The following is a 43,077-nucleotide window of genomic DNA, read 5'->3' on the forward strand; positions in this document are numbered from 1 at the left end:
CGACTTCGACGCCTACGACGACCTCTCCGAGTACGAGCACGTCACGGTCCGGGAGTTCGTCGAGGAACACACGACGAAGAGCGTCTACGAGAACTTCGTCGATCCGCTCCTCGACGGCAAGTACGGGGACAGAAAGGACGACATCTCGGCGGCCTGGTTCCTCGGCCGCGTTCGGTTCCGCGGGGAGCGGGACCTCCTCCGCGGGGAGATCCTCGGCTACTTCGACGGCGGGTTCGGCGTCCTGCTCGACGCCCTCGTCGACGCCGTCGGGCGGGAGAACATCGCGACCGACGCGCCCGTGACGGACCTCACCGTGGCGGACGGGCGGGTGCAGTCGCTGACAGTCGGACGCGACGGCAAACAAGAGTCACACGACGTCGACGCCGCCGTCGTCGCGACGATGCCGAACGTCCTGGAGTCGCTGACGGGCTTCCCCTGCGAGATCGACTTCCAGGGGGCGATCTGCGGGCTCCTCACGATGGAGGAGTCGCTGCTCGACACCTACTGGCTGAACGTCGCGCACGACGCCCCTTTCGGCGCGCTCGTCGAACACACGAACTTCGTCGAGCGGGAGCGCTACGGCGGCGATCACCTCCTCTACGTCGCCGCGTACGTCCAGGATAGCGAGGAAGACCTGTGGCGGATGGACGACGACGAGGTGAGAGAGACGTGGCTCGACGAGATCGAATCGATGTTCCCCGACTTCGATCGGTCCGCGGTCACCGAGTGTCGGGTCGCGCGCAACCCCCGGGCCGCGCCGATCTACGAGCGCGGCTACCTCGATCTCGTGGTTCCGTACCACCTCGACGAGGCGGTCGGCGAGGGCGTCTACTACGCCGGGATGGCCTCGGAGGCACAGTACCCCGAGCGATCGCTCAACGGGGGAATCGTCGCCGGTTACGAGGTGGCCGACCGGATCGAGGCGTCGGGGGAAGCCGACGACGAAACTGAGCCCGAATCGGCGACCGGATTCGAGTTCGAGGACTGAAGGAAGTCCGACGATGTTCCGAGAGCGCGTTCGAACTCAGGCCTCGGTCTCGTCGGCGTCGCTCTCGGCGTCGACGTCCTGGAGGCCGGGCGCGATCTCGACGTCGACGTCCTCGGGTTCCTCGCGGCCGCCGACGCGGACCTCGCCGTCGTCGCCCTCGACGTAGACGTCGTCGGCGAAGCCGCCCTCGGCGTGGGGGTGCTCCGGATCGTCGAGGCGCTCCGGCGTCGCCGGCGCGTCCGGGATCTCCTTCGTCCGGAAGTTCCCCAGCGGGTTCGCGATGTCGATGTCGTAGCGCTCGAAGAATTCTTCGTAGCGCTCGTAGTGCGTCTCCAGTTCCTCGACCGGGAACTCCATCATCTCCGTCCAGCCGTGGTTGTAGAAGTCGAAATTCGCCTGTACGTGCGTGATCTCTCTGGCCTCCGCCTCGGTGAACCCCTCTTCGAGCGCGCGGACGTACGTGTCGAACGTCAACTCGAAGAACGTCGCCATATGCGGCTCGCGCTCCTCGCGGTGGTCTGGATCGGCCTTTTCGCCGAACACGCGGACGTGGAGGTCGACGAGTTTGTCCGTCGCGATGTCGCCGACGACCGGCATCGTCAGCGCCTTCTTCGCCGCGAAGTGGCGGATGTTCTGGCGGAGTTTCATCGAGTCGGCGTTGGGACCGGGCGAACTTGAATGACACGCGTTCACTACCGATGCTGAGCGGCGAAGTCCGCCACGGCTGGGAACACTTCGGAAGCCCCCGCGGTCTCGACTCGGTGCGCTCGCTGTGCTCCTCGTCGTTCGCTCCGCTCACTCCTGCGGTGCTTGCGTCGCGCGCCTTCGCCGTCACTTCGCTCCGCTCGTGACGAGCCATCCACTCGCTTCGCTCGTGGAGACGCCGAGACCGCGGCCCGTTCCATTCCCGCCCGGCAGTTCTCCGGGGCCATCGCCTTCCGAAGGCGTTCTGCATCGTAAAGCCGACGCTGTCTCGTGGGCGAACAGTCGGCACACCGCCCGCGACGACGTCCTCGCAGCGCCGTCGTCCGTGTCCCGCGTCGACGTGCCGAGCAACCGCGACCCGACGCGGGCCGTCGTCAGATCACGGGGGCTCTGGCCGCGGGTTCGTATATAAACCTACGTCCGGTCGAGAAACGTCGAGAGATCGAAAAAACAGTCAGTCAGCCGTCGTCCCTATCGTCTCAGTCGTCCGAGCGCGCGCCCCACTGCTCGACGCGGCGCGGGCGGTCGGAGACGGCCTCGACGTCGATGGGATCGTCCTTGGTGTCGAGCGCTTCGAGTGCGGCGAACGCGGAGGCGGTCGTCGAGAAGTACGTGATCTCCTCCTCGACGCACACCTCCAGCGCGTCGCGGTCGCGGGAGACGACCAGATCGACCTCACCGGCGCGGATCGCCGTGACGAGTGCGTCCTCGTCGTCGAACGTCGCGAGATCGAAGTGCGTGTCGTAGCCGGCGCGGAGCGCCTTCCCGTCCTCGCTCTCGGGTTCGGGGAACTCGTCGGCCGAGAGGTCGACCCACGCGGTACCGGACTCGGGGATCGGCTTGCCCGTCGCGTCCTGGGCCTTGTCGTAGGCCTTTCCGAAGGTGGAAGCCGTGCCCATCACTTCGCCGGTGGACTTCATCTCCGGGCCGAGACGCGGGTCCGAACCGGGCAGGCGGTCGAACGGCAGAACGACCTCCTTGACGCTGACGTCGCCGGGGATCTTCTCGTCGACGTCGAGGTCGTCGAGCGTCTCGCCGGCCATCACTTTCGCCGCGAGCTTCGCGATCGGGACGTCCGTCGCCTTCGAGACGAACGGGACCGTCCGCGAGGAGCGCGGGTTGGCTTCCAGCACGTACACCTCTCCGTCCTTCACGGCCAACTGGACGTTCAAGAGGCCGACCGTGTCGAGCGCGGTCGCGATGTCTTCTGTGACCTCGCGGACGCGGGCCAGCGTTTCGTTGTCCAGCGAACGCGGCGGGATCATACACGCGGAGTCGCCGGAGTGGACGCCCGCGCTCTCGACGTGTTCCATCACGCCGCCGATGATCGCGCGCTCGCCGTCGGAGACGGCGTCGACGTCGAGTTCGATCGCGTCGGCGAGGAACTGGTCGATGAGGATCGGTTTGTCGGGAGAGACGCGGACGGCCTCCTCGATGTACTCCTTCAGCTCCTCGTCGGAGTGGACGACCTGCATCGCGCGGCCACCCAGCACGTAGGAGGGGCGAACGAGCACGGGGTAGCCGATCTCGTTGGCCAGGTCCAGCGCCTCTCGTTCGCTCGTCGCGGAGCCGCCCTCCGGCTGGAGGATGCCGAGGTCGTCCATCAGGCGGTTGAAGCGGTCGCGGTCCTCCGCGAGGTCCATCGCGTCGACGCTCGTGCCGAGGATCTCGCAGTCGAGGCCGCGGCGGTCGATCTCGGACTTCAGCGGGTGGCCGATGTTGACCGAGGTCTGTCCGCCGAACTGCACCATCACGCCGTCGGCGTCGGCGGCCTCGACGACGTCTGCGACCTCTTCTGCGGTGATGGGCTCGAAGAAGAGCCCGTCGGAGGTGTCGTAGTCGGTGGAGACAGTCTCGGGGTTGTTGTTCACGACGTGGGCGTCGATGCCCATCTCACGCAGCGCCTGGACGGCGTGAACCGAGCAGTAGTCGAACTCGACGCCCTGCCCGATGCGGATCGGGCCGCCGCCGACGACGACGACGCTCTCGACGTCGCGGTCGACGCGGAGCTCGCCCGCGGCGGCGTCGCCCTCGTAGGGACCCGAGTAGAACTCGGGCTTGCGCGAGGAGTAGTAATAGGGCGTCTGGGCGGCGAACTCGCCGGCGCAGGTGTCGACCTGCTTGTACGTGCGGCCGGGGACGTCAGTCTCGATCTCGCTGACCGTGGCACCCGTCGAAGCTGCGATCTCGGCGTTCGTGACGCCGGCGGTCGCGGCGGTCGTGAAGTCGCCCTCCTGAGCGGCGTCCATCGCCTCTGAGACGCGCTGGTAGCGTTCGAGGTACCACTCCTTGATGCCGGTCAGTTCCTGGACGTCCTCGACGGAGTAGCCGCGGTCGAACGCCTCGAAGATGGCGTACGTTCTATCGGGCGTCGGCCGTTCGAGCAGCTCCGTTTCGAGGACCTCGTCGGAGACCGCCTCGACGTCGGTCGCGGGCTCGTACTCCGTCGAGCGGATCGCCTTCAGCATCGACTCCTCGAACGTCCGCCCGATGGCCATCGCCTCGCCGGTCGACTTCATCGCCGTCGAGAGCGTGAAGTCGACGTCGTCGAACTTGTCCTTGGGCCACCGCGGGATCTTCGTGACCACGTAGTCGATCGCGGGCTCGAACGCCGCGGTCGTCTCGCCGGTGATCTCGTTCTCGATCTCGTGGAGGCGCTTGCCGAGTGCGACCTTCGCGGTCACGCGGGCGATCGGGTAACCGGTCGCCTTCGAGGCCAGCGCAGAGGAACGGGAGACGCGGGGGTTCACTTCGACCACGCGGTACTCGCCGCCGGGCGTGCCGTCGTCGTGCCAGGCGAATTGGATGTTACAGCCGCCCTGGATCCCGAGTTCGCGGATCACTTCGAGCGCGGCGTCGCGCATCTCCTGGTGGCCCTCGTCGGGGATGACCTGCGAGGGCGTGACCACGATGGACTCGCCGGTGTGGATGCCCATCGGGTCGATGTTCTCCATGTTGCAGATGATGATGCAGGAGTCGTCGGCGTCGCGCATCACCTCGTACTCGAGTTCGACCCAGCCCGAGATGGACTCGGTGATGAGCACCTCGCTGTTGCGCGAGAGGCGGAGGCCCTTGCGCACGCGCTCGTACAGTTCCTCCTTCTCGTGGACGACGCCCGACCCCGACCCGCCGAGGGTGTAGGTCGTCCGCGCGATCACCGGGAGGCCGCCGACCGCCTCGACGGCGTCGTCGACGCGGTCGCGGAGGTCGTCTTCGGTCAGACTCTGGACCTCCTCGTCGTCGTCGAGCACGATGGTCGTCGATTCGGGGACGGGCTGGCCGATGTTCTCCATCCGCTGGCGGAAGAGGTCGCGGTCCTCCGTGGCGTAGATGGTGTCCAGCGGCGTGCCCATAATCTCGACGTCGTGCTCCTCGAGGATGCCCTGCTCTGCGAGTTCGGCCGTGACGTTCAGGCCGGTCTGTCCGCCCAGTCCGGCGATCACGCCGTCCGGCTGTTCCTCGCGGATGATCTCGGCGATCGCTTCCGGGGTGATCGGCTCGATGTAGACCCGGTCTGCCATCTCCGGGTCGGTCATGATCGTCGCCGGGTTCGAGTTGACGAGGACGACTCGCGCCCCCTCCTCCTGGAGCGCTCGGCAGGCCTGCGCGCCGGAGTAGTCGAACTCGGCCGCCTGTCCGATCTGAATGGGTCCGCTGCCGATGAGCAGTATCGTCCGGTCTTCGGACGCTGCCGCACCGTCTGTCGAGGTGTCCTCGTCAGTCATCACGCTGTTGAAGTCCGTACATCGTAATAAGCCCGGCGAAATACTACGAGATGCGAAAAGCCATTTCGAAATTCGTAACGTCTCGCCACGGAGCCTCACTCGACGAACCGGTACCGGTAGGGGCTTCCCTCGACGACGTCGATCGGACCGCCTCGTTCTTCGATCTGTCCGAGAACGGTCGCGACCCTGTAGGTCGTCTCGAAAGCGTCGACGTCGCGTTCGCGGAGTCGATCCAGAATTTCGCGGGCGGTTATGGGCTCCTCCGCGTCCTCGAGGACGTCGAGAAGCTGCTCGAACCCGGGTGGCCGGGTCGCGATCATACTCGCGGTGACGCGCCGGCGACGCTTAGGTTTCAGTGCGACAGGCGTCGGACGGGCGGGAGCGGCGGGCGGAAAACCGGTCGATGCGGAGAGAACGAGCGTGACGCCGTCCCGCTCAAGCGTACACGTCGTCTTCGGACAGATCCCGCTCCGCGCGGTATTCGGCGACGAACTCGCTCACGTCGAAATCGAGCATCTGCCGTTCGAACTCCGAGACGGCATCGTCGTCGTCGGCGTGACTGACGGCGTGTTCCATCAGTTCGACGACGAGTTCGACGACGATCTCGTGTAGCCGTCGCGAATCGAAGTCGGTCACCCAGAGGATCCCCGCGCCGACGTCGCCGTCGTCGCTCACGTCGGCGGAGACCACCCGCTGGGGAAACTCTTCGAGGACGATGCCCATCAGATGCGCCGTCCCGAACTCCGGCATCTCCTCGCTGGTCGTCGAGACGGCGTCGCGAAGCACCGAGACGAGGAATTCGGGAACGAACCGCTCCGGAGGATGGACGTCCATCACGACCGCGTGTGCGTCTCCGCAGGAACACTCGAACTCCCGCATTCCCAGATCGAGCGAGCGGACGGATCTGGTCTCGCCACACGGCAGATCGAGCGTCTCACCGCCGTCGCCCGGAACCTGCGGTTGTGCCATAGATTCAGTTGTCGGCGGCAGTGGTTAAACGTCGCGCTCTCGGGTCAGCGTCGCGTTCCCGCCGCGTCACTCGCTCGCGGTCGCGTACAGCAGGGGGCCGACGACGAGGAGCGCCAGACCGAGAAAGAGGTAGTGAACCGGCACGAGCGACTGCGGCGTCAACGCGAAGATCAGCCCGAACGCCATCGTGTTGAGCGCGAGGAGCTTCTGCGATTTCAGGGGGAGCACGCCCACTGTCGCGAACACGAAGACGAGCAGGAGCGCCTGCCCGACGTTGTAGTTGAGCAGGAAACTGTCGACGAGCTGTAGGGGGAGCATCCTTGTCCGGAGTTTCGGCGCGAATCGAGTATTAAAGTTCCGTTCTTCGTGGGTGATCCCACCCCTGTCCGAGGGGGTGGCAGTCAGTTCGGCCCGGTGATGTCCATCGGGCGGATCCAACCGTACCAGATCGCGAAGATCATCCCACCGTATCCGAGCATGAATACGAGCGCGCCGAGGTCGTTGTAGCCGAGCTCGCCGAGCAGTCGGCGCACGATACCCGAGCCCGCGATACCGACCACGAGGATCGCTGCCAGCAGGAGTTTGTCACGGCTCAACTCGAAGAGGCGCTCCTCCCCGTCGTGTTCGCTCCGCGTGTCGTCGCTCATTGCTCGAGTCTTTGACCTGCAGCATCCTCACCCTGTCGGAACGCGGTTATCGCGCGGCGGCGGCGGTGAGATAACGCACCCACGACTGGGTACGTCGGATAGAGCAGCTGCTCTCAGTATATGAGTCGTCGAAGGTTAGGTGGCTGGGGAGTTGTGGGGCCCCAACCACGGACGGCCAGAGACCGTCCGTGTGGAAGGTGGGCCAACACGGTTTTGGCCGTTTCACCAACTCGTGCCGCCATATTTGAACCGTTTCGGGACATCAGATATCGTCCGGAATGTGTTTCTGGCGGCGGCGCGCGCGCTCCCGATTCCCCGCCTTGTCGTAGTGCTGTTCCAGCACGTCCTCGGACGCGTCCCCGCGATCACTGATCACGGGGCGCGGCGTCCCAGCAGTCCGGTGCGCTGTCACGCTCCCGGTCCGAATCTGGTGCGGCGAACGGGACGACGGGCACTTACTCGCCTCACCCCCACCACTCGCCTCGCACTCGTCGATGTCGCGATCGTGCGGACACCCGTCGTTGATCTCGCACGGGCGCGTGACATCGTACATCCAGGATTGGATCGTCGAGACGACCGGACGGCCGTGGGTCGTCGTGATTAACGGTGATCGACCTTCGTCGTCGACGATCCCGATGCGCGGGCCGTCGATGTAGTCTTGGACCACCTCGGCGACCCAGTCCTTCAGAATCACGTCACGTTCACCGCTAACCCCGTTTTTCAGCGGCGTCTCCGGCGGTCGGTGTCTAAACGATAACGCTCCGTCTTCCGGATCCCAATCCTCCAGATCGAGCGCTCGGATTCCCCCGCGCCGCGCTGGAACGCGCCACGCTAACAGAAGCGAGACGTGCTTCCGACTGGCGTACTCGTACCGACGGAGGTAATCAAGAATCGCTTTCATCCGTTCGGAGGAGATCTTCGTGTCGTCGCTCTGCTCGTCCTTCGACGGCGACGGGACACGGATCCGATCCGGAAGCGTCTCCGGAACGCCTCGAAGGTCGGCGACGCGGAGCAGGAACTGTTTCAGCGTCGAGACCTGCCCCTGCATCGTCATAATGTTACACGGATCACGATCGCCGTTGTCCTCGCGCTTCCAGACGCGCCACTGGTGGACTGTCCGAACGTCGACATCGTTCATATTCGAGATTCCCTGCTCTTCGAGCCAGTCGGTGAACGTCCGGAGGCGGTACTCGTGATCGCGAAGCGTCGCCGCGGCCAGCTCGCCGCGACGCTCGTCCAGGTAGATGTCGAGAGCGGCCTCCGGCGTGATCGGCTCCAGGTCCTCAACACTCACGCGGATCACCTCCGATCTCCGCGTACTCGACAGCGTGACCCGTGCGCTTCCGGTGGAGAACCTCGTTCACGGCCGCGAGCACGCGATCGTCCTCGACGACGTCCTCGTGGTCGCACCCGTGACAGACGACGTGATAGACGACGTCTCCGGGACTATCTTGTCCGCCGTCAGTCACCAGCCGTTGCTGTTCAGACTCTCCTCCACCTGAAGTTGGACCCGACCAGTGATTCACTTGATTTATCACAGTCCGTTTCTGGGTGAATGCGGGTATTGATGAGCTGTCAGCGCGACTATTCAGTCGGGAGTGTGCCTCTGGCAAAACGACTGCGGCGGGATATGCCTCCCACACATTCCTTTGATAAAACGAACACTCCGTGTTACCTACACACTGAGCGGTAGCTCCTCCAGGTCTCGAACTTTCGTCTTCTGATACGTTCGATCCGCCGTCGGTGACGAGCCGACTCTGTTCCGCGCTCTCGGTCTTAACGCGCTCGGAGAGCCATCCCATCTGCTCGCCGATTCCACCGAGATCGTTCGTCTGAAGCGGGAACGTGACGGTCGGATCGATACCCGAAGAGAACGACTCTCGCTCTCGAAGCGGGTCGAGGTAGCTCCGCCCCGCGAGGACGATGATCTCCTCGATCTCGACGCCCTTCCCGACCTCGTTCGCGATCCAGTCGATCAGCGACATCCCGACCGTATGCGCGAGCGCGTCAAGGCGGTCCTCGTCGAGGTCGTCGATGCTCGTCTCGTAGGGATCGAGTTCCCGATCGGGAGTGACGAGCGCGTGCTCCGCCGAGAGGATCAACCACTCGTCGCCGATCGTCTCGGCGTACTCGCGCTTCTTCGCGAAGTACGTCGACGTGTACAGGTCCGCGGCTCGCGTCGGTTCGTCGCGCTTGGCTGCACCGCACCCGACGATCACGAGCGTCTTCGAGTGGGTCACTGCGACCCCTCCGAGACACGATCGACCGCGTCGAGGTCGACCCGTTCGTCCAGATCCAGCGCCGCGTCTTCGACCCACCCGGCGAGACTCCGCCCGGATCGAGGCGGCGTCGGTTCCGCCGGCGGGTGATCGTGCAGCTCCGGGAGTCGATGGTCGAACGTCCGGATCAACTCCAGCAGCGCCGCGTTCTGGATCCGCTGCTGCTCTGCGATCTCCTCGAGGGCGTCGGCCTGGCGCTCCAGGGCGTTCAGTTCCTCGAAGGAGCCGCCGTCGGTAATGAGCCGTTTCTCTTGACCTGTGGCTTCTTGTGGACCGGGGTCGGTGTTTGATCCGATGTCTACTGAAGAAGACGCAGAACTACACAGTACTCGGAAAGTACGAGAGGACGGCTCTTCAGTGGTGGTCACGGTTCCGCCCGAAGCTGTCGAGAGATCCGGTATCGAGGTCGGTGAGCAGGTGATGATCGGAAGCGTCGAGGACGGACCCGTGACGCTGGTTCCTTGGAGCGAGGACGACATTCGCTCGATAGTCGGCTCCGAGTAGTCACGCGTCATCCACAGGCACCTCCGACACGAACTGTTCGCGGAGCGCCTCGCTCGTCGCTTCGACCGCCGACTCAACCCGCTCGCGCAGATCGTTTTGGACCTCATCCGGTAACTCGCTCGGATCGGTACCACCGTCGGTCTCGACACCGTCGCCGCGGTCGGCATCGTCGTTCCCTCCGTATACCACTTCAGCGTCTTCCGTATGCATCTCGAAGTTTTTCTTGATGGTCTCCGGGCCGTCCGATTCTTTGACGAATCGATGTGGCTCTCCAGTGATCTCTTCGGCGACACTCACGAGTTTTCGCATCGCGTCTTCGACGATCTCGACTTGGTGGGAGTCGGGACCGTGCCCCAGCATCGAAGCCTGATAGAGATGGGGCTCGTCGACGACATCCTCCTCGACGAGCAGGAGAGTGTGTTCTTCGCCGTTCTCTTCCCATTCACTCATCGCTGATCACCTCGACGTCGAGGAGTTCTCCGAGACGGGGCTGTCGATTCGTCGACCGTCCGCCGGTCGTCTTGATGACGATTCCCTCGTGGTGCTTCGCTTCGATATTCCAGACCTGAACGAAGACGTCGCCTTTCAGATCGCTCGTGAAACCGTACAGGGCGACGGCGTCGTGGTCGACGACGCGCGCCTCGATGCTCTGGTCGTTCGAGCTTCGCGTCGAATCGTAGGATAACCGAACCTGCGCGCCGGATTCGACCGCTTCGAGCCGCCCGAGGAGATCACGACGCTCCTCGACGTCGAGCCGCGTGAACGTCTCGGAACTACTCATCGCGCATCACCGTCCTCGATGGGCGCGAAGTTCTGCTGGGTCATCCCCGGCACCGGCAGATGGCCGTTCCGCTCGTAGCCGGCCTCCGTCAGCGCCTCGTCGATCTCCTCGACGTCCTGGTCGTCGGGTTCGCTCTCGATCACGAAGTGACCCGCGCGGTCGTCGTACTGCGCGATGCTCTCGACGTCGGCGTCGGGGATCGACGCGACGGCCTCGAACAGATCCTCGTCGACGTGCTCGGGAACGCCGCCGTCGCTGACGAGCTGCCCGTGGCCGCAGTTCGGACAGTAGACGCCCGTTCCCGGATCGATCTCCTCCGGAAGCTCCGACCCGCACTCGGCGCAGGTGGGTCGTCCGCCGTCTGTTTCGATGCGACCGCAGAGATGCGAGAAACACGTATCGCAGACGTTTCCACGGCGGCGCTCATCGCGGATTCGAGACGAACGGACCGGAAGCCCCGATCCTGGAAGCAGCGCGCCACAGAGCACGCTGCTCCGTTCTCCGGAGTCCGTGAACGCGGCCGTCGAAGCGTCAGTCTCGAAGTGGAGAACGCCGTTCGAGTCGTATCGGAGCCGCTCGATCTCGTTGGTATCGATTCGACACCGAGTTTCGGTACGCTCCGGCGCGCCGCCGTCGGTCAGTATTCGCCCACTTTCGTCCATTCGTTCACGGGCGCGGAATTCGCCCGCGGGCAGGAAGCCCGTCTCGTGGCCGCAGGGTTCCAGCGTACGCCGGCCGGGAGCGCGCGCCGAGATACCCGTGACGACCGCACCGCAGATCGGACACCGCGGACCGGTGACGGTCCACAGCTCCGGAGAACGCGCCGCCATCAGGCCTCACCTCTCGGAACGTACCGCGCGTCGATCTCCCCGAGTGGAGTCAGTCCGAAGTCCTCGGGCAGGTGCGAGGCGATGTGCGTGCTCGTGCGGACGCGGAGCGTGGAGAGCTTTCGCCCGCAGGCGGGACACCGGACCAGCCGGACGCGATTGCTCCGGCCGGCGGGATGCGCGATCGCCATCACGCGCCCTCCTCGTCGTCGCCGGCGAGCCACGCGCGGCGGGCCTCCAGGACGGCCTCGCCGTGCTCGGTCAGCGCGTACTCGTTCGTGCGCTTGTCGCGTGCTTCCTTCTCGACCAGCCCGTCGTCGACGAGGCGGTTGAGGTTCGGGTAGACGCGCCCGTGGTTCTGCGGTTCGCGGTAGTACGCCTCGATCTCGTTCTTCAACGCGACGCCCTTGCTGGGTCCGCGGCGGGCGATCGCCCAAAGCATATCGCGGGCGAACGCGGGGAGATCGGCGAAGATGTCGCCGTGGTTGTGGTATCGATTCGACTGGGTCTGTGGGCAATCGTTTTGGCCCTGGTTCGCTGATTCGCTCATGGGTCGATTGAAAATCCCTTGGACGGGATTCGACCCAACCCCGGCGTGCTCCAACACGTCGGGCCTTCTGGCCCGGAAGGGCTGGGTCACTTCGTCGTTTAAATCCAGCTGACTTATACTTTACTGAGCATTGCTCAGTGAACTATGAGCTAACCCCTGCAATTATAGAGCTAACACCGGTAAATACACGTGATCGGTGGTAATATGACGGTTCTCGATAAGGCAATGGATGTAATGCGAAAGTCTGCGGATTGGATGGTCCCTTCGGATGACCGGATTCTCGAACTCCTCAGGGAGCACGGCAATCTGACACCGCAGGCTGTCGACGATCTCGGTGGACCATCGGCCGGACACGCTCAAGATCGACTCCCAACGCTCACGAAGTTCGGACTGACAGAGCGGATTTCGCGTGGTCTCTATCGAATCTCCGAGAAGGGAATCGCCTACCTCGACGAGGACCTTGATGCTTCCGAGCTTGAGCCCGTCGACGACTGATCCGTTGCTTTCGGGCTGAATTGCGCTTGTTTCTGTGTTGACCACAGACGGTCAGATGCGTGTGTGGGTAATAGGCGGCGTGGGGCCGTGATCGAATAATTGGAAACAGTGAAAATTCGCCTTTTATTCATCCGACATAAACTGTGGGATTACAATGGATTGCTGCCAATGATTTACGTAGATGGATTTTTGTATTGTATCACAACATAATAGGGTGTGACTAGAATAGACCACTCTCCTCTCTTACCGATAAGTTTTGTATTTGCTACATTGATTCTTTTCGTTGCCTATAATAAATTGTCTGAAGGCCCAACTCCATTAAAAGAACAAGCATTAAATATATTAGTTAAATCAGGTCGAATTCCGAAACTTTATTCAACGGTCAGTGTAGGGGTTTTTTCCTTATTGGCAGTACTAATAGTGGGCCAGATCCTGCAATCGACAGCCATAGTATTAGTCACGCTATTTTATGCAAGTGTACTATTCTTCGATAATATATTCGATAAAAACACACCAATGCCAAGGATTGAAAAACCCGATAGATACTACGATAGCGAACATACTAACGAAAAAGATACACAGGGTTTCAAATTTGAGTTCCAAGTGCGGAATATTGGAGGAAGAAAATTACAAAATCCGACAGTTCAGTATAAATTGTATGACATATATGATGACTCAAATACACCTTGGAAAAACCTATCAACGGATAATTCTACAATTGAACCCGGTATGACTAACTCATATAGCATTGATGGCTGGCCAGTCACAGAAGGATCTTCTGTGGATTATGTTGTAGTTATTCGAGTGAAGCCTTATCTCGGGTTCTCTCTTTCACGGGATAGGAAATCGTTCACTATACCTTAAGCTCGTGAATCCGGAGGCCAGCTTTTATTTAATATCGCCGAGAGTTCTTAATCAATGAAGCAGCGTCAGGCAACTCCAACTAAGAACTGGAAGGATATCACTGATGACCACAAAAAAACACGAGAAGTAGTAGAACAGAAGATATCAACTGTGGCTGAGGGGGGCGAAGCAGATCCCCTCGCTGTGGTCGGTCCTTATCGGTGTGGGAAGACACAGTTGTTATACCACTCATTTGACTTTTGTTGGGAAAATGGACTTCCAGCGTTGTATACAGACGCAAAATCAATTTTTAAAGAGTTCGAAAAATCTGAATCAGAAGATATCGCTAAATGGCTGTCTCAACGTACCACGACTCAAGTTCAGGCACTTATTGAGGGGAAAGACGCGGATTGGTTGCCAAACTGGGAGCGAGAAGAAGATCGACTTGCTTGGTTGAAGGATGTAGTAAATGAGGGTTCGTTTGATGAGAATTATGCAGTGTTACTGGTTGATGAGGTTGAGCAAGCATATACAGACTTACGATCGAAAGACCTGGTTGATGATGAAAACCCATTACGCATAATTTTGGACGACACGGAGGGGGTCTATCAGCTATGGGCCTTCGGGTTGGTATCAGCCTATGAGTTTTTGGGCGAAGCAGATTATGCGCGGTTTAGGGAAGTTCGTATCCCTCTTCTAGATGTTGAAGATGTTCAAAGAAACCTTCTGAACAATGGTAAAAACGCTGACCTTGCCAATGGAATTTGGTGGCTTGCTAGGGGAAGAGTTGGTTGGAGTAATAAGCTGATAGAAGAGGCCCCATCCACTGACGAAGATATCTCAGCGTGGGTCCAGTGGGTTAGTAGCTTGGATTTTGAAGGCACGAGTCCTTTGAATAAAGACGTTTGGACGAATAGTGATGTTGATCGTGGTCAGTGGGATAATGCTCGGAAAGCAATTCTATTCCTAAAAAATGAATACCCTGATTGGGAAATACAGTCTCCTTCAGGAGACTCGATTTCGGTTGATAATATGAAGGGCCTCAGTCTGGATATTATTCTAAATATTTCTTCCGTCGATGCTCCTCCCGCTAGTAAAGAGATGGTAGAGCGAAATTTGAATCGGCTATGTGACAGTCTTTCGACTAAGTCTAGTTGGAAAGAGAGTACACATTACTTGCCTGCAAATATGTTAACAGAAAATAAATCTGTTGGAGGGTTTCTAAAGCTTCTACAAGATCTCATTACCTCTTTTGAACCACGTGGTTCGATAAGGGCAAAAGCTAACGAGATAGTCGAAGAAGTGTCTACAAACGAATTCCGGGTTTCTTGGTCGGATCGGTTCTACAATAACATAGACAGTGAACACGGGGCTTGGTCTATTCGACCTTCTATTGTTTCCGAAGCATACCCATCAGTAGCTGTAAATCCGAACCAGCTCACAAAAACGGCTACCAACGAACTAAGGGATAATATTCACACAGGGATCGAGATCGACCCAAATATTGACTCGGGCCATATTGGATATGAAGTGTATTTTTGTCCAAACATCGATAGTGTGAATAGCGTAATTGAAAAGGCTGCCAAACCACGAGATATTCAAAAAACATATTGTATTATAATCCCAGATCTTGATTTGGCGGATGTTGATAATTCTGAGAAGTTAACGCAACTTATTGAGGTTCAAAGAATTCAAGTCATTACCGAAACTGCATCACGGCTATGGGACTTTTTAATTCAATTGCGGGTTTACTTGGAAGATAACTTTGGAATCGAACAGCCAGTAACCCAAAATAAGATCAATAATGCGTTAGATTCTGAGCCGGATCGAGAGAACAGAAATACGATTCAAACTCTCTTTGATCAAGTGTATAATATTTCTGAATCCGCCGTAAATGACTGCTTAGATGATTTCAGGCAACACTACTCCCGACGTGATACGAACACCCCAGTATGGGCGGAGTCTCATTTAGACGAGGAAGCTCCACCCGGAATGTACGGAGGAGGTAGTCTGCCACGGAGAGGACTTTCTTTCGCATTAGTATGTTCCGTTGCGGACATTGACACAAATCACAGCTACATCGATTTGCGTAAGGAACTTTTGAACGGAATAGATGAAGGTTATATCGAAGCCTCAGGTCAAGAATTTGGCTTTCAACAGTTTCTCACTTACGTCTTCTCAGAAACGGGTTACTCAGACCCTGTTAGATCGACAAGAAAATTATATGTCTCATCTCAGGAAGGGAGAGATCCGAGTATAGATCATCTACAGGAGTATTTACTTAGTCTAAGCGAAATGAGTGAAGAATTAGACATACTCACAGATATGGGTGCGGAAAGTGATGCGATAGATATCATAAACGGCACCAGATTACGAGCACATCTAGGTCCTGAGTTCCTTTGGGGGACATATCTAGATGGTTCATCTACGCAAAATTCAGAAAAAGTTATTGAGAAATTAGAAACCCAAATCTCTCAATTGGAAGATCTAGCATCTCGATTAGAGAATGTATCTAAAAAGATACAAACAAAAAATGAAATTCTCACACCACCTTCCGGTTATGGGAGCCCGGTAGAAATAAAATATGACAAAATAAAGAACAAGACAGAACACATTCGAACAGTCGGAAGAGATGTTAGAGACTTAAGAACAAGGTGTGAGTCTAACTCGCAGTTGGCAACCATTGGAATTGTCTTTAACACGATCCTGAATGCGTATATCAATCAGATTGAATCATCTGTTAATACCGTTGAAGGGGCTATCTTAGGTACTGAATTGTATTCAGTCGAAAATCTTAAAGGCAAATTTTCCCAGTTGGAATCCCGGGTCAACGGATCAGATATTGTAAATACTCATTTCAATTGCTCTAGGAATGAAATAGAAGAGGAAATTGGAGATCTGGGAGATGAAGTATTTAATTTTCAAGGACAGGTTGGTGCAGACACTATCCAGCCTTCAGACACCGAAACACTCTCGCGTATCTCCAAAAAAGCTGAAAAAGATATTGACAAGGTCAGCGAACTATTAGACCTCTTTTCTACAGTAGATGAACTAGAGACCAAACAAGAAGAAGCTCAAAGTGAACTGCGCGAATCATTTATTGAATTCATTTCCACTATTCGGGGGGGAGCCTAAATGGTCCTAAAAGAAGAGTTAGAAACAACGATCAACAGACTCGAAGAGAACATACGCCAATATAACCAGTTTGTTGAATGGCTTGATAAAGCAGGCAAAGATTGGTCTAATCGAACGGAGGCAGAACAAACTTCCTTCTTAGAAAGAATCGAAGACTATGAACAGTACCAAGAGAACGAGATTCCCCCCGACCAGATCAAAGAAATAAGACAGGAACTGGAGGAAGCATATAAGGAACCACTCATTGAGGCTCTGAGAACACGCATCGACAAATTTCTTTCAATTATCGATTTAGAATTATCTGAGGTTCAGTTAGATAGAATAGTCTCAAGGATTGTCGATAATAATAAAAGCACTCTAGATAGTGCTCGTGGACAATTTGATGATCATCTTATTTCGGTGGATGCCTTAGACGAGATCCCTCGAAAATATGTGAGAAGTGAGATACAGAGGGACCCCTCTTTACTATCCTCCCCAGGAGATGAATTGAATGACATATTAAACGAAACGACGGAGTCTTACGAGCAGTTGAAGAGTCTTTCTGGGCTTCTGTCAGAATACACGTGGATACCAGAGGACGAATTACCACTTCAACATTCCGTCGATAACTATCCATATCTGTCCGACAATACCGATGTCATCAGAAAACAGTTAGATAAACTGGATGAAGTAGCAGCAGAATTTTCATCGTATGATATCAATCTTGAAGAAGTCTACCGTGAGCAGATAGGAGAAATTCTAACACAAGACGTCTCAAATATTTCCACTCGTCTTAGCACTGTTGCTGAGGACACCGACGAATTATTACAGAGACAACCACTGCTTGAGTCAATTGAACAGATCTCCAAGACAGACAATCTGGATGACAGTACAACGAATAATTTGATAGAGACCTATTCTCGCACTAAAGGGAAAGAATATAACGAAGTCCAAGATCTCAAATTAGAATTGTCTGAATTATCATCGACATACGAAAGATGGCAAAAACACATAATAGAAGAATGGGAAACAACCGCTTCAATCGTCAAGACATATTGTAACCAGTTTGAATTCGATCCTCCTGCCGAGTTTAATCAAATAGATGAATTTAGTACCGCTCTCAGTAAAAACCCGAAGGAGGCGGTGAATATCCTAATCAGAACTAGAGAGTGGATTTCAGGGCGCAATTCAGAACTTGAAACGGAGCTTGAAACTGCTACAATTGAATTATTAAGAGAACTTATTGAGCAGGGAGAAGTCTGGTTAGGCGACTATGATATTGAGGCTGTAGAAGGTGTCCAGAACTCTATTCCTATCAAGTTGACTATCTATGACAAATGAGAAAGTAATTGCGGATATAGATCGCAGATCTCCGAGATTCCACTTCGACAGCAAAAACTTCACAGAGAGAACAATCTCACCCGACGCAATTGTCTGGATTGGTGTCGATGGCGGTGGTGATCTGAATACACTTCTTCCGGTTCTTTTTAACCGTAGCGAAAATGGAATTCAACGCTTCGAATCCTTCTCTGATGACACGACGGAGTCAACTGGAGTTGAAGCACCGTCTTATAACGATAGTCCAAAAAGTAGAGATGTAATTGCTGATCTAACGTATCAAATTCAAGAAATCCCTCAAAATTATGTTAATTCAGAAAGTCCCACTCAGAGTGATGTTAGAGCGTTAGCACAACAGTGGAAAAACAAAAATGCAGAGAATTCAATTGAGGTTAACAAAAACGTGCATTCAGAAACAGTCCGTCGTTTAGATATTAGCTTAACAGTATATTCGAAGGAATTTAGAACATATATCCCCTTTTTTACGTCATTCCCTGAAGCGGACACCTTGAGGGACGTAGCGAGTGGAATTAGAATACCTTGTGTTTCAGTCCCATCCGAAGGCGACAGTCGCTCTCCAGCACCCAAAATGTTTCCAACTTTCGTAAAGACATCAGTAATCCAGATTTAGCCGTGAAAGCTCTCTAATGAGATTTGCAGTTCATCGTTCATTCCCCACTTCCAAGCCTATTTACCCCAACACGGCTACAGACGCAGTAATGACCGATACCGTGGACCTCCGCGAGTACGTCCCCGATAGCTGTCGGGACCTGCTCGATATGGAGGCCAACGAACTTCGCTCAGAAGTTCCGGCGCTCGCTCGCGACAAGCAGCGGATGGGAGAGGTCGATCAGGCGGTCAAGTCCCTACCCTCGCATCACGATCTCTACCTCGGCGACGCCCGCGATCTCTCGATGGTCGACGACGAAAGCGTCGAACTCGTCGTGACCTCGCCGCCGTACTTCAACCTCAAGGACTACGAGAACGGCACCGGCGGCGAGGACCAACTCGGCGACATCGACGACTACACGCACTTCAACGAGCAGGTCGACCAGGTCTGGAAGAACTGCTTCGACAAGCTCGTCCCCGGCGGCCGGATGTGCGTCGTCGTCGGAGACGTCCTCCGATCCCGCAGCGAGCACGGGCGGCATCGCGTGATCCCGCTGCACGCGACGATCCAGGAGCACGCGGTCGACATCGGCTTCGACAACCTCGCGCCGATCATCTGGTACAAGATCGGGAACGCGAGCCTCGAAGCGGGCGGGAACGCGCGCTTCCTCGGGAAGCCCTACGAGCCCGGCGCGGTCATCAAGAACGACATCGAATACATCCTGCTGTTCAGAAAGCCCGGCGGCTACCGCTCGCCCTCGATCGAGAAGCGGATTCTCAGCACGATCGAGGCCGATCAACACCAGAAGTGCTTCCGACAGCTCTGGGACGACATCCAGGGCGCGCCGCAGACCGATCACCCCGCACCCTACCCCGCCGATCTCGCCGAGCGACTGATCCGGATGTTCTCCTTCGCGGGCGATACCGTGCTCGATCCCTTCGCCGGCACCGGCTCGACCGCGGTCGGGGCTTCACGACTCGGCCGGAACTCGATCAACGTGGAGCTCGAAGAGGAGTACCTCGAGCTGGCCGAGGAACGGATCAAGAGCGAGCGCGGCACGCTGACGAACTACCAGAATCTGACGGTCGAAGTCACGCGGTAGCAAACTGATTTAGAAAGCGGCCCGTGAATATCTGTATTCGCGTGCAAAAAGCGTCCTAACAACATCTATTAAAATCTAGCTGTCACTTACTCATAACGATGCTGCGAGACCGATGGAAAGAGATGGATGTATCTTTATCAAAAGTTGCTTGGAGATCTACAGAAGGTCTCTTAGTGGGAATACTAGCATCTCTGATTGTAAGTGCGGTTCTGCTTGGGGCTCCTTCTAGCCCATTTACTTCGTCAAACATTCAGGTAACTGATCACCAAACTATTGATGAACAGTACCAAACAGTTCTAATAAATACTGGAAATCAACCCGCTAAGGGTGTCACAATCACTATTCAAGCTATGAATATAGACTATCAAGAACATCAACGGATTGACTATATTGCATCAGGGCAATCATATACAATTCCATTTCAACCACAGCCGATTCTTCAAAATACCACCAGTAACCAAACAGAGATTTCAGCCGTAGATCGCCAAAATGCCATCCAACTATGCAAGTCCCTAGATAAAACGTCTCAACTTAGGCTTTATCGGGCATCCATTCCAGCAGCGAACCCATTTCAACAAGCTACACGAGATAATCTAGAATATAAGGAAGGGAAGATATTCTTCAATAACACTTCAGCGGTTGAAATACAGGAAACAGAGTACGTGCAAAAAAAGGCTAGTCCAACGGATTACCGGGTTACTGTGAGGAACAAGCAAAATAATCTGACCTACGATATCGATTCGTTCACTTATCCTGAGTCGACTAGGAATGCGACAAACAAATCGAAAGAGGATACGAATCATCCAGAGGAAGTACTCATAACAAGGAATCAGTTCGGTGAATGTTCAATTAATGGGAAATCATTACGTAGTGCACTTCAGCGTAATGAGGGTGGAGTGGAGTCATAGACCGCATTAAATTCGTTTTCTCTATCTATTCCAGAAGAACAGTCCACAGCTAACTCATCGGTGGCTTTTAGAGACCTATAGATAATCCTGACTGTGTGTCTCACCAATATGGTGATGAGCGGATCGTCGAGTGGCTGAACGACAATCAGTACCACCCGCGATCCCCCGCCCACGGAAGCGCCTCGTGCCTCTATCTTCTCGACGACCTCCTCGAAGAGAGCGATAAGTTCAGAGAAGCCGCCGAGTCCGGCGAAATCGTCTACCAGGAAGATTTCACCGTCGGCGAGGGCCCGTCGAAGTGGAACACCGATCTCGTCGTGGGGCCGCCCACAGACGACGTCCAGGTCACGATCGGCGACGACCGGACGATCGCCGAGGGAACGCCCGAGGAGATCTGGCTCGCGATCGACGCGAAGTCCGTGATGACCGAGCACGGGAAGGCCCGGAGGAACCGCCAGCGGGACATCAACAGCTTCGCCGACATTATGCATCGCCACTACCCAGGCGCGGTGACCGGCGGACTGCTGTTGATCAACACGGCGGAGCGATTCAAATCCCCCCTGCGTGACGAGGGCGACATCACCGAACACGACCGCATCGAGAGCCTCGTCGAGGAGACCGTTGAGATGTTCCGCGACATCGACCGCGCCGAGGGCGATGTGAGTCCGAACGTCGACGGCGTCGGCTGCGTCGTCGTCGACCACACGAACCTCGACGACGGCGAGGAGACGACGCTCGTCACTGATCCGCCCGCACCCCAGGAGGACGACATCGTCCACTACCACCGGTTCCTCGAGATCCTCATCGACACGCTGGAGAGCCGGTGGCTGACGGGAGCCCCGCCGGATCTCTCGGAGCTCCGGGAGCTCGAGGACCTCCACACGACGCTGGACCGGCAGGTCGTCGAACTGGCCCACGCGGCGCACATCCTCGGCGACGAGATCGAAGACGGCGATGTCAACGAGGAGACGATCGAACGCCTAGAGTCGGAAGTCGCCGAGATCGAGGTCGTCGTCGAAAGCATCGAGAGTGAGTACGAAGATGACTGATTTCGCACTAGCACGACCCCTCGAGATCGGAGAGTCGCTCACCCAATCCGGGGTAGAGGACGTATTCGAGACGAACTTCGGATATCAGTTCAAGGGAATCACCCTCCGGTCCCCGGACGCTGGTCGGTATCTCATCCTCCTCGCGAACGAGGGCGAGATTTACGACGACGAATTCGGCCAGGGCGACGAGTTCACGTATCTCGGAGAGGGGGTTCGCGAGAAAGGCGATCAGAAGGAGACCGCCGCAAACAAGGCCCTCATCGACGCGATCGAGGATCCGCTCCCGATCTACCTCTTTACGAGCACGGAAGGCATCGACGACTACGAGTATCGAGGACTCGTCGAAGTCCAGGACTACGAGTACGTGAGCGACGGAGCGCGGATGGTCTACCGATTCCAAATCAAGCGACTCGGAATCAGCAGCTGGGAAGGCTACCAGCGAACTGCGAGCGAGGTCGAAGAGACCACACGGGAGCCGCCGTCGCTCACTGAAAACTCGACGGAGTACACGACGGCGGAGTCGAAGGTGCGGTCGTCAGTCTTCGCGCGGAAGGTGAAGCAGCGATACGACTACCGATGTGCAGCGTGCGGAGCGCGGCGTTTCTCTCCTGAAGGAAACCCGGAAGTCGAGGCGGCGCACATCTACCCGAAATCTGAGGACGGTCCGGACGACCTACGAAACGGAATCGCGTTGTGTAAGCTCCACCACTGGGCGTTCGACCGCGGATGGTTCAGCGTCGACGACGATCTCGGCATCATCGTGAGAGAAGACGCGGAACAGGTAGTCCCGGAAGAAATTGCAATTCTTTCAGAAGAGACGTTACTGACTCCGTCTACAGATGACCTAGAACCTCACTCCATCTATCTTCAGGCTCACAGGCGACTTCACGGATTTGAGTAAACGAGAACTAAGTCTCCGCGCCGAATAACGACAGCCTATGAACACCTACGTCGGCGTCGACGGCTGTCCGGATGGTTGGATCGCCGTTGTGTACTCGGATGCAGATTTCGTAGGAGCATCGTTCTACGAGAACATCTCGGACCTTTGGGACGATCACTCCGACGCCGAACGAATCCTCGTCGACATCCCGATCGGGCTTCGCTAGAACTCCAGTGACCCACGGGAGTGCGATGCAGCCGCACGTGAGGTGCTCAAACCCGATCGATACAGGAGCGTCTTTCCGACCCCGGTGCGGAAGGCAGCCCGCCAGGAATCCTACGAGGAGGCCAAGGAGAAGCAAGAGGAGCTAACGGAGGGGAGTCTGAACCGACAGACGTGGGGGATCACCCCGAAGATCCGCAAAGTCGATCAGTTCCTTCTGGATACTAAAGCTGCCCGCGACACGATACGAGAAGCACATCCCGAGGTCTGCTTCTGGGCGTTCGCCGGTGAAGAGATGGAATACTCGAAGACTAACGATCGGGCGCAAGCGTTCTGGGAGCGAGTCGCCGTTCTCCGGAAAGTCGAGAGATACGTGTACGATCACCTCTGGGAAGTCGGCACCGGAGACCTCGGTGGCTCGCCATCGAACGACGATATCGTCGACGCGTTCGCAGTTGCACTGACCGCCCGCGGCGACGAGGAGGGTCTCGAAACGCTCCCGGGAGAGCCCGAAGAGGATGAGGAAGGTCTACCGATGGAGATGGTCTACCGGCCAGCAACGGCTGATTAATAGGCTTATCCTGACACCACTGTCCGAACGTCCACACCCTCCGTGGCGTGCTCGATCACGAACCGAAGCCACTCGTCCAACTGATCGATCCCGGGTAGTGCCTCCGCCTCGCTGCTCGCGATCAGTACGGTTCCCCGATAGATGCGCGTCGGTTCCAGTCGCCCGCTTTCCGAATCGAGACGCAGCGCGACGCGGAAGCCGTCGGCTTCGGTCCCGACGTCCAGAGCGAAGCCGCGACTGTCCCGGACGAGATCGACAGCGACCCGTCGGGGCGTCGCCTCGCCGGGATCGAAGCCGTACGCCGTGAGGTCGAGGACGAATTGCGCTCTCGGTTCGAACGAGCGGAGGTGGTTGCTACGAGACATAGATCCGACTACAGGGGATGTCGATAAACTGCTGTGGGGGCCGTGAACGAAAGTGGAGCGGCGTTCGCCGTTGGCTCGTATGGCGCAAAATTGCTTTGTTCGAGGAAAACATTTTGTCCCTGGGACGACTCTCGGTTTATATGACCGACACCGGAGCCCCCGAAGATCGGTGGCAGGGAGACGTCAACGAGGCCGCCGCCGAGGACTGGAAGGCCGACACGACGACGTTCGAGCGCGTGCGCCAGATAATCGACGTCACCACGGAGCCCCAGACCGCGAGCCAGATCGCCGAGCGGGCCCGGGTGAGCGAACCGACCGCGCGCAAACACCTCTCCGCCCTCGCCGAGACTGGCCGGGTGAAGACGTTCACCTCGGATGCCGGAACGAGGTATATGCGGGCCCCGCAGATGCTGGCGATGCGCCGGATCTCCGACATCCACCGGGAACACACGAAGGCCGAGATCCGGGACGCGATTCGGGACCTCAAAGCGGAACTGCAGGAGTTCCGCGAGCGCTACGACGTCGTCGACGTCGACGAGCTCACGCTCGATCTCGAACCGGGCGACGACGGCTGGGAGGACGTCGCCCGCTGGCAACAGGTCGAGCAGAGCCTCGATATCGCGCAGGCGGCGCTGTCCCTCTACGACTTCGACCCGGACGACAGCCGCTCGGCGGCCGCCCGGACGTCCGATACGGGCTCGATCGTCGAAGAGCGGGGCGCGCTGGGCGGCGATTCGACCCAGTCGACCGCGTAGATGGCTCCCGGAACCGACATCGAGGGAAACGTCGGACCGTTAGACGACGTCGCACTGGAACAGATCCGGGAGGTGTTCCGCAGCGTCGACGGCCTCGTCGAGGAGGCCGGCTTCGACAGCCGATTGGATCCCACGACTCTGGAGATACACTTCGTCGACGGGATCGGAGAGGCCGATTGGTGTCGCCTCGACGTCCGGTGGTTCCAGCGGGGCTACTACAGCTTCCACTACACGGACGAACAGGGAGTGAACTTCCGGTTCGACTACCACCCGAAGCCGAACGCGCCGGACAAGCACTTCCACGCACCGCCGGAGGCTCGTTCGAGCGATCCCGAGCCGTCCTGCATCGTCGCCACCGAACCGACAGTCGTCGCACGAGCGGTGCATAGCCTCTGGCGTCGAGCCTACGAGACGGATTCGGTAGAGCACCTGAACGAAGCTGAAAACCCTCCATAGCGGAGAAGTGACCCCTCCGGTTTAGGCCGACTCGTGCTGGAAGTTCGTCACCAGGTGTTCCCGAGTCTGCGTCGTGGATCCGGATTTTCCGTTGTTGATGAGGAATTGCTCGTCGCGACCGGAGACGTAGAACTCGTTCATCCCGTCGGGGAGTTCCGCATACGAACAGAGCCAGCATCCCTCGACGTCGCTCGTCGACGGATCCTTGTTCACGAGCACGCCCGCGGCTCCGCCGAAGACTTCGACGAAACACGTGTGCTCGGGAACGTGGTCGAGAATCCACGAGGAAAGCCGACTCTTTCCCCCGGGAAACGGAAACACGGCGTCAGGCATCAGCGCCTCCCTCCGGGGAGATCGAGCGTTAGAAACACGTCGTCTACGTATTCGGGATCATCAGGCTCCTCGATCGCCGTCCCGTCGTCGAAGGCATCCAGGAGTCGAACTGATCCGTCGGCCGTTACTCCGTACGTCCAGCGCCGGTCTTCGTCGACGATGTCGACTCGCCCTGCGTAGTCCCGATCGGGACTCAACTCGAGGAGAACATCTCGCTCGCCGAGTCGAATTCGGTGCGACACGTTCTCTGATGGTGTTCGTATTTTCCCTTGCACCATACCTGGAGAAACACCGCGTCAAAAAATAGGCGCAGTGGGGCCGTGAACGAATACTGCGAATTCGTAGAGAGGAGTCATAGAAGGAGTCCTACACTCGACTCAAGAATCGGTCAGTACAGAGTATGACTTTACCACGATGACTCTTCTTGTGCCCCTAAAACAAATGGCCCAACGGTATAGGACATATCAGATTGAGTATACCTAAATTAGTGAACCTTCAACTTCGCCTCCAGTCCTCCGGTAGTCGTCGCCAGAGCGGCAAAAATACACCATAGAACGACCCTATAATGAAAGCAATTGAAAATACAGTCACTTCTACTTCTGATATTTGTAGAACCTCGTATGTACCCAAGATAACGACGATGACTCCAAGGGCCCAGATGGCTAAAGGTACTCGCGCCTTTAGTGACAACCCCCGATGTCTAGACATACTTTCGGACATCTACTGCGAACGTAAATATTGGTAGGATAGCAGGAGATTCAGCGCCCCTCTTTCAGTTCAGTCCGTATCTGAAGAATCGGATTTCAACAGAAGCTCACAAATATTCTGGTCGAGACGCACGTCTACTGCGAAGGTGATTCACTTTTCGGGAGAGCGAAAATAAGGTGAACCGAATCGCTCAACACAGGTGATTCACGTATCAAATCGGTACGTAGCATCGTCACTCGGTCTTTGGTATCTTCTGAGAATGCTCAGTCCTGCAAAAAACGGAAACCGCTGATCAGCGACGGGTTTGGAGCAGGAAGGCTCCCCCGACGAGTGCAGTCACGGCAACAACAACGCCGAATCCGGGGGTCGATGCGCTGGAATTAGTCGGTGTCGCCTGATCGTTCCGGACCGGGGTCTCGAACGCAGCTGACTGGTCCTCACTAGCGACTACGCTGACCTTCACTGTGTCGTGCGTCTCAATCGCGGTGAAGTCGAATGTGGCGTTCCATTCGCCGTTGGGACCGACTGTGGCCGAGTCGCTCTGTAGGAACTCCGGTGCCGTCTCACCAGACGACTGAACACGGATTTGGAGCTCCGTACCCGCGTCTAGAGTCGATGTCCCGCGGATAGTCTGGCTCTCTGTCGATGTGACGCTCTCTGTTGTCAGTCCGAATGCATCGTCACCGGACTGGGCGGCTGCGGGAATCCCCACTGCGGATAGCAGGAGGAGGGCCGCTAGGCCGAGTGTGACGAACGAGCGAAGCGATAACACCTGCGAACCGATGCGGGAATCCGTGCCGTCAGAGCGTGCTGACGGTGGAGAGGGACCAATTGTCATCCCACTTCGGGATCTCGTCTTCACCAAAAAGAACCTTCAGAAGGCTAAAAGAGCTGCTTAATTCCAATCTAATGAACTGATCGGTCTGAAACAGCAATTCTACGGTTTATTCAGTAACGGTTAGTCGAAATCAACCAAATCGAGTCGCTCAGTATAGGTGACTTAGCTACCGGAGTCACGAACAATGGCGATACTTGCCGAAATGAACTATGCGCCCACCGACCAAATCCACAGTGAGAGCGGTCGAGAGTCTGTATTGCTGGAAGAAACGGGACGCACGAGCGTCACCGAGACCGGCGAATTCGTCCACTAACGGTCGCTTGATAGTACAGTGGTCCGTCGAAAGAATTGATTAACGTGGCAGACCAGATTGAACGATTCGCGGTTTCAGCTGAAAGTGAGAGCGAGACAAAGACAGCAGTCCAGGCACGGGACTTCGAGTTCATCGTTGATGAGCCCGCGGCACTGGGTGGGTCGAACGATGGCCCGAATCCCGTTGAATACCTCATCGGCGCGTGGGCTGGCTGTCTGAACGTCGTGGTACACACTGTCGCTGAAGAGCGTGGGATCGATGTTGATAGCGTCGAGATCGAGATCCAAGGTGACCTCGACCCGCGCAAATTCCTTGGCGCCGCCGAAGACATCCGAGCGGGTTATCAAGAGTTAGAGGCGAAAATCGAAGTCGAGTCCGATGCCGACGAGGAAGCCCTCGATGCGTTGGGCGTAGCGGTTGAGGAGCGCTGTCCGGTCGGCGACAATATCGGAAACCCGACGCCGACAAACGTGGCTATCGAACCGATTAATTGATCGGTGGGCACGCAGGTTCTCACGGCTGATTCGGCTGTGAGATCATAAGCGATGAGTTACGGTTTCGTCACCTCGTACCTGGAATCCCGCGTCGAACCACGCTGCTCGATCAACCCGTAGCGCTCCAGCGAGTCCAAATACCGTCGTCGTGTCGAACGCGATTTCGGCGACGACGACTGTTCCTCGTACTCGCGATGCAGTTCACTCGACCCGATCTCGCCGGCCTCGGAGATGATCTCGTAGAGGAGTCGCTGGTGCGTCGAAAGCAACTCCACGTTCCGGTCGTGGACCTCCGTCGTCGCCGAGTCGCTGACCGCCTCGATAAGTCCCGGGCTCAGGTGATCGAGTCCCTCTTCCTCCGCTCGCTCTGCGGCGCGGCGGAGCAGCGCGATCCCCATTCGGGCGTCGCCGGCGGCGAGATCGGCGATCGTTCCGCAGGTCCCCTCGTCGAGGACGCCCGCGGCGAGGCCGGCCTCCGCTCGTCCCGTGACGATGTCGACGACCTCCTCGTCGTGGTACTTCTCTAGGCGGACCGACGTCGCCGCGCGAACGCGCGATTGAACGCGCATATCAACGTCCGAGAGGAATGCGTCCTCGTCGATACAGACCATCACGAGCGTCACGTTCGGCTGATCGTACAGCGACAGCAGCGACCCGTAGTCGTCGAGGACGTCGACCTCGTCGAGAATGAACACGAGCTGGTACTCGGAGTCGCGAATCCGGTCGAAATACCGGCTTCGCGGCGTCGATTCGCGGCTGAAATCCCGGCCGATCCGAGCGTCGCGCAGCAGCGTATGCAAGACGCCCGTGGAGGTGTTCGCCGAGAGGCAGTTTACGTAGCCGATCCGGACGTCGAGGGTCTGACGTTCCAGTTGCTGACAGACGTACTTTGCGAGCGTCGTCTTCCCGGCCCCCGATGGCCCAGTGATCAGCGTGTGTTCGCCGTTCAGATCCTCCTCAATCGGCCGAAGACAAGAAGAGATGAGATCGATCTCGTTGTTTCGATGCTGAAGCTCTTGAGGCACGAACTCGTCGCGGAGGGCACGGGCATCACGGATCATCACCTCCTGCTACTGGATTGACCGACTTGTAGGCGAGCCGTCCGGAGTGAAAGTAGACTAATCGGGGAAATCGCTAATTCAATCTATTTCCAACGGCATCAGATTCAAGCCGCACACGGTTGTTCCTACACGTATGGGAACGAGATCGGTACGCCTCGACGAAGACACCTACGCCTACATCGAGGCGAACAAGCGCGAGGACGAAACGTTCTCGGAGGCGGTCGACCGCCTCACGCAGCGGCCGTCGATCACCGACCTCGCCGGGCTCCTCGACTCTGAAGACGTTGATACGATGCGAGACGCGGTCGACGAAGCGGACGAGCGGGACGCTGAGGAAGTTCGGGAACTGAAGGAGCGGTTCCGTGATTCTTGATACGGCGTTCGTTCTCGATCTCCTTGCCGGCGACGAAGGTGCGACACTGAAAGCCGAAGAACTGGAGGACAACGGCGTCGCGATGAAACTCCCCGCGATGACGGTGACAGAGCTCTACATCGGGATCGGAACGGGAGTCGCTGACGAAGAGGAGGAGCGTCAAATCCGGAGGATTATCGAAGGACTGCCGTTCATTCCGATGGATGTCGATCTCTCGCGACGTGCTGGACGTTTACTCGGGGAGTCCGGGAACACGGTAGGGAAAGGAGACGCATCGATCGCGGCTGCGGCCGAGCGTGAGGGAGAGCCTGTATTAACGCGAAACGTCGAGGATTTCGAGACGTTAGGCATCGACGTCGAGACCTACTGAGGTTCAGTCCTCGCCGAGGTCGATCGCTGTGTTATACTGCACTCGAAGTTCCCGGGCGTCGAGGATCTCCGCGATCTCCGAGGCCGTGAGCGACCCACGGTCGTCGGCGGCGCGGAGCAACTCCTCGATCTTCCCGTTTCCGTAGCCGGCGACGTCGCCGCGCATTCGACAGTAGTACCGGGCGGCGTCGTCGAGCGCCTTCGACTTCGCGTTCTCGTCGGTCTCTTCGAGGAGGTTCTCCCAGAGGCGCTGTCGTTCGTCAGTGCTCTCGATCCGCATTTCTTGCACAACCCCCTCGAATCAGTGTCGATCTCGACTGACCGAACCCCGATCTCGATAGACCTTTTTGGCTCTGTTGAAAATCCTCAACTGCTGATAGGTTGGAGAGGATATGCTGAATACAGAGCGCATATCTGCGTGAGTATAAACGGATTATAGGATTAAGCCACACATCCATGCAGTTACCCGCCCTTCATTGATGTATATGGCACAGAGAAACCACGCGGGCGATCAAGCAAGAGGCACTGAATCAAAATTCTACCTTCCCGGTATGCCCCGTCTTCAGGCGGTACCTGGCCGGGTTGAGCGGTACGTCCAGCGTCTGCTCCGCCAGCGAGGCACGTACCGGGTCCGCATCAGCCGCAAAGATCAGTAGCCGTTCTCGCTATGGTGCTGACTACCGCTCTGTATTCAGCAACCGATACCTATCAGTCTCCAAGGATTTCAACAGAGCAACCTTTTTATAAACCTACGTGACAATTGGCTGACGCCGCGTGTCAGAGGCACACACTTCCCGCTGACTTTCGCACAAGCGGAGTCGATCCGCTTGTGCAATTCGCCGGATCGGTTCTCGTCGACGTGTGACCGGCAACTGAAACACAAAGCGAAAGAAGGCTTATGTCGGTTCCTCGGTAGTAAGCCGATATTCGATGATAGAATATATCTTGGAAGCCCTGTTCTTACTCGGCTCGTGGTTAATAGAAAATACGGCCCCGACTTTCGTCGGAATCATTGTTTCTGGTCTCGGTGCATTTTCTGCATATGTTCTGTGGAGTTGGCTCCATTCACCTCATCTCACTATAGAAAAAGTATCCCAAACGCCACTCATTGACCCAGAAAATGGGAATGAGCAGCGTTCAACACGGGTTTCAGTTAATAATATAGGAACGAAAGCGGCAGAAAACTGCCAAGGGACAATTACTCTCCGCGTTTCTGACGAGGATGGCGTAATTCGAAGCATCACAAGAGCCCCTTGGATACCAACGAGATCGGAGCTTACGGTCAATGATAACGATCAGTATTATAATGCGACTCTTCCAGCTAACAGGTCTAAAAAATTCGAGTTAGTTCGACAGTATCGTAATGGCAATGTGAAACTAGATGCCCGTTCATCGGGACGCCGATTCGTTCGTACAACTGTTGAGAGCAATTGGCATTCGGGGATCAATGAGCGGTTAAATACCGCGTTTATCGAGTCAGCAAAATCAAGCCCCAACGATATTGCCGACACATCTGCTACGCTTGACTGGTCCGAAGTCAGGACAGCAAATTGGGAAAATTGTATCCTGACTCTAGAGGTTGAAACAGAATCAGCTAGGCCGCTCACGGCTCACTTTGACGTTTCGTTGGGTCAGAAGGAATGGCTGGTAATTGAGCCTAAAGAGCAGAAGACAAGGCGGAAAATCGGGACAAAGTTCTATAAGAAACTGAATTGGTTCCTCTTGTAGATTTATTCTGAGGCAGCTCAAGATATATCCAGCTTCTGAAACAATTCGCGAAATATGTCTGGGTTACCTCTGGTTTCGGTATGATGACTCTACGAGGTGGAAGATACGCCTCCGGGGAACTCTGAAACGGGGGGTAATTTCAATACGTCTCGAAAAAGTTGATATATTGAATGCCAGTCTCAGACTCGCCGTGGCGGGATCGTGAGACACTATATAAACTATACATCGAAAAAGAACTTTCAGCGGCTGCTATTGGCGAGAAACTAGGCTGTACCAATGTGACTATCTTGGATTGGCTGGACTGCCACGACATTGAGAAGCGAGATCCGGACCCGCCGACCAAGACTGGCGAAGACCACCCCCGGTCAATCACAAGGAAGGAATTGCTTGAGGACTACCAGCGCGTCGCTGACGAGCTGGGCAAGACGCCGACTCAATCGGAGTATAATCAACACGAAAACAGCTACACTTGGAGTGCGATTCGCGGCCATTTCGACAGTATGGGGGAGCTGCAGGATGCGGCTGGATTAGAACGGCTTCGAAAAGGCCGTGTGAATCTTGAATGCGAGGTTTGCGGCGACGAATTCGAGGTCAAACATTCCCGGAAACAGACCCGTCGATGTTGCAGCCAAGAGTGTGATATTGAGTGGCGAAAGGAAGCCTATAGCGGAGAAAAGAATCATAATTACAAAGAGAATATTGAGTCGAACTGCGAGTGGTGTGGCGAGACATACTCTGCCCCACAGTACAAAGAGAGTAATACGCGCTTTTGCTCTCAAGACTGTATGATAGCGTGGCGGACCGAGGAGTACTCGGGCGAGGGTCATCCACGCTGGAAGGATAACGACGACTACTACCGGGGACCGAACTGGCAGCAACAACGGGAGAAGGCACGCGATCGAGACGATCACGAATGTCGGAACTGTGGAGGTGAGGAGCAGCTACAGGTGCATCACATCACCCCCTACGAATCATTCGACGACTACGAGGAAGCGAACCGGTTACAGAACCTGATCACACTCTGTACAAGCTGTCACCACAAACTCGAATGGGGAAGCATCACAGTACAGTCTGGGCTGGATCTATTCGCCGAATAAACTGAATACGCGGTGAGATTCTTTCATCTCAACGGTGGTGGAGTGACCACTGAGTCAGTAACTCCGGAGTATCACTTTTCCGATTTCATAGATAAGTCGGAAGTGAATCCCCGGAATCACCGGGGTATCCGCGCCGATCACCAACCACGTTGCCGGGATTAAGTGTAGACTTCTTCTAACAAGTCGGTATGCGATTAGAGGCCACTTCGAAGCCGGATCAGTACCACGTGTGGATGACCGACGACGAACTCGAAGATCTCCGCCGCGCCGCAGCAACGCACCGGGACGACCTCGTGATTCAACTCGGTGGCTACGTCGGCCTCCGGGCCTTCGAGATCCCGCAGATCTGCCCGAAGCACGTGAAACGCACCGACGACGGCGATCACTATCGACTCCGGGTGCCGGAGGGGAAGGACACGACCGGGAACGGTGGGAAGCCTCGCGACGCCTACCTCCCGAAGGACGTCGAGGGCGACATCCACCGCTTCCAGACCGCCGAGGACGTCGGCCGCGACGAGCCGTTCGTCGATCTCTCCGAGCGCGGGATCCGGGCGATCGTCAAGCGCACGGCCGAACGCGCCGCCGAACAGACCGGCGACGACGACTTCCGGCACGTGAGTAGCCACGATCTTCGCCGGCGCTTCGCCCAGCGGCTCCTCGTCGACGAGCAGGTGAACCCGCGCGTCGTGATGCAGGTCGGCGGGTGGGACTCGTTCCAGGCGATCGAGCCGTATCTGAACGCGCCGACGCCGGACGTCGTCAACGAAGCCTTCGAAGAAGCAGAACTCGCGTGATCAGTCGAACAGTCCGGCGGTGGGTTTGACCTCCAGGGACGTGTCGCCGGCTTCGCCTTTGACGAGGACGCCGTCGCCCTTCTCGATTCCGAGTCCGTCGACCGCCTCGACGGGGATCGTGATCTGTGCCGAGCCGTTCTTGTCCTGAACCGAGACGATCTTCGCGACGTCGTCCTGGAGTTCTCCGCCTTTCGAGGTTTGCGACATACTTCCTCGTTGGGAAACCTTCCACAAAAACCCCCTAACCCGTGGAACATCTGGGATTGACTCCCTCTGCTCCCAAAATTCCCGGGGTATAGGCTTCGAAAACTGGATTGTAGCGTATCGGCCGCGCGCCCGGTCGCTCCGGGGGACGGTCGACTCCAAAGTATGACTGGAGAACGCGGGGATCAGACCCCGAACCCTCCTTTTCTAACAACGAGGAGGGCCGAACCAGACGCACAGCACACGAACGACGTAGCGCGGGTCCCGGAGGGCGATCGAGGTGACCGATAGCGAGATCGCCGTTCGCGAGAACGGCAGCGTCACCGCCGTCGAACTCGACTCGCTCGATCAGAACATCTCGGTCGACCTCGATCACGACCCGCCGCTCGTCGGCGTTCCCGAAGAGACGGCAGTCGTCTACGAGACCGACGTCGATCTCGTCGACGAACGAGCCGACGATGTCGCGGCCGACGGTGGGATGGTCCGCGATCGGGTCTCGATGCGGCAGTACGGCCTCGGTCTCCAGGGCGAGCAGCGGAGTACGGCTCTCGGCATCATCGCCCTCGCGTACGCGGCCTCGGGCTACATCGTCGCCACCTCGGAGACCTTCGCGGGACTCGTCACGTTCGCGGCGGCGACCCTTGCGGTGTACTTCCTGTTCTATCGGGAGGAGAGCGATGACTGATCTCCTCGACGAGACGCAGCTGATCCGCCGACGCGTCGAACGCACCGAGCGCGACCGACAGCAGCGCGAAGTCCGAGCCCACGAGGAGGGACACGACGCGTGAGCTGGAGTCCCTCCGGGCTCGTCGTCGGCGACGCGTTCGCCGACTACGCCGACCGACTCCGCGAGACGTGGCCCGCAGACCCCGAACTGGCACGGAAACACGGCGTGTCCGCCGGAAACGGACGTTCTCAGACACCTATGACGGAAGCACGAACCGACAGCGACGCACAGACCACGAACAACCCGCTCGAATCCGGGCCGATGTCCCGCCGGACGTTTATGAAGGGCGTCGGCGCGACGGCCGCAGTCGCCGTCGCCGGCACCGGCTCCGCCGCCGCGGCGAACCTCAACATCGGGAGCGATCTCGTTCAGAACCCCTACCTCAGCGGCACGGTCACCGTCGAGACGGTCTACCTCGGCGGCAAGACCCGCGAGGACGACAACGACATCGACTCGATGGGCGTCCTCGACTACATCGCCGACGACGGCTCCCTCCGATCGCTCGAAGACGCGGGCGCGTCGTTCGCCGAGCGCGAGGACGAGAGTACCCCACACAACCCGGTGATGCTCCGCGCCGACCGGATCGACGCCGAGGACTACCGCTCGTTCCCGCGCGGCGAGATGTACGACGAGAGCGGCGACGGCGACGAGGAAACCGCGGTTTCGGCGCTCGACGCGACGCACTGGAGCACCGACGCAAGCGGTTCCGCGGGATCGATCGACGTCACCGACGCAGACGACGCGCTCTCGGTGGTCGTCAGCGGCCAGGGGGCGGGAGACGTCGCGACCGCGACGTTCTCGGACTTCTCGATCGGCGACGGCGAGCAGCGGAAGTACCTCCAGCTCGTCGCGAACGTGAACAGCCTCCCGGCCGGGACCGTCGCGACCGTCTCCGTGATCGACGAGGACGGCGACAAAAAGGAGTTCACGATCGACTCCGACGCCGACGCGGAGGCCGACGCGACGATCGCGACGGCGACTGGACCCGGACAAGTCTTCCAGGCGCAACTCGGCGAGATCAGCACGACCGCAGACGGCGACGGCACGTTCTCGAACATCGAGGAGATCGAGATCTCCATCGCCGAGGCCGACCTCGACGTCGAACTCCACGGGCTGAACCTCGATCGGGAGACGCAGTGGTCCTTCGGCACGAACGAGTACACGAACACCGACGACGAACTCGACACGCAGACGCTTCGAGAGCCGACCGGCGAGTTCTCGATCGTCGGCGTCGACGAGGTCGACGTCCCGATCGACGGCGCGACGCTCCGGAGCGTCACCTCTGACGTCCGCGTGGAAGCCGCCGAGCTTCCCGACGAGAACACGGCCAGCGAGTTCTCGGAGGCGAGCGACTACGGCGGGTACACCGACCGGCTCGAAACCGTCTACGGCTTCGATCTCGCGAGCGCATACGAACTCTCGTGGTCGCTCGACGCGCTGCTGGACGAGGTGCGATTCCACAGCGGTGACCGCTATCTGTCGGCGGAGTTCGCGACCGGCCTCGACGAGGTGCCGACCCTGGAGGACGTCGAGGATCTCGACTGGACGTCGCGGCGCTCGACGTACGCGGACGCGGCGAAGGGCGACGAGGTCGAGGTCTCCTCAGCCGTCTCCGCGAGCAACGTGATCGGAGTCCACTTCGACGTCCTCCTGGAGGACGGCGAGCGCGGCACGATCGAATCCTCCGGTCCGATCGGGCCGACCGGTCGTGAGGGCGGCGGCATCTGGGATACGATTATGTCGCCGTTCGGGGCGCTACTGAGCGCGATCGGCGGCATCGGCCTCTTCCGGATGATCCGCGGGGGGTCGTAGATGTCGAGCTCCGGCGACAGCTACCTCGACCGCGCCGACGGTCAGGACATCGACGACGGGATCTCGAAGGCGATCCTCGCGCCGATCCTCGCGCTGGGAAGCGGCCTCGCGATGCTCGTGAGTTCCGCGTTCGAGAACTTCACGGACATCTTCTCGGTCGTCGGAGACGTCCGGGAACTCATCGGCGCGTTCTTCACGGAGCCGACGATCGCGATCCGACTCGCCGCGGAGGCGACCGGCTTATCATCGCAACAGTTCGGAATCGCGGCGATTCCGGTCGTCTTCGCATCGATTGCAATCGGACTGGTGATCGTCGATCGGATCTGGGGAGACTCGATCCCGATCCTCGATACCATCATCCCGTGGAGGTGACTGCTGTGGCCGATGGAGATCCCGACGCCGGAGAGTTCGTCGATGACGACGACGGGATTCAGATAGGGAAGCTCGGAGGGACGGTCTTCCTCGGTGCGATCTTCGCGATCGCGTCGGTGATCTCCCGGTTCGTCCAGCTCCCCTTCGAGTTCGCGAGTACGATCTACGGCCTTCTCGGCGGCGGCATCGAGACGTTCTCGGGAGCCGCTTTCGACGCGGAAGCGTGGGGCGTCGGAACGGCGTGGAGCGAGGTAGCCACGTCGCTCTCAGGCGAGTGGGGCGTGCTCTCGTTCGCGGTCGCACTGGCTATCGTCGCGGGCTGGTTCGCGCTGGTCGCGGCGATCATTCTCGCAGCACGGGAGGCGATCGGCAGTGGCTGAATCAGACCGTTTGAGTCGGATTCCGACGAAGTTCCTCTCGGATCCGCGCGGGTACATCCTGGGCATCATCCGCGAGTGGATCGTCGGGCTCGTCCTGAGCGCGGGGGCGCTCTACGCCGCCTGGATCGACCAGATCGGCGACATCGGCGTTCGCACGTTCCAGCAGGGCTTCCTCGGTCCGATCGTCGAGGCGCTGATGATCCCAGGAGCGGCCGTTCTGGATTCCTTCGAGGGGATTCAGGCATCGGTCGCGGAGTCGCTCGTCGGGCTGGGAGTCGCCGCGCCGTTCGCGTTGGTGATCGGCTTCGCGGTCGCGATGGTCGTCTTCGTCGTCCTGTTCGGACTGCTGTGGTCACTCATCGACACGTATCTCCCAGCAGGGGCGCTCACCGCGCCGATCCGGGCGCTCGTGTCGTTGTTCTCATTCCAGTGGCTCCGACGCGGAGACGGCTCGACGAGCGATAGCTCCGGAGGTGAATCGAATGATCAGTAAAGAGACAGTGTTCGGTGGCGGCGGCGCGACGATCCTGTTCGACGTGCTACTGAACGCCGGCGATGGGCTGCTACTCCTCGCGGACGTGGTGTTCGTCCCGCTCTCGGTGGCGTTCGGATCGATCGTTCCCCACGTGGGATGGCTCGACCAGGACGCCCTTCAGCCGTTGATCGTGTTCATCGCGGCGCTGTACGTCACGAACCTGCTCATCGAACGAACTCAGCGGTTCAGAAACGATGACGACAACTAACAGACACAGACGGACGCATAATGCGGGCGCGTACGGAGCGCGCCGGAAACAGCGGAGATCGGGAGGTGCGGGCCAGTGACGCCGCTATCGACGCCGATGCAGTTGTATATGGGCGTTGGGTGGCTTGGGTGGCTGCTGATCCTCGCGTCGGTCGCGGGGGTTGTCACCTTCCGCAACGCAGACAGCGATCGGGCCGCACAGATCGGCTCGGCGAGCTGGGGTCTCCTCATCGCCGGCGTGCTGTACCTGATCTACAACCACTACACGGCGGCGGACGTCACCTCGTTCATCTCCTACGTGACGGGCCAGGGTGCCGTCTGGATCGTCCTCGCGATCGTCGCGTTCGGTGGGTACATCGCCGATCGGACGGCCGGCCAGACCGACAACCCGAGAGCGTTCGTCAGTTCCGTTCGGGAAGCGGCGTTCGTCCCCGTCGAGCGGACTGTCGGGACGGTGATGGGCGCGTTCATCTCGATCGTGATGGTGCTGATCGCGATCGCGTCGATCGGCGCAGAATTCCTCGGGTTCGGCCTCGGGCTGTTCGCCTCGGAACCGGGCTTCGGCTTCGGGATCTTCACGACGATCTTCGGGTTCGTCGGCCTCGGCGGCTCGATCCCGCTGATCGGTCCGCTTCTCCCCGAGTGGCTCACGTCGATGTCGCCCGTCCAGTTCGTCGGCGTCGCGGGCGCGACTCTCGTGATCGCGCTGTCGGCGGCGTCGGCGAACTTCCGGGAAGCACTGATCGGAGGTGAGCGGTCGTGAGCACGATCGATCTCGACTCCGAACCCGAGTGGATCGAAGACGCCTGGAGCGACAAAGAGGGCGATCTCCGACTGCGTGACGCACTGACGCAGAAGCACCGCGGCGTGGCGTTCACGTCGCTCGTCGCGTTCGCGGGGGCGGCGTTCGGGCTCGTGGTCGCGATGGAAACCTTCGTCGCGGGCGATCTCGCGGGGACGGGACTCGTCATCCTCTCCACGGTGATGATGGCGTACGTCGCGTTCGCGGCGCTCCAGCAACTCGACTGTCGACTCCGTGAGGATCAGGAGTGTCGGCACTGCCGGAAGGAAACGGCGCGCTGGGAGGCTGATTCCTGAATGCGTACGCGACAGGTACTCGCTCTCGCGGCCGTGTTCGCGCTCGTCGCCGTCAGCGTGGGAGCGGCCGGTCTCGCGGTCGCGGACGATCACGCGGGCGACGACTCCGATTCGGACGCAGTGTCGGCCGACGAACTGACGCTGGAGGACCTCCGGTCGGACGGGACGCGTCACGGCAACTCGCCGGACTCCGTACGTCTCGACGGCGAGCGGATGATGTGGGTGATCCACTGGCCGGCCGACGCGATGTCGAGCAACCCCGGCGATCCGCAAGACGACTCGTGGCGGTACCTGTCGCCGGGTGAGACCGTCGACCGAAACTCCGTGTGGCTCCGGACGATCAACCTCAACGACGTCGAGGAGACCACCGTCCACGTCGCCTACTACGAGATCGGAGAGCGCGAAGTGCGCGTCGGCGAGAACACGACCCGGACCGAACAGTACGCGAAGAACGTCTCGACGGAGGAGCACAACGTCACGCTCCAGCGCGGGTGGGTGATGCAGGAGATCCCGCTCCGGCAGTCGGACGACCCGCGAGAGGTGACGATGTGGGTCGAAGGCTCCGAGGAACTCCGCTGGACGTTCACTCACGAGTCGATCGCGACGACCGAGGGACTACCGTTCAGCACCTGGGGCGGCGCGCTCCGGTGGGCGTCGCTCGTGCTGATCCTCCCGATCGGGATCGGCGGCGTGCTCTCACTGGCCGGATCGAAGGCGATCGTCCGCCGGACGGGCGTCGGTCCGCAGTGGGGCTTCGGCCTCTGGAGCGCCGCGTTCGCCATCCTCGCGTTCATCATCGTCGTCTCGTTCTGGGGCGACCTCGCGAACCTCCTCGTCGAGCACCCGTACGCGCTCGCGATCTTCGTGATCGCGTACCTGTTCGTGCTGATGCTGGAGACGTTCGATCACGGCGTTCGGCGGATCCGCTTCGAGAAGTCGGACCTCACTCCGACGTCGAGTCCCGCCGGCGATCGCGCCGTCGACGAGCTGTCCGAACGCGAACAGACGCTGACGGTGATCTCTCGCGAGGACCAACCGCTCTCGGTGGCGACGCCGGGACTGATCCCGTTCCTCGCCCGACTCATCGGCGGCGGTGCTGCGGTGCTCCGGACGGTTGATCCGGAGCACGAGAACGCTGACGAGCGCGGGGAGACCGACACCGTCCAGGACCCGCTGACGTGTCGGGTGCCGGTCAAAGAGGGCCACGTCGACGAGAAGGTGTACGTGCACCCGCTCTCGCCGGACGTCGTCGACTTCGAGCCGGAGCACTTCGAGATCAACGTCCCGGCTCCGGAGTCCGCGGACGAGTGGCTCTCGTTCGGAGTCCGGGCGTTCGCGATGCTGGCGGCCGTCGCGTTCGCGATGTCGATCGCGGGGACGGTGGCGGGCTTCCTGACGCTCGTCGCCGGCGTCGCCTGGATCGCCGTGCGGCCGGTCGAAGGCTATGCCCGCGTGTGGGCCGCTCCGGCTCACTACCGTTCGGCGCGAGCGACGGCGATCTCGCTGGCCGAGGAGACAGACGACGCGCAGACGATCGAGCGGGAGCGCGAGAAGCGGATTCAGTCGGAGATCACGACGCAGCGCGACATTATGGAAGCCGTCGATTCGAGGGATAAGACGCTGATCGACGGGATGTTCGGCGTCGACGAGGAGGTGCTCGATGGCGGCGACTGACGACTCGACGGCCGACTCGCCGCTGGAGTCGTTCCGGCCGGCGCTCGTGAAACTGACCGACGACCTCCGTCGGCACGAGCGCGAGCTGTTCCGCGGGTTCGACTCCCGGCGCGACGTCCTGGAGTGGACACAATCTCTCGCCGTGCACACGCTCGGAGAGCTTCCTCAGGACTGGTTCCACTCGATGGCGACGCAGTTCCAGGGAACGCCGAGCAGCGGGAAGGAACGCCTCCTGATGGCGGCACTGCTGAAGCCGTCGGTCCGGAAGCGCGACGTCGACGACGACGCCGCGGCGGAGTTCCGAAGACAGCTCTCCGCGAAGAGGATCCGCCCCGCAGCGCACCGGGCGTTTCGAGAACTTCGAGCCGACGCGACGGAGTACATCGACGACTCCTCGGACGGTCAGCACGCGGCGTCGAGACAGCGGTACGTCGCGATGCGACCGGCGATCGACGAACTCGCGGAGAACCAGGAGCGGACGATGACGCGCCTCCTAGAGGGCTTCGCGGATCGGGAGACGATTCTCGACTGGGGGCACGATCTCGAACTCGCCACGCACGGGGAGATCCCCGAGGGATTCGTCACGCGCTGTTATCAGGAAAACCCGACGTGGCGGACGCTCGTCGGTCGCGATCGGGCCGACGCCCGAGCCCGCGAGTTGTTCGCGGCGAAGTACGTGGTACCGTTCTACAACCGAGGCATCCGCGATCTCGCCGGCCGCGCCGGGGAGCACCCCGACGCCGACCGCGAGGAAACGGAGGTGCAGTTAGCGTGAGTACGATAGAAAGCCAATACAGAGACGACAGCAGCAGCGACGCGAAGGACTCGGTACTCGACGAGTTCCGAGAACCGATTAGGAACACCCAGCAGGCAACCCGCGACAGCCGCCGGCACACGGACGCGCGGTCGATGCGCGAGGCGTTCGGCATCCCGCGGTGGGACCGTGATCGCTTCGAGTACGCGAGCGTGATGCCGGACTGCTTCGAACACTCCTGGGACGCGCCGCCGAACGAGTCCAACGGTGGGACGGACTTCCTCGCCCGCGGGAAGCCCGGGAAAGGGAAGTCGACGCTGGCGAACTACCTCGCCGTTCGACAGCTGGAGTTGAACGACGAGAAGGTCGTCTGGCGCGGGTCGGCGAGCCGATCGGAGTGGCTCCCGCTCTCTCCGTGGACGCGGCTGTGCCTCCCCGAGGGCGTCGACGTGACTGCACGGCTCGAAGGAAAGGATCCGACGCAGCCGCCGGTGGAACTCGACGTCGACGAGCTCGAGGAGATCGTCCGCGAGGTCGTTCGCTACCGCGACCCCGTTCACCTGAATCAGGAGCTCCTGAAGCCGGGAATGTTCCACGTGGTCTACCCCGATCCGCGGATGCGCGGTTGTCAGGCGGTCTACGAGGACTCGCCCGAGCGGACGGTCGAAACCCCGGCGAGCCGCGACGAACTGTTCGCCGCGGGCGACCCGGCGGGACACTGGTGGTTCGCGTGGGCGCTGTCCCGCGTCGAGCACGGGCCGCACCACTGGACGACCTGGATCTGTGACGAGATCGGCGATCTCTGTCCGCAGTCGGCGAAGAAGGACGCGTTCGGCTCCTACCAGAAGGTCGAGCTGCTCAAAGACACGTGGGTGGACCTCCGGAAGTTCGGTGTCTCGGTGTTCGCGTTCGCGCACTCGGAGAAGGACGTCCACCAGATGATTCGGCACAAACTCCGCTGGCGGATCCAGATGCCGGGAACGGCGAATCCGACGAAAGCGGGCGACATCGTCGGTTTCGAGAGTATCCCGATGCACAGCGATATGACCTCTCGAATGCCGGTCGGGCAGGCGCTGATGTACACGGAGACGCGCTTCGAGAAATTCGGCTGGAAGGACATGCCGAGCGCGAGCGATTACAAATTAAAAATCAGACTGGAGGAAGGCCGATGATCGGGACTACTCCCTCGGATTCGAGAAAAAACGACAGCAGGAAGCGAAATTCGACTCGGACCGGGTCGCGGCGATCCGGTCGGAATCGGCAGTCCTCACGCGCGCGTGTTTCGGATAAGCGCGGTGGGGTCCCCCCGCGGGCGCGCACTGAGCGGGCGATCGACAGCGCGGTCGAGCGCGAGGTGAGCGCGTGATGCGCGGAACGCGTCTCTGCGCGATCGTGCTGGCGTGCATTATGCTCACGAGCGTGGTCGCGCTCGCCATCCCCGCGAGTATGCTGGCGAGCGCACAACCCGAGCAGGCAGGCCCGCCCGGGATGGCCGGCGTTCCGAGCGAGAACGTCGGGCCGCCGGATCACGCGCAAGGGAACGGACCAGCAGTCCAGAGTCAGCAAGGACCGCCCGAGAAGGCGCTGGAGAACATCCCGACGGATGCGGCCGCGTGGTCGATCCACGCAGACAAGCACGCGGGCGATCTCGCGGTCGAGGTCGGTGCGACCGAAGACGGAGAGGTGCGGTTGACGCTCTCGGACGAGCGGAACCACGCGGGCCGCGAGGTCGCGATCGACGCGACGACGCTGGATGAGACGATCGGGACGAGGCCCAAGACTGCGTACGGGCTCCACGAGTCGGGCGACGAGTGGACCTCGGAGATCCGCTACGAGGACGGCTTTGCGATCTTCGAGGTGCCAAAGTTCAGTAGCAACACCGTCGAGTTCTCTGGCGGCGTCTCGATCAACGCGACGCCGGCGACGGACGGATCGACGTTCGAGTATGAGTTGTCTGATCTCGATTCGGCGTCGGATCCGACGGTAGATCTGACGGGAGTCACGAACACCGAGACGAATACGATCTCCTCGACGCTCACGTCGGGAACGATTAACGCCGATATATCAGGGACCGAGGACCCGCCGGAAACGACGCTCACGATTGAAGGTAACGGGTTTGGGACTCGAACGGACTCTCAAACCTTTAGCAATGTCGGCGATGGTCACTCCGACTCAATCTCGGTTGAGGGGAGCCTCTCGACGGATCCCGTCGCCGATGGTGCGACAGTCACGCTGACAGGGCAAACAAACGAGGGCACACAGCAGACTGTGAGTGGGAGCGCCAGCGACGGAGACTCCCGAAGCATCACGGTCCACGGAAATGCGGATCCTATCGGTTCTGAGGTCTCTGCTTCAGGGTTTCGCAATACCGTTCAGTATGATATCCCATACGGCGACGGTCCCGCATTTCAGTCGAGCGCATCGAAAGGCGAGACCCGGAGTTATACGATGGACACCGGAGATGTGGAGACTGTCGAAGAAGTCGAATTTCGAGGATCGAGTTACTATCTTAGCGAAGGTGTT

49 protein-coding genes and 3 pseudogenes (1 of these 52 only partly in view) are annotated in these 43,077 nt (G+C 59.0%); 31 read left to right on the forward strand and 21 right to left on the reverse strand.

Annotated features, from left to right (window positions below; translation table 11 throughout):
- On the forward strand, positions 1-988 hold the 3' portion of the coding sequence (locus tag NO876_RS16290; protein ID WP_256422724.1) for an NAD(P)/FAD-dependent oxidoreductase. The gene continues 380 nt to the left of window position 1, outside the view; only the last 988 of its 1,368 coding nucleotides appear in the window; its start codon lies off the left edge, out of view; it ends in the stop codon at positions 986-988.
- A gap of 36 nt (positions 989-1,024) precedes the next feature.
- On the opposite strand, the gene NO876_RS16295 is transcribed toward NO876_RS16290, so the two are convergent.
- The 14 genes from NO876_RS16295 to NO876_RS16360 form a co-directional block, all read right to left on the reverse strand.
- Positions 1,025-1,636 carry a DUF6149 family protein gene (locus NO876_RS16295; RefSeq protein ID WP_256422725.1) on the reverse strand — a complete coding sequence of 204 codons (612 nt, stop codon included), beginning with the start codon at positions 1,634-1,636 and terminating at the stop codon, positions 1,025-1,027.
- A gap of 536 nt (positions 1,637-2,172) precedes the next feature.
- Positions 2,173-5,418 (reverse strand): carbamoyl-phosphate synthase large subunit, encoded by a 3,246-nt coding sequence (carB, locus tag NO876_RS16300; protein ID WP_256422726.1) that lies wholly within the window; start codon positions 5,416-5,418, stop codon positions 2,173-2,175.
- A 95-nt stretch (positions 5,419-5,513) separates the two neighbouring features.
- Positions 5,514-5,738 carry a helix-turn-helix domain-containing protein gene (locus NO876_RS16305; protein ID WP_256422727.1) on the reverse strand — a complete coding sequence of 75 codons (225 nt, stop codon included), beginning with the start codon at positions 5,736-5,738 and terminating at the stop codon, positions 5,514-5,516.
- A gap of 115 nt (positions 5,739-5,853) precedes the next feature.
- Positions 5,854-6,387 (reverse strand): DUF5815 family protein, encoded by a 534-nt coding sequence (locus tag NO876_RS16310; protein WP_256422728.1) that lies wholly within the window; start codon positions 6,385-6,387, stop codon positions 5,854-5,856.
- Positions 6,388-6,453: 66 nt separating this feature from the next.
- Entirely contained in the window at positions 6,454-6,705 is a 252-nt protein-coding gene (locus NO876_RS16315) for a DUF8006 family protein (RefSeq protein ID WP_256422729.1), read from the reverse strand.
- A gap of 83 nt (positions 6,706-6,788) precedes the next feature.
- Complete coding sequence (locus NO876_RS16320) at positions 6,789-7,034, reverse strand: DUF7996 family protein (RefSeq protein WP_256422730.1); 246 nt, start codon at positions 7,032-7,034, stop codon at positions 6,789-6,791.
- A gap of 262 nt (positions 7,035-7,296) precedes the next feature.
- Positions 7,297-8,328 carry a tyrosine-type recombinase/integrase gene (locus tag NO876_RS16325; protein WP_256422731.1) on the reverse strand — a complete coding sequence of 344 codons (1,032 nt, stop codon included), beginning with the start codon at positions 8,326-8,328 and terminating at the stop codon, positions 7,297-7,299.
- Positions 8,318-9,274, reverse strand: coding sequence for a DUF6884 domain-containing protein (locus NO876_RS16330; protein WP_256422732.1), 957 nt, complete (start codon positions 9,272-9,274; stop codon positions 8,318-8,320). Before NO876_RS16330 ends, NO876_RS16325 begins: the two co-directional genes overlap by 11 nt.
- Positions 9,271-9,828, reverse strand: coding sequence for a hypothetical protein (locus NO876_RS16335; protein WP_256422733.1), 558 nt, complete (start codon positions 9,826-9,828; stop codon positions 9,271-9,273). Before NO876_RS16335 ends, NO876_RS16330 begins: the two co-directional genes overlap by 4 nt.
- The gene (locus NO876_RS16340; protein WP_256422734.1) at positions 9,818-10,267 is read right to left on the reverse strand and encodes a hypothetical protein; all 450 of its coding nucleotides are present in this window, start codon (positions 10,265-10,267) and stop codon (positions 9,818-9,820) included. Before NO876_RS16340 ends, NO876_RS16335 begins: the two co-directional genes overlap by 11 nt.
- Positions 10,260-10,598 (reverse strand): hypothetical protein, encoded by a 339-nt coding sequence (locus NO876_RS16345; RefSeq protein WP_256422735.1) that lies wholly within the window; start codon positions 10,596-10,598, stop codon positions 10,260-10,262. The genes NO876_RS16340 and NO876_RS16345 overlap by 8 nt, the downstream gene beginning before the upstream one ends.
- Entirely contained in the window at positions 10,595-11,428 is an 834-nt protein-coding gene (locus NO876_RS16350; RefSeq protein WP_256422736.1) for an Rpo12/RPC10 RNA polymerase subunit family protein, read from the reverse strand. Before NO876_RS16350 ends, NO876_RS16345 begins: the two co-directional genes overlap by 4 nt.
- Positions 11,428-11,616, reverse strand: a complete 189-nt coding sequence (locus NO876_RS16355) for a hypothetical protein (RefSeq protein WP_256422737.1) — start codon at positions 11,614-11,616, stop codon at positions 11,428-11,430. The genes NO876_RS16350 and NO876_RS16355 overlap by 1 nt, the downstream gene beginning before the upstream one ends.
- Positions 11,616-11,975: a PadR family transcriptional regulator gene (locus tag NO876_RS16360; protein ID WP_345780771.1), complete on the reverse strand. Its 360-nt coding sequence runs from the start codon at positions 11,973-11,975 to the stop codon at positions 11,616-11,618. The genes NO876_RS16355 and NO876_RS16360 overlap by 1 nt, the downstream gene beginning before the upstream one ends.
- A gap of 204 nt (positions 11,976-12,179) precedes the next feature.
- Here NO876_RS16360 and NO876_RS16365 point away from each other — a divergent pair, with 204 nt between their 5' ends.
- The 10 genes and pseudogenes from NO876_RS16365 to NO876_RS16410 all read left to right on the forward strand — a co-directional run bounded on the left by NO876_RS16365 (position 12,180) and on the right by NO876_RS16410 (position 23,107).
- The gene (locus NO876_RS16365; protein WP_256422738.1) at positions 12,180-12,470 is read left to right on the forward strand and encodes a winged helix-turn-helix domain-containing protein; all 291 of its coding nucleotides are present in this window, start codon (positions 12,180-12,182) and stop codon (positions 12,468-12,470) included.
- Positions 12,471-12,686: 216 nt separating this feature from the next.
- The gene (locus NO876_RS16370) at positions 12,687-13,334 is read left to right on the forward strand and encodes a hypothetical protein (RefSeq protein ID WP_256422739.1); all 648 of its coding nucleotides are present in this window, start codon (positions 12,687-12,689) and stop codon (positions 13,332-13,334) included.
- A gap of 54 nt (positions 13,335-13,388) precedes the next feature.
- Positions 13,389-16,448, forward strand: coding sequence for a hypothetical protein (locus tag NO876_RS16375; protein WP_256422740.1), 3,060 nt, complete (start codon positions 13,389-13,391; stop codon positions 16,446-16,448).
- The gene (locus NO876_RS16380; protein ID WP_256422741.1) at positions 16,449-17,768 is read left to right on the forward strand and encodes a hypothetical protein; all 1,320 of its coding nucleotides are present in this window, start codon (positions 16,449-16,451) and stop codon (positions 17,766-17,768) included.
- Entirely contained in the window at positions 17,758-18,396 is a 639-nt protein-coding gene (locus tag NO876_RS16385) for a hypothetical protein (protein WP_256422742.1), read from the forward strand. The genes NO876_RS16380 and NO876_RS16385 overlap by 11 nt, the downstream gene beginning before the upstream one ends.
- A gap of 88 nt (positions 18,397-18,484) precedes the next feature.
- Positions 18,485-19,477, forward strand: coding sequence for a DNA-methyltransferase (locus NO876_RS16390; RefSeq protein WP_256422743.1), 993 nt, complete (start codon positions 18,485-18,487; stop codon positions 19,475-19,477).
- Positions 19,478-19,575: 98 nt separating this feature from the next.
- Positions 19,576-20,385 (forward strand): hypothetical protein, encoded by an 810-nt coding sequence (locus tag NO876_RS16395; RefSeq protein WP_256422744.1) that lies wholly within the window; start codon positions 19,576-19,578, stop codon positions 20,383-20,385.
- Positions 20,386-20,480: 95 nt separating this feature from the next.
- Positions 20,481-21,434 (forward strand): hypothetical protein, encoded by a 954-nt coding sequence (locus tag NO876_RS16400; RefSeq protein WP_256422745.1) that lies wholly within the window; start codon positions 20,481-20,483, stop codon positions 21,432-21,434.
- On the forward strand, positions 21,427-22,335 hold the full coding sequence (locus NO876_RS16405) for an HNH endonuclease (protein ID WP_256422746.1): 909 nt from the start codon (positions 21,427-21,429) through the stop codon (positions 22,333-22,335). Before NO876_RS16400 ends, NO876_RS16405 begins: the two co-directional genes overlap by 8 nt.
- A 37-nt stretch (positions 22,336-22,372) precedes the next feature.
- Positions 22,373-23,107: pseudogene (locus tag NO876_RS16410) on the forward strand (DUF429 domain-containing protein).
- A gap of 5 nt (positions 23,108-23,112) precedes the next feature.
- Here the strand turns inward: NO876_RS16410 and NO876_RS16415 are convergent.
- Positions 23,113-23,472, reverse strand: a complete 360-nt coding sequence (locus NO876_RS16415) for a hypothetical protein (RefSeq protein WP_256422747.1) — start codon at positions 23,470-23,472, stop codon at positions 23,113-23,115.
- A 140-nt stretch (positions 23,473-23,612) separates the two neighbouring features.
- Here NO876_RS16415 and NO876_RS16420 point away from each other — a divergent pair, with 140 nt between their 5' ends.
- A complete protein-coding gene (locus NO876_RS16420) occupies positions 23,613-24,227 on the forward strand; it encodes a winged helix-turn-helix domain-containing protein (RefSeq protein WP_256422748.1) in 615 nt (204 codons plus the stop codon).
- Complete coding sequence (locus tag NO876_RS16425) at positions 24,228-24,683, forward strand: toxin-antitoxin system TumE family protein (RefSeq protein ID WP_256422749.1); 456 nt, start codon at positions 24,228-24,230, stop codon at positions 24,681-24,683.
- Between the two features lie 180 nt (positions 24,684-24,863).
- On the opposite strand, the pseudogene NO876_RS18090 reads toward NO876_RS16425, so the two are convergent.
- From NO876_RS18090 to NO876_RS16440, 3 genes and pseudogenes are all read right to left on the reverse strand, one after another.
- Positions 24,864-25,016: pseudogene (locus NO876_RS18090) on the reverse strand (DNA adenine methylase); the annotation flags it as partial.
- Positions 25,016-25,294, reverse strand: a complete 279-nt coding sequence (locus NO876_RS16435; RefSeq protein ID WP_256422751.1) for a hypothetical protein — start codon at positions 25,292-25,294, stop codon at positions 25,016-25,018. The pseudogene NO876_RS18090 and the gene NO876_RS16435, both read right to left, overlap by 1 nt.
- A 722-nt stretch (positions 25,295-26,016) precedes the next feature.
- Complete coding sequence (locus NO876_RS16440) at positions 26,017-26,562, reverse strand: BGTF surface domain-containing protein (RefSeq protein WP_256422752.1); 546 nt, start codon at positions 26,560-26,562, stop codon at positions 26,017-26,019.
- Between the two features lie 351 nt (positions 26,563-26,913).
- Here NO876_RS16440 and NO876_RS16445 point away from each other — a divergent pair, with 351 nt between their 5' ends.
- Positions 26,914-27,369: an OsmC family protein gene (locus tag NO876_RS16445; protein WP_256422776.1), complete on the forward strand. Its 456-nt coding sequence runs from the start codon at positions 26,914-26,916 to the stop codon at positions 27,367-27,369.
- A gap of 56 nt (positions 27,370-27,425) precedes the next feature.
- Here the strand turns inward: NO876_RS16445 and NO876_RS16450 are convergent, their stop codons facing one another.
- Complete coding sequence (locus tag NO876_RS16450; protein WP_256422753.1) at positions 27,426-28,430, reverse strand: Cdc6/Cdc18 family protein; 1,005 nt, start codon at positions 28,428-28,430, stop codon at positions 27,426-27,428.
- A 133-nt stretch (positions 28,431-28,563) separates the two neighbouring features.
- Here NO876_RS16450 and NO876_RS16455 point away from each other — a divergent pair, with 133 nt between their 5' ends.
- The gene (locus NO876_RS16455) at positions 28,564-28,803 is read left to right on the forward strand and encodes an antitoxin VapB family protein (protein WP_256422754.1); all 240 of its coding nucleotides are present in this window, start codon (positions 28,564-28,566) and stop codon (positions 28,801-28,803) included.
- The gene (locus NO876_RS16460; protein ID WP_256422755.1) at positions 28,793-29,173 is read left to right on the forward strand and encodes a PIN domain-containing protein; all 381 of its coding nucleotides are present in this window, start codon (positions 28,793-28,795) and stop codon (positions 29,171-29,173) included. Before NO876_RS16455 ends, NO876_RS16460 begins: the two co-directional genes overlap by 11 nt.
- A gap of 3 nt (positions 29,174-29,176) precedes the next feature.
- Here NO876_RS16460 and NO876_RS16465 read toward each other — a convergent pair whose 3' ends face one another.
- Positions 29,177-29,452 (reverse strand): hypothetical protein, encoded by a 276-nt coding sequence (locus tag NO876_RS16465; RefSeq protein WP_256422756.1) that lies wholly within the window; start codon positions 29,450-29,452, stop codon positions 29,177-29,179.
- 650 nt (positions 29,453-30,102) lie between these two features.
- Here NO876_RS16465 and NO876_RS16470 point away from each other — a divergent pair.
- From NO876_RS16470 to NO876_RS16480, 3 genes are all read left to right on the forward strand, one after another.
- Positions 30,103-30,900 carry a hypothetical protein gene (locus NO876_RS16470; protein WP_256422757.1) on the forward strand — a complete coding sequence of 266 codons (798 nt, stop codon included), beginning with the start codon at positions 30,103-30,105 and terminating at the stop codon, positions 30,898-30,900.
- Positions 30,901-31,070: 170 nt separating this feature from the next.
- The gene (locus NO876_RS16475) at positions 31,071-31,997 is read left to right on the forward strand and encodes a homing endonuclease associated repeat-containing protein (protein WP_256422758.1); all 927 of its coding nucleotides are present in this window, start codon (positions 31,071-31,073) and stop codon (positions 31,995-31,997) included.
- Between the two features lie 188 nt (positions 31,998-32,185).
- Positions 32,186-32,791 (forward strand): site-specific integrase, encoded by a 606-nt coding sequence (locus NO876_RS16480; protein ID WP_256422759.1) that lies wholly within the window; start codon positions 32,186-32,188, stop codon positions 32,789-32,791.
- Here NO876_RS16480 and NO876_RS16485 read toward each other — a convergent pair whose 3' ends face one another.
- On the reverse strand, positions 32,792-32,998 hold the full coding sequence (locus NO876_RS16485; protein ID WP_256422760.1) for a hypothetical protein: 207 nt from the start codon (positions 32,996-32,998) through the stop codon (positions 32,792-32,794).
- Positions 32,999-33,275: 277 nt separating this feature from the next.
- On the opposite strand from NO876_RS16485, the gene NO876_RS16490 reads away from it, so the two are divergent.
- The 12 genes and pseudogenes from NO876_RS16490 to NO876_RS16545 all read left to right on the forward strand — a co-directional run.
- Complete coding sequence (locus NO876_RS16490) at positions 33,276-33,680, forward strand: hypothetical protein (RefSeq protein WP_256422761.1); 405 nt, start codon at positions 33,276-33,278, stop codon at positions 33,678-33,680.
- Between the two features lie 99 nt (positions 33,681-33,779).
- Complete coding sequence (locus tag NO876_RS16495; protein WP_256422762.1) at positions 33,780-35,534, forward strand: hypothetical protein; 1,755 nt, start codon at positions 33,780-33,782, stop codon at positions 35,532-35,534.
- Complete coding sequence (locus tag NO876_RS16500) at positions 35,535-35,906, forward strand: hypothetical protein (RefSeq protein WP_256422763.1); 372 nt, start codon at positions 35,535-35,537, stop codon at positions 35,904-35,906. It begins immediately after the preceding gene.
- A gap of 5 nt (positions 35,907-35,911) precedes the next feature.
- Positions 35,912-36,286, forward strand: coding sequence for a hypothetical protein (locus tag NO876_RS16505; protein WP_256422764.1), 375 nt, complete (start codon positions 35,912-35,914; stop codon positions 36,284-36,286).
- The gene (locus NO876_RS16510) at positions 36,279-36,779 is read left to right on the forward strand and encodes a hypothetical protein (protein ID WP_256422765.1); all 501 of its coding nucleotides are present in this window, start codon (positions 36,279-36,281) and stop codon (positions 36,777-36,779) included. The genes NO876_RS16505 and NO876_RS16510 overlap by 8 nt, the downstream gene beginning before the upstream one ends.
- Positions 36,769-37,029 carry a hypothetical protein gene (locus NO876_RS16515; protein ID WP_256422766.1) on the forward strand — a complete coding sequence of 87 codons (261 nt, stop codon included), beginning with the start codon at positions 36,769-36,771 and terminating at the stop codon, positions 37,027-37,029. Before NO876_RS16510 ends, NO876_RS16515 begins: the two co-directional genes overlap by 11 nt.
- Positions 37,030-37,104: 75 nt before the next feature.
- Entirely contained in the window at positions 37,105-37,791 is a 687-nt protein-coding gene (locus NO876_RS16520) for a hypothetical protein (RefSeq protein ID WP_256422767.1), read from the forward strand.
- Complete coding sequence (locus NO876_RS16525) at positions 37,788-38,126, forward strand: hypothetical protein (protein ID WP_256422768.1); 339 nt, start codon at positions 37,788-37,790, stop codon at positions 38,124-38,126. Before NO876_RS16520 ends, NO876_RS16525 begins: the two co-directional genes overlap by 4 nt.
- Positions 38,127-39,800: a hypothetical protein gene (locus NO876_RS16530; RefSeq protein ID WP_256422769.1), complete on the forward strand. Its 1,674-nt coding sequence runs from the start codon at positions 38,127-38,129 to the stop codon at positions 39,798-39,800.
- Complete coding sequence (locus NO876_RS16535; protein ID WP_256422770.1) at positions 39,787-40,575, forward strand: hypothetical protein; 789 nt, start codon at positions 39,787-39,789, stop codon at positions 40,573-40,575. Before NO876_RS16530 ends, NO876_RS16535 begins: the two co-directional genes overlap by 14 nt.
- On the forward strand, positions 40,572-41,726 hold the full coding sequence (locus NO876_RS16540) for an ATP-binding protein (RefSeq protein ID WP_256422771.1): 1,155 nt from the start codon (positions 40,572-40,574) through the stop codon (positions 41,724-41,726). The genes NO876_RS16535 and NO876_RS16540 overlap by 4 nt, the downstream gene beginning before the upstream one ends.
- A gap of 193 nt (positions 41,727-41,919) precedes the next feature.
- Positions 41,920-43,077: pseudogene (locus tag NO876_RS16545) on the forward strand (hypothetical protein); the annotation flags it as partial.

Origin of the sequence: Halobellus rarus, from assembly GCF_024494595.1 — an archaeon.
Classification (GTDB): Archaea; Halobacteriota; Halobacteria; order Halobacteriales; family Haloferacaceae; genus Haloquadratum; species Haloquadratum rarum.

Bases quoted from the DNA above. Each gene is read 5' to 3' on its own strand.
- NO876_RS16375 (WP_256422740.1), top strand. From the start codon at position 13,389: ATGAAGCAGCGTCAGGCAACTCCAACTAAGAACTGGAAGGATATCACT.
- NO876_RS16440 (WP_256422752.1), bottom strand. From the start codon at position 26,562: ATGACAATTGGTCCCTCTCCACCGTCAGCACGCTCTGACGGCACGGAT.
- NO876_RS16465 (WP_256422756.1), bottom strand. From the start codon at position 29,452: ATGCGGATCGAGAGCACTGACGAACGACAGCGCCTCTGGGAGAACCTC.
- NO876_RS16450 (WP_256422753.1), bottom strand. From the start codon at position 28,430: ATGATCCGTGATGCCCGTGCCCTCCGCGACGAGTTCGTGCCTCAAGAG.
- NO876_RS16470 (WP_256422757.1), top strand. From the start codon at position 30,103: ATGATAGAATATATCTTGGAAGCCCTGTTCTTACTCGGCTCGTGGTTA.
- NO876_RS16320 (WP_256422730.1), bottom strand. From the start codon at position 7,034: ATGAGCGACGACACGCGGAGCGAACACGACGGGGAGGAGCGCCTCTTC.
- NO876_RS16315 (WP_256422729.1), bottom strand. From the start codon at position 6,705: ATGCTCCCCCTACAGCTCGTCGACAGTTTCCTGCTCAACTACAACGTC.
- NO876_RS16390 (WP_256422743.1), top strand. From the start codon at position 18,485: ATGACCGATACCGTGGACCTCCGCGAGTACGTCCCCGATAGCTGTCGG.
- NO876_RS16395 (WP_256422744.1), top strand. From the start codon at position 19,576: ATGCTGCGAGACCGATGGAAAGAGATGGATGTATCTTTATCAAAAGTT.
- NO876_RS16480 (WP_256422759.1), top strand. From the start codon at position 32,186: ATGCGATTAGAGGCCACTTCGAAGCCGGATCAGTACCACGTGTGGATG.
- NO876_RS16485 (WP_256422760.1), bottom strand. From the start codon at position 32,998: ATGTCGCAAACCTCGAAAGGCGGAGAACTCCAGGACGACGTCGCGAAG.
- NO876_RS16365 (WP_256422738.1), top strand. From the start codon at position 12,180: ATGACGGTTCTCGATAAGGCAATGGATGTAATGCGAAAGTCTGCGGAT.
- NO876_RS16310 (WP_256422728.1), bottom strand. From the start codon at position 6,387: ATGGCACAACCGCAGGTTCCGGGCGACGGCGGTGAGACGCTCGATCTG.
- NO876_RS16425 (WP_256422749.1), top strand. From the start codon at position 24,228: ATGGCTCCCGGAACCGACATCGAGGGAAACGTCGGACCGTTAGACGAC.
- NO876_RS16345 (WP_256422735.1), bottom strand. From the start codon at position 10,598: ATGAGTAGTTCCGAGACGTTCACGCGGCTCGACGTCGAGGAGCGTCGT.
- NO876_RS16535 (WP_256422770.1), top strand. From the start codon at position 39,787: ATGGCGGCGACTGACGACTCGACGGCCGACTCGCCGCTGGAGTCGTTC.
- NO876_RS16515 (WP_256422766.1), top strand. From the start codon at position 36,769: ATGATCAGTAAAGAGACAGTGTTCGGTGGCGGCGGCGCGACGATCCTG.
- NO876_RS16380 (WP_256422741.1), top strand. From the start codon at position 16,449: ATGGTCCTAAAAGAAGAGTTAGAAACAACGATCAACAGACTCGAAGAG.
- NO876_RS16340 (WP_256422734.1), bottom strand. From the start codon at position 10,267: ATGAGTGAATGGGAAGAGAACGGCGAAGAACACACTCTCCTGCTCGTC.
- NO876_RS16405 (WP_256422746.1), top strand. From the start codon at position 21,427: ATGACTGATTTCGCACTAGCACGACCCCTCGAGATCGGAGAGTCGCTC.
- NO876_RS16435 (WP_256422751.1), bottom strand. From the start codon at position 25,294: ATGGTGCAAGGGAAAATACGAACACCATCAGAGAACGTGTCGCACCGA.
- NO876_RS16455 (WP_256422754.1), top strand. From the start codon at position 28,564: ATGGGAACGAGATCGGTACGCCTCGACGAAGACACCTACGCCTACATC.
- NO876_RS16415 (WP_256422747.1), bottom strand. From the start codon at position 23,472: ATGTCTCGTAGCAACCACCTCCGCTCGTTCGAACCGAGAGCGCAATTC.
- NO876_RS16355 (WP_256422737.1), bottom strand. From the start codon at position 11,616: ATGGCGATCGCGCATCCCGCCGGCCGGAGCAATCGCGTCCGGCTGGTC.
- NO876_RS16475 (WP_256422758.1), top strand. From the start codon at position 31,071: ATGCCAGTCTCAGACTCGCCGTGGCGGGATCGTGAGACACTATATAAA.
- carB (WP_256422726.1), bottom strand. From the start codon at position 5,418: ATGACTGACGAGGACACCTCGACAGACGGTGCGGCAGCGTCCGAAGAC.
- NO876_RS16385 (WP_256422742.1), top strand. From the start codon at position 17,758: ATGACAAATGAGAAAGTAATTGCGGATATAGATCGCAGATCTCCGAGA.
- NO876_RS16305 (WP_256422727.1), bottom strand. From the start codon at position 5,738: ATGATCGCGACCCGGCCACCCGGGTTCGAGCAGCTTCTCGACGTCCTC.
- NO876_RS16335 (WP_256422733.1), bottom strand. From the start codon at position 9,828: ATGACGCGTGACTACTCGGAGCCGACTATCGAGCGAATGTCGTCCTCG.
- NO876_RS16500 (WP_256422763.1), top strand. From the start codon at position 35,535: ATGTCGAGCTCCGGCGACAGCTACCTCGACCGCGCCGACGGTCAGGAC.
- NO876_RS16350 (WP_256422736.1), bottom strand. From the start codon at position 11,428: ATGGCGGCGCGTTCTCCGGAGCTGTGGACCGTCACCGGTCCGCGGTGT.
- NO876_RS16295 (WP_256422725.1), bottom strand. From the start codon at position 1,636: ATGAAACTCCGCCAGAACATCCGCCACTTCGCGGCGAAGAAGGCGCTG.
- NO876_RS16530 (WP_256422769.1), top strand. From the start codon at position 38,127: ATGCGTACGCGACAGGTACTCGCTCTCGCGGCCGTGTTCGCGCTCGTC.
- NO876_RS16360 (WP_345780771.1), bottom strand. From the start codon at position 11,975: ATGAGCGAATCAGCGAACCAGGGCCAAAACGATTGCCCACAGACCCAG.
- NO876_RS16420 (WP_256422748.1), top strand. From the start codon at position 23,613: ATGACCGACACCGGAGCCCCCGAAGATCGGTGGCAGGGAGACGTCAAC.